The 57,671-nt window shown below is 71.0% G+C and carries 38 protein-coding genes (2 of these 38 running past the window's edge); 15 read left to right on the top strand and 23 right to left on the bottom strand.

Annotated elements, in window-relative coordinates; translation table 11 throughout:
- From IE307_RS14470 to IE307_RS14480, 3 genes are all read right to left on the bottom strand, one after another.
- On the bottom strand, positions 1-273 hold the 5' end (the start) of the coding sequence (locus tag IE307_RS14470; protein ID WP_191298455.1) for an alpha/beta hydrolase. The gene continues 1,185 nt to the left of window position 1, outside the view; the window shows 273 of its 1,458 coding nt (coding positions 1-273); it begins with the start codon at positions 271-273; its stop codon lies off the left edge, out of view.
- Between the two features lie 55 nt (positions 274-328).
- Entirely contained in the window at positions 329-1,045 is a 717-nt protein-coding gene (locus IE307_RS14475) for a helix-turn-helix domain-containing protein (RefSeq protein WP_191298456.1), read from the bottom strand.
- Positions 1,046-1,225: 180 nt separating this feature from the next.
- Positions 1,226-1,849: a TetR/AcrR family transcriptional regulator gene (locus tag IE307_RS14480; protein WP_191298457.1), complete on the bottom strand. Its 624-nt coding sequence runs from the start codon at positions 1,847-1,849 to the stop codon at positions 1,226-1,228.
- Between the two features lie 130 nt (positions 1,850-1,979).
- Between IE307_RS14480 and IE307_RS14485 the strand changes: the two genes are divergently transcribed.
- Complete coding sequence (locus IE307_RS14485; protein ID WP_191298458.1) at positions 1,980-2,732, top strand: SDR family NAD(P)-dependent oxidoreductase; 753 nt, start codon at positions 1,980-1,982, stop codon at positions 2,730-2,732.
- A 60-nt stretch (positions 2,733-2,792) separates the two neighbouring features.
- Here IE307_RS14485 and IE307_RS14490 read toward each other — a convergent pair whose 3' ends face one another.
- From IE307_RS14490 to IE307_RS14500, 3 genes are read right to left on the bottom strand one after another with little or no spacing between them, the layout of a single operon-like run.
- Positions 2,793-3,512, bottom strand: coding sequence for an ABC transporter permease (locus tag IE307_RS14490; protein ID WP_191298459.1), 720 nt, complete (start codon positions 3,510-3,512; stop codon positions 2,793-2,795).
- A gap of 17 nt (positions 3,513-3,529) precedes the next feature.
- Entirely contained in the window at positions 3,530-4,411 is an 882-nt protein-coding gene (locus IE307_RS14495) for an ABC transporter ATP-binding protein (protein ID WP_191298460.1), read from the bottom strand.
- 46 nt (positions 4,412-4,457) lie between these two features.
- Positions 4,458-4,766, bottom strand: coding sequence for a GNAT family N-acetyltransferase (locus IE307_RS14500; RefSeq protein ID WP_191298461.1), 309 nt, complete (start codon positions 4,764-4,766; stop codon positions 4,458-4,460).
- Between the two features lie 244 nt (positions 4,767-5,010).
- On the opposite strand from IE307_RS14500, the gene IE307_RS14505 reads away from it, so the two are divergent.
- Positions 5,011-5,478, top strand: a complete 468-nt coding sequence (locus IE307_RS14505) for a MarR family winged helix-turn-helix transcriptional regulator (RefSeq protein WP_191298462.1) — start codon at positions 5,011-5,013, stop codon at positions 5,476-5,478.
- Between the two features lie 6 nt (positions 5,479-5,484).
- On the opposite strand, the gene IE307_RS14510 is transcribed toward IE307_RS14505, so the two are convergent.
- Complete coding sequence (locus tag IE307_RS14510) at positions 5,485-5,847, bottom strand: nuclear transport factor 2 family protein (RefSeq protein WP_191298463.1); 363 nt, start codon at positions 5,845-5,847, stop codon at positions 5,485-5,487.
- Position 5,848: 1 nt separating this feature from the next.
- A complete protein-coding gene (locus IE307_RS14515; protein WP_191298464.1) occupies positions 5,849-6,160 on the bottom strand; it encodes a MoaF-related domain-containing protein in 312 nt (103 codons plus the stop codon).
- 184 nt (positions 6,161-6,344) lie between these two features.
- On the opposite strand from IE307_RS14515, the gene IE307_RS14520 reads away from it, so the two are divergent.
- The gene (locus tag IE307_RS14520) at positions 6,345-6,791 is read left to right on the top strand and encodes a MarR family winged helix-turn-helix transcriptional regulator (protein ID WP_191298465.1); all 447 of its coding nucleotides are present in this window, start codon (positions 6,345-6,347) and stop codon (positions 6,789-6,791) included.
- Positions 6,792-6,958: 167 nt separating this feature from the next.
- On the top strand, positions 6,959-7,918 hold the full coding sequence (locus tag IE307_RS14525; protein ID WP_191298466.1) for a DUF5996 family protein: 960 nt from the start codon (positions 6,959-6,961) through the stop codon (positions 7,916-7,918).
- Between the two features lie 103 nt (positions 7,919-8,021).
- Here IE307_RS14525 and IE307_RS14530 read toward each other — a convergent pair whose 3' ends face one another.
- Complete coding sequence (locus IE307_RS14530; protein ID WP_308436362.1) at positions 8,022-8,951, bottom strand: LysR substrate-binding domain-containing protein; 930 nt, start codon at positions 8,949-8,951, stop codon at positions 8,022-8,024.
- A 174-nt stretch (positions 8,952-9,125) separates the two neighbouring features.
- Between IE307_RS14530 and IE307_RS14535 the strand changes: the two genes are divergently transcribed.
- From IE307_RS14535 to IE307_RS14550, 4 genes are all read left to right on the top strand, one after another.
- Positions 9,126-9,680: an NAD(P)-binding domain-containing protein gene (locus tag IE307_RS14535; protein ID WP_191298468.1), complete on the top strand. Its 555-nt coding sequence runs from the start codon at positions 9,126-9,128 to the stop codon at positions 9,678-9,680.
- Between the two features lie 42 nt (positions 9,681-9,722).
- A complete protein-coding gene (locus IE307_RS14540; RefSeq protein ID WP_191298469.1) occupies positions 9,723-10,391 on the top strand; it encodes a hydrolase in 669 nt (222 codons plus the stop codon).
- A 134-nt stretch (positions 10,392-10,525) separates the two neighbouring features.
- The gene (locus IE307_RS14545) at positions 10,526-11,119 is read left to right on the top strand and encodes a TetR/AcrR family transcriptional regulator (protein ID WP_191298470.1); all 594 of its coding nucleotides are present in this window, start codon (positions 10,526-10,528) and stop codon (positions 11,117-11,119) included.
- 68 nt (positions 11,120-11,187) lie between these two features.
- On the top strand, positions 11,188-11,877 hold the full coding sequence (locus tag IE307_RS14550) for a type 1 glutamine amidotransferase domain-containing protein (RefSeq protein ID WP_191298471.1): 690 nt from the start codon (positions 11,188-11,190) through the stop codon (positions 11,875-11,877).
- A gap of 55 nt (positions 11,878-11,932) precedes the next feature.
- Here IE307_RS14550 and IE307_RS14555 read toward each other — a convergent pair whose 3' ends face one another.
- The gene (locus tag IE307_RS14555; RefSeq protein WP_191298472.1) at positions 11,933-12,733 is read right to left on the bottom strand and encodes an NAD(P)H-dependent oxidoreductase; all 801 of its coding nucleotides are present in this window, start codon (positions 12,731-12,733) and stop codon (positions 11,933-11,935) included.
- 72 nt (positions 12,734-12,805) lie between these two features.
- Entirely contained in the window at positions 12,806-13,285 is a 480-nt protein-coding gene (locus tag IE307_RS14560; RefSeq protein WP_191298473.1) for a MarR family winged helix-turn-helix transcriptional regulator, read from the bottom strand.
- Positions 13,286-13,369: 84 nt separating this feature from the next.
- Between IE307_RS14560 and IE307_RS14565 the strand changes: the two genes are divergently transcribed.
- The 4 genes from IE307_RS14565 to IE307_RS14580 all read left to right on the top strand — a co-directional run bounded on the left by IE307_RS14565 (position 13,370) and on the right by IE307_RS14580 (position 17,238).
- Entirely contained in the window at positions 13,370-14,275 is a 906-nt protein-coding gene (locus IE307_RS14565) for an alpha/beta fold hydrolase (RefSeq protein WP_191298474.1), read from the top strand.
- Between the two features lie 130 nt (positions 14,276-14,405).
- Positions 14,406-14,765, top strand: coding sequence for a TFIIB-type zinc ribbon-containing protein (locus IE307_RS14570; protein ID WP_191298475.1), 360 nt, complete (start codon positions 14,406-14,408; stop codon positions 14,763-14,765).
- Between the two features lie 267 nt (positions 14,766-15,032).
- Positions 15,033-16,568 carry an MFS transporter gene (locus IE307_RS14575; RefSeq protein ID WP_191298476.1) on the top strand — a complete coding sequence of 512 codons (1,536 nt, stop codon included), beginning with the start codon at positions 15,033-15,035 and terminating at the stop codon, positions 16,566-16,568.
- A 46-nt stretch (positions 16,569-16,614) separates the two neighbouring features.
- Complete coding sequence (locus IE307_RS14580) at positions 16,615-17,238, top strand: TetR/AcrR family transcriptional regulator (RefSeq protein ID WP_191298477.1); 624 nt, start codon at positions 16,615-16,617, stop codon at positions 17,236-17,238.
- 119 nt (positions 17,239-17,357) lie between these two features.
- Here IE307_RS14580 and IE307_RS14585 read toward each other — a convergent pair whose 3' ends face one another.
- Positions 17,358-19,913: an ATP-binding protein gene (locus IE307_RS14585; RefSeq protein WP_191298478.1), complete on the bottom strand. Its 2,556-nt coding sequence runs from the start codon at positions 19,911-19,913 to the stop codon at positions 17,358-17,360.
- Between the two features lie 41 nt (positions 19,914-19,954).
- Positions 19,955-20,275, bottom strand: coding sequence for a hypothetical protein (locus tag IE307_RS14590; protein ID WP_191298479.1), 321 nt, complete (start codon positions 20,273-20,275; stop codon positions 19,955-19,957).
- Between the two features lie 626 nt (positions 20,276-20,901).
- On the opposite strand from IE307_RS14590, the gene IE307_RS14595 reads away from it, so the two are divergent.
- From IE307_RS14595 to IE307_RS14605, 3 genes are all read left to right on the top strand, one after another.
- A complete protein-coding gene (locus IE307_RS14595; RefSeq protein ID WP_191298480.1) occupies positions 20,902-23,886 on the top strand; it encodes an AfsR/SARP family transcriptional regulator in 2,985 nt (994 codons plus the stop codon).
- A 250-nt stretch (positions 23,887-24,136) separates the two neighbouring features.
- Complete coding sequence (locus IE307_RS14600; protein ID WP_191298481.1) at positions 24,137-25,546, top strand: class I adenylate-forming enzyme family protein; 1,410 nt, start codon at positions 24,137-24,139, stop codon at positions 25,544-25,546.
- Between the two features lie 532 nt (positions 25,547-26,078).
- Positions 26,079-26,585, top strand: coding sequence for a carboxymuconolactone decarboxylase family protein (locus tag IE307_RS14605; RefSeq protein ID WP_229904711.1), 507 nt, complete (start codon positions 26,079-26,081; stop codon positions 26,583-26,585).
- 106 nt (positions 26,586-26,691) lie between these two features.
- On the opposite strand, the gene IE307_RS14610 is transcribed toward IE307_RS14605, so the two are convergent.
- From IE307_RS14610 to IE307_RS14655, 10 genes are all read right to left on the bottom strand, one after another.
- A complete protein-coding gene (locus IE307_RS14610; RefSeq protein ID WP_229904712.1) occupies positions 26,692-26,952 on the bottom strand; it encodes a DUF5988 family protein in 261 nt (86 codons plus the stop codon).
- A gap of 77 nt (positions 26,953-27,029) precedes the next feature.
- Positions 27,030-27,773: a thioesterase II family protein gene (locus IE307_RS14615; protein WP_191298482.1), complete on the bottom strand. Its 744-nt coding sequence runs from the start codon at positions 27,771-27,773 to the stop codon at positions 27,030-27,032.
- Entirely contained in the window at positions 27,770-28,831 is a 1,062-nt protein-coding gene (locus IE307_RS14620; protein WP_191298483.1) for an HAD-IIIC family phosphatase, read from the bottom strand. Before IE307_RS14620 ends, IE307_RS14615 begins: the two co-directional genes overlap by 4 nt.
- Positions 28,828-29,967 carry an acyl-CoA dehydrogenase family protein gene (locus IE307_RS14625; RefSeq protein ID WP_191298484.1) on the bottom strand — a complete coding sequence of 380 codons (1,140 nt, stop codon included), beginning with the start codon at positions 29,965-29,967 and terminating at the stop codon, positions 28,828-28,830. Before IE307_RS14625 ends, IE307_RS14620 begins: the two co-directional genes overlap by 4 nt.
- 11 nt (positions 29,968-29,978) lie before the next feature.
- Positions 29,979-30,230, bottom strand: coding sequence for an acyl carrier protein (locus IE307_RS14630; protein ID WP_191298485.1), 252 nt, complete (start codon positions 30,228-30,230; stop codon positions 29,979-29,981).
- 42 nt (positions 30,231-30,272) lie between these two features.
- Positions 30,273-31,124, bottom strand: coding sequence for a 3-hydroxyacyl-CoA dehydrogenase family protein (locus IE307_RS14635; protein ID WP_191298486.1), 852 nt, complete (start codon positions 31,122-31,124; stop codon positions 30,273-30,275).
- Between the two features lie 131 nt (positions 31,125-31,255).
- Entirely contained in the window at positions 31,256-34,051 is a 2,796-nt protein-coding gene (locus tag IE307_RS14640; RefSeq protein ID WP_191298487.1) for a type I polyketide synthase, read from the bottom strand.
- Between the two features lie 7 nt (positions 34,052-34,058).
- Positions 34,059-42,809 (bottom strand): type I polyketide synthase, encoded by an 8,751-nt coding sequence (locus IE307_RS14645; protein ID WP_191298488.1) that lies wholly within the window; start codon positions 42,807-42,809, stop codon positions 34,059-34,061.
- A gap of 31 nt (positions 42,810-42,840) precedes the next feature.
- Positions 42,841-49,140, bottom strand: a complete 6,300-nt coding sequence (locus tag IE307_RS14650) for a type I polyketide synthase (RefSeq protein WP_373306017.1) — start codon at positions 49,138-49,140, stop codon at positions 42,841-42,843.
- 103 nt (positions 49,141-49,243) lie between these two features.
- A protein-coding gene (locus IE307_RS14655; RefSeq protein WP_229904713.1) for a type I polyketide synthase crosses the window boundary here: on the bottom strand, positions 49,244-57,671 show its 3' end. The gene runs 13,637 nt beyond the window's last position; only the last 8,428 of its 22,065 coding nucleotides appear in the window; the start codon falls outside the window, past its right edge — the gene reads right to left on this strand; it ends in the stop codon at positions 49,244-49,246.

Here is a 57,671-nt window from a genome sequence, read left to right on the forward strand (position 1 = left end):
CGGCCCGCCGGGGTTGGTCAGCAGGACGCCCTTGCGCTTCTCCGGGTTCTTGCTGGCCAGCTTCGAGATCATCACCTCGGTCTGGCGGCCGTGCGGCTCGCGGTAGTCCAGCGGCACCTGCAGGGTCCCGCACTCCAGGTCCCCCAGCGCCACGTCCGCCGGGCACGCGACCCACTTCACCTGGCGCACCGGCGCCGCCGACGACGTCCCCGGCGTCACCACCAGCGCTGCGGCCGCGGTCACGACCGCGACCAACGACAACGACTTTCGCATTTGCGAACACCTTCCCCGACGACGCGCCCCCTCGGCGCGCCAAACCTGGTGAGAATCAGCGGTTCATGCGGACGAGAACGTCGAGCTGCGCCTTGTTGTAGAGCTCGGCGATGGTCTTGACGATCGTCTGCGCCACGAACTTCTCGCTGTACTGCGAAGCGGCGTACATGGTCTCGGCGTCCGGGAACGCGGCCTGCATCTCCAGCACCTGGGGATGCACGCGCATGCGGTCCGCCAAGTCCTGGCGGGTCTCCTCGTCGGCGTCCTCGGGCAGCTCGTCGAACTCGACCAGCACGGGCACCTTCGCGTAGTTCCTCAGCACCTCGGCGTAGGAGGACAGCGCCTCCGGCGAGACCAGCTGGGCCAGCACGACGGTGAACGAGCGGTCCTGCGGTGTCAGGTCCACGTTCGCGAGCATCGCCGCCACTTCCGGCGACAGGTCGGTCGGTGACTGCTGCCGCAGGATCACCGCGAGTTCGGCCCGCACCCGTTGCAGGCGGTCGACCGTCGCCGCCAGCTCGGCGTCGAGCTCGCGCAACGCCTCACCCGGATGCTCGTCCTCGTCCCCGAGGCCGGCGATCTGCGCGAGGGACAACCCGAGATCGGTGAGGCGCTTGATCCTCAGCACCCGCACCAGGTGCGGAACGCCGTAGCTCTTGTAGCCGTTCTCCCTGCGTTCGGGCTCGGGCAGCAGACCCACGTCGTGGTAGTGCCGGACCGTGCGCAACGTCGTGCCGGCGAGATCCGCCAACTGGCTGGTGCTCCACCCCACGACTCCCCCGTTCCCGTTCCGCCCTGACAGGTGCCAGTGGAAACCATGCCGCTGCGGCACGGTCAAGGCACGGAGGAAGGTTCAGACGAAAGGTGAGCGGCACGACCTGCTTTCGTCGCGAGCAGAGAACTCCGGGCCGCGTGTCCACTGTGGCTGATCAACGGGCACGAGCCTCCGACGTCACCGATCCGTGCTCAGGACCGGTGGCCAGCTCTGCAGGACGGCGTCGACGATCACCTGCAGGTCGGCGCGCCCGGCACCGCCGGCGGCCTGCACCGCGACACCGTTGCCGATGGTCATGAGGTACCTCGCCAGCAGTGCCGAGTCGGTCTCCGCGGGCAGGTCGCCCTCGTCCACCGCGCGCCGCAGGCGGTTCGTCAGCATGGCGCTCGTCTCGTCGCGCCAGGCGCCCAGCAGCTCGCGGATCCCCTGCCCGTCCTCACCCCCGATCAGGGAGGCCCGCAGGCTGAGACATCCCGTCGGGTAGCCGGGCAGGGTGGCGCTGCGGACCGCGCCGTGCAGGAAGACCGTGGCGACACCGCGGGCGGTCGGCTCGGCCACGGCCTCGGCGCCGTAGGACGCCGGGCCGTCGGCGTAGCGCGCGAGTGCCTGGCGGAACAGCTCCTCCTTGTTCCCGAAGACCGCGTACATGCTCGTACGACTGATCCCCATGGCCTCGGTCAGGTCGGGCAGGCTCGCGCCCTCGTAGCCGTTCTGCCAGAACACCCGCATCGCCTTCTCGAGGGCCTCGTCGGGGTCGAAGCTCCGGGGCCGGCCGACCGGCGCGCTGCGTTGGCTGTCCACGTGACCCAGCCTACCGATTCCGCACCGATCGATCCGAAACTGCTACCGTAATTTAGTACCGATCGATCGGTACGGAATTATCAGCAGGTCACGCGTGTTTCGACAGGAACATCGAGAGAGGGACTTCATCATGAGCGAGCTGATGGGCAAGACCGCCCTGGTCACCGGTTCCACCTCCGGCATCGGCCGGGCGACGGCGATCGCCCTGGCGGCGCGGGGCGCGAGCGTCGTGGTGACCGGCCGCGACGCCGGGCGCGGCGCCGAGGTGGTCCGGGAGATCGAGTCCGGCGGCGGCACGGCCCGCTTCGTCGCGGCCGATCTGACCAGCCAGGAGGACGTGACCAGGCTGGCCGACCAGGCCGGTGAGGTGGACGTGCTGGTGAACAACGCCGCCGCGGCCAGCTTCGGCCCCAGCGCCAGCATCACCACCGAGCAGTACGACGCGATGCTCGACGGCAACCTGCGAGCGGTCTACGCGCTGACCGCGGCCCTCGCGTCGAAGATGGCCGAGCGCGGCAGCGGCAGCGTGATCAACGTCAGCAGCGGCGCCGCCACGCTCGGGGACTCCTACAACGCGGTCTACGCGGCCACGAAGGGAGCGGTCAACTCGCTGACCCGCGCCTGGGCGGCCGAGTACGGCCCGGCCGGCGTCAACGTCAACGCGGTCGCGCCCGGCCCGGTCTACACCAGCGCCCCCGCCGAGTGGCTCGACAGGTACAACCCGCTCATCCCCCTGCGTCGCGTCGCCCAGCCCGAGGACGTCGCCGAGGTGATCGCCTTCCTCGCCGGACCCGGCGCGTCGTACGTGAACGGGGCTGTCATCCCCGTGGACGGCGGCCTCACCGCGGTCGAGCCGCCGAAGGCGGATCTGCCGGCCGCCTGACAGCGGGACGACGCGTGACGCCGGGGACCGGTCCGGGCGGACATCCCGCCCGGACCGGCCTCAGCGGCGTGGTTCCCAGCGGAACATGCGGGAAGCGAACAGGACGGCGAGAGCGACCCAGGCGAACGTGGGCGCCAGCAGGAACAACGAGTCGGACAGGGCGACCCCGCCGTTCCAGGCGTTGAGCATGAGCTCGGTCGCGGCGCCGCCCGGCAGCAGGCGCTTGACCAGCTCGAGCTGCTCCGTGCCGGTGATGCCGATCCAGCTCGCCACGCCGATGACCCCGAGGCTGACGGGCAACGTCGTCACCTGGGCGTGCTCGGGAGAGTTGGTGACGCCGGCCGTGGCCAGCGCCAGACCGAGCATCATGGCGACGGTGGCCAGCACCGCGAGCACCGCCAGCAGCGGGTTGTCGGGCCGGCCGGCGACCAGGCCGAACACGATCAGGATGCCGGCCAGCTGCACGAGGGCCAGAACCGTGACCGGTGCGACCAGACCGGCCAGGATCCCGGCGTCGCTCTGCGCCGTGGACCGCAGCCGTTTCAGGAAGAGGTTCTGGCGGCGTGCGGCCAGCGTCGTCACGATCGACGTGTAGAGACCGAACGCGCCGACCGTGAACATGACGATCGCCGCGATGTAACCACCGCTGGCGACCTCGGTGAACACGTCGCGCCGGTAGAGGAAGAACGCGCTGACCGCGACCGGGATGACGAAGCTGGTGACCAGCACCAGCCGGTTGCGGAAGATCTGGGCGAGCTCGGTGCGGGCGATGGCGAGCACGTCGGTTCCTTTCGCGGTCAGGATTCGATGGCGCGGAAGACGTCGTCGAGCCGCGTGGGGCCGGCCGACAGGTCCCGCAGGTCGAGTGCGTGGTCCTCCGCCCAGGTCAGCAGCAGGCGGAGGTCCTTCTGCAGTTCGAAGGTCTCCACGCGCAGCGATCCGTCCGGCTCGACGACCGCCGGCAGCGGTGGTGCGGGCGCGGGGGTCTCCAGGGCGAACTTGATGACGGCGGGCAGCGTGCGGGTCAGCTCGGCGACGGTGCCCTCGTGGTGGAAGACGCCCTGGTGCATCAGCCCGACGCGGTCGGCGCGCTGCTGCGCCTCCTCCAGGTAGTGCGTGGTCAGCACCACGGTCGTGCCGTTCTCGCGCATGCGGTCCACGGCGGTCCACAGGTGATCGCGCGACTGGATGTCCAGGCCGGTGGTCGGCTCGTCCAGGAAGATCAGTTCGGGCGTGCCGTAGATGGCGGTCGCGAAGTCGAGGCGGCGCTTCTCGCCGCCCGACAGCTGCCCCACCAGCGTGGTGGCCTTGCGGGTCAGGTCGACGACGTCGATGACCCTGTCCGCGGAATCGGTCCGCCGGGTCAGCGTGCCGATCAGCCCGACGGTCTCGCGCACGGTGAGGTCCGGGGAGAAACCGCTCTCCTGCAACATGATGCCCATGCGGGGCCGCACGGCCTCGCGGTCGCGGGGGTCGCGCCCGAACACCCGGATGGTGCCCGATGTCGCGACCCGGTGTCCCTCGACGGTCTCCAGGGTCGAGGTCTTCCCGGCGCCGTTGGTGCCCAGCAGCGCGTACAGCTCACCGGGGCGGACCTCGAAGGACAGGTCCTTCACGGCGTGGAAGTCCCCGTACTTCAGGTTGAGGCGTTCGACTTCGATGACTGGCGTGGTGGACATGGGGTGAGAACCTCTCAGCCGGTGATACCCGTGCAGGCCAGGGCTTTCAGTCGACGACCTTGCTGCGGGACTGGTACAGCAGGTCCTGGTACTCGGAGTGCCTGCCGATCCACCCCGCGAAGAACGGACAGGTCGCGAGCACCCGGAGGCCGGCCGCGCGCGCCTCGTCGAGGGATACGCGGGCCAACGCGGACCCGACGCCCTTGCCCTCGTGCACCGGCTCGACCACCGTGTGCACGAACGCGATGAGTTCCGCCGTGCGGATGTACTGGGCGAATCCCGCCACTGTGGACACTCCGTCGACGCGTGCCTCATAGCGCTTCGCCTCTGGCACGTCGTGCACTTCGATCGCCATGTGCGCCTCTCCTCCAGCTCAGCTCGGTGGGGTATCCCCGAGTTCGACGCCACCCTAACCGCAGTCTGTTGATACATCAACTTAATGGTGCGCGTGCGCGTTTCCGTTGCGTCACAACGATCTGCGCGACCCAGCCGAACGCGGGGCGGTCTTGTCCGCGACGAGGCGGCCACAGGCGCGCGGCGACCACCCCTCCGACTGTTTGCCGTGGAGGCGCTGTCGGCGATCTCGTTACACTGCGCGCATGGACCTACAGCCGCGCTGGCTCGAGCCGGAGGAGAAGGCCGCCTGGGACAGCTTCATCCGGATGCAGGAGACGCTGATCGGGCGCCTGTCCCGCCACATCCAGACCGACTCCGGGCTGTCCGCCTCCGACTACCTCGTGCTCGTCAGCCTCACCGAGCGAGGCGGAGGCCGGATGCGCTTCCAGGACCTGGCGAACCTCGTGGAGTGGGAGAAGAGCCGGATGTCCCACCAGGTCACGCGGATGACCAAACGCGGGCTCGTGGCCAAGGAGGAGTGCCCCGACGACGGGCGCGGCGCGTTCATCGTCGCCACCCCGGACGGTTGCAGGGCGATCGAGGACGCCGCTCCCCTGCACGTCGAACACGTCCGGCGCCTCTTCATCGACGCGCTGACGCCGAACCAGCTCACGAACCTCGCGCGCATCTCCAGGCGCGTGCTCACCCACATGGAGAACCTGCCGGACTGAGCCGGCTCAGACCATCGGGTTGCCGCTGACGGTCCGGTCCGCCTCGACGTACGGCTGAACGACGTCCCAGTGCTCGACGATGCGCCCGTTCTCGAAGCGGAAGACGTCGACGATCGCCGCGTCACCGTCGGGGTGCCAGCCGCTCACCCGGCTGTGCGCGATGACGAAGTCTCCGTCCTCGAACACCCGCACGGGGTTCCAGCTGAACCCTTCGAGCGCCGGCACGGCGGAGCGCAGCCCGTCCAACCCGTTGGGCAGGTTGGGGCTGTGCTGGACGTACGGCTCGGCCCAGTACCGGTCGAGCGCCGTCACGTCCTTGTCGTGGAAGAGTTCGCGCATGGCCGTGAGCAGGGTTTCCTTGTTGGACATGTCAGATCTCCTTGAAGGTTCCGGCCAGCCGGTGCAGCTCGCCGTCGAGGGTCAAGATCGAACGCAGCGTCGAGTTCGCCAGATCCTCGACATGAACCACGGTGGCACCACTGGCCTCACGCCAGGACACGAGATACGCGCGAGGGCGGATCTCCACGATCTCGACGTCGACCGTCTCGGTGTGACCGTCGGAGGTCATCCCGCCCCCACTGGTGACGACGAACGTCATGCGCTCGTCGGTCTCGTAGGTCAGCTTCACCCGCAACGCTCCGAGATCGACCGCGAACGTCTTGCCCACGAGCTCATGTGCCATCGCCGGCCTTCTCCCTGTGGGGTGGCTGAGTGAGTTGAACTCTCAACTCACTATAGTCAGAGGAGTTCGCCGTCCGGCAAGCCTGGGAGTGGATGACTTGGCTGATCTCGCGTCGCCGCGACCGAGCGGGGGCGGGCGGGCCCGCCGGTCCGCCGCACGCGCCGAAGTCGTTGCCACGCCCCGAGTGACGCAGGAGGAGCGGGAGGACTGGCAGTCGCTGGTGATCCTCGCGCACCTCGTCGAAGCCGGGCTCGAGCGGAAGACGCAGCTCGACGCCGGCATCCCGCACAGCCACTTCAAGATCCTCGCGCTGCTCGCGGGTGCTGACCAGCACACGATGGGGCTCACCAGGCTGAGCCGCGCACTGCAGTTCCACAAGAGCCGCCTCTCACACGCACTCCGCACCCTGGAGAGCGCGGGACTGCTGCGCCGCGAGGACACCCCGGAGAAAGGGCGCGCCTACCAGGCCGTTCTCACCCGGCGCGGTCTCGACCTCGTCGAGCGGGTGCTGCCGCTGCAGGACGCCTTCGCCCGCGACACGGTGCTGGCCGGTCTGACCAGCACGGAGATCCGGCAGCTGCGGACCATCGCGGACAAGATCAACACGAATCTGGACGACCGGACGGAGTGAGCCGCGAGCGCCGACTTCCATTCCCGCCACCAGCTCCAGGCGTCATGCCCACCAACTAGTTGATACATCATCGGCTCTAGTTGACATATCAAGTGCCGATGTTAGGGTCCGTGGTGGTTCACCGAACTGATCGATGTGCGCCTTGGTGCTGAAGGATGCGAGAAGCGATGACCACCCCAGCGACGACGAGTTGGCCGAGCCTGCGGGTCTCGGACTGGACGGCCACCCGCGACACCCTGCACATGTGGACCCAGATCGTGGGCAAGATCCGAATGGCCCACGCTCCGCTGGTCAACCACTGGTGGCAGGTGACCCTGTACGTCAGTCCCCGCGGGTTGACGACGTCGACCGTCCCGTACCTCACCGGGGCCTTCGAGATCGAGTTCGACTTCGTCGGCCATCAGCTCGTGGTCCGCAGCAGTGACGGTGGCGTGGGGAGCTTCCCGCTCCGGCCCATGCCGGTCGCCGAGTTCTACGCCGAAGTGCTGCACACGCTCGGCGAGCTCGGGATCGAGGCGCCGATCCACCCGCGTCCCAACGAGGTCGAGCCCGCGATCCCCTTCGCCGAGGACTACGCCCACGCGTCGTACGACGCCGAAGCGGCCGGTCTCTTCTGGCGACAACTGTTGCAGGCCAACAGGGTGATGGGCGAGTTCCGCTCGCACTTCGTCGGCAAGGTCAGCCCGGTGCACTTCTTCTGGGGAGCCATGGACCTCGCCTGCACCCGGTTCTCCGGGCGATCGGCTCCCCCGCACCCCGGTGGCGCACCGAACTGCGGGGACTGGGTCATGTCCGAGGGCTACTCCCGGGAACTGTCGAGCTGCGGCTTCTGGCCCGGCGGCGGGGAGGAAGGCGCCTTCTACTCCTACGCCTACCCCGAACCCGAAGGCTTCGCCGACCACCCCGTCGGCCCGGACGGCGCCTACTTCAGCGCGGAGTTCAAGCAGTTCCTCCTGCCCTATGAGGCTGTCCGCTCCGCATCGGACCCCGACCGCGCGGTCGCCGAGTTCCTCCGCACCACGTACGAAGCCGCGGCAGTGCGGGGGAACTGGGATCGGTCGGCCCTGGAGGACGACCCCCTGCGGTGGCACGGCGTCTCCACGCCTCGGTGGGCTCCGAGCCGGTAGAGATCGAGCGTCAGCCGGTCCACGACGCTGAAAACCCAGTCGGCAGCCGGGCGGAACAGGTCGCCCGGCACTTCTTCGTCCCAAGTGGATTCTTGAGGTCGCGCTAGGCGACGGGGTGGCGCAGCCACTCGTTGCGTTCAGCGCATCGCCGGGCGGTGTCGACGACGTGCGCGATGGCGGGCGACGGATCGTTCGCGGGCCACAGCACGGAAAGTTCCGCCGGGATCGACGGATCCACGACCTCGCGGACGACCGTGCCGGGACTCGTCTTGGCGGCGTGCTCGGCGAACGACGCCGGGGCCAGGCTGACCTCGCGTCCACTGGAGAGCCGGGCGAGCGTGGCGCTCACCGGTGGTTCGTCGAAGGCGCAGATCGTCGGTGAGAAGCCGGCTTCCTGGCACGCGGCGATGATGGTGTCGTAGTAGGCCGGAGCGAGACGGCGCGCGAACAGCAGCAGCGTCTCTTCGCGCAGCGCCTTCACCGGAATCCTTGCAGCGCCTGCCAAGCGGTGGCGGGCGCTGAGGACCGCGGTGACCGGCTCCTCGCGGAGGAGCTCGCTCTTCACCCCGTCGAGGGGTGGTGGTGAGAGAGCGAGACCGACGTCCAGTTCGCCGGCGCGCAGACGTTCGGGGATCTCGGCGCTGAAGAGCTCCCGGGCGTCGACCACGAAGTCGGGGTGGTCCTCCCGCAGGGCGTCGAGGAGCGCCGTGAGCGTGCCGAGGCCCGTCACAGGTGTGTACCCCAGGCGGATCGTCGCCGTGATCCCCGCTCCGGACAGGCGGGTGCGCTGCACGGCTCTTTCCAGCGCGGCCAACGCTTCCGGTGCTTCGCGAGCCAGCGTCCGGCCCGCGGCGGTGAGCTGCACGCTCCGGCTCGAGCGCACGAACAGCGGGGTTCCCAGCGCCTCTTCGAGCTTGCGGATCTGATGGCTCAGGGACGGCTGCGCGATGTACAGACGCGCTGCGGCGCGGCCGAAGTGCAGTTCCTCGGCCACGGCGACGAAGTAGCGGAGGACGCGAGGAGAGATGTCGATAGACGAATCCTACCGCTGGACAGGCGGACAAGTCTTGGATGCCGACCAAGTGATCGTCGTAGTCTCGGTGCACGGCGGAAGACCATCCACAGCGTCCCGCCGAACCTGGTCAGAGCCAGTCCCCTTCCGCGTGACCGGCCGCCATCGCGCACATCAACCCCCGCAAGGAGAAGCATGAACATCACCGTGCTCGGACGAGGCGACGTAGGCGGTGGACTGGCAGACCTGTGGGAACGCGCCGGGCATCAGGTGACGCGGCTGGGGCGTGGCGGCGGAGACGTCGGCGCTTCGGAGGCGGTGCTGCTCGCCGTTCCGCAGAACGCCGTGGAGGCAGCGCTGTCCTCTGTCGTCGGGCTCGAGGGCAGAACGGTGCTCGACGCCACGAACCTCTATGGCGGTGCACGACCTCCGGCCGGGTTCTCCTCCACCGCCGAGTACGTGAAGTCGGTGACGGGAGGACCGACGGCGAAGGCGTTCAGCACCAACTTCGCCTCCCTGTTCGGGCGGATCGCCGATGCCCGTGCACGACCGAGCAACCTGTGGGCCGGTGACGACGAAGTCGAGGACGTCGTCAGCCGGCTCAGCCTCGACGCGGGGTACGAGGCGGTCCGCCTGGGTGACCTGGGCATGGCCGCCACGCAGGAAGGCCTGGCCGGCGTGATGTTCGCGATCGCGCAGTCCGGACTCGGCCCGTTCGTCTACCGGGCGGCCCCACCCGAACAGCTCTGACCCGGCCGTCGAACTCCCGATCCCCACGTGTGAGGAAGAACCGTGACGCGCACCGCGAAAGCCGGACTCGATGCACTGCTCACCCCCGAGGAGAGCGTTCTGGTGCTGATCGACCACCAGCCCTACCAGTTCACCAACCTCCACAGCCACGACTCGACCTCGGTCGTGAACAACGTCGTCGGCCTGGCCAAGCTCGCCAAGGCGTTCAACGTCCCCACCGTGCTGACCACGGTGATCGAAGAACGCGGTGGTCACATCATCAAGGCCCTCCAGGACGTCTTCCCCGGCCAGAAGCCGATCAACCGCACGTACATCAACACCTGGGAGGACCGTTGCGTCGTCGACCTCGTGGAGCAGACCGGCCGCAAGAAGCTGGTCATCGCCGGGTTGTGGACGGAGATCTGCGTCGCCATGCCCGCCATCCAGGCGCGGGGTGAGGGCTACGACGTCTTCGTCGTCACCGATGCCAGTGGCGGAGTCAGCGCCGAGGCGCACGACATGGCGGTGCGCCGCATGGAACAGGTCGGCATCGTGCCCATCACCTGGATGGCCGTGGCCGGGGAATGGCAGCGCGACTGGGCACGCGAGTCGGCACTCGCCGATCTCACGCGACTTCTGCTGGAGCATGGTGGCGCGAGCGGCATCGCGCTCGCCTGGGAGCTGCAGCTGCTGGCCACTCCCGTCACCGATGGCGTTGGTGTGCAGGGCTGAACGTCGCCAGAGGTGGGTCCGGCGCGCACACCACGTGCCGGGCCTGCCTCGCCGTCGCCGTAGTGCGTCACGTCCAGAATTGAGAGCACCGCACCAACTAGACGACCGGTCTAATCCGGAGTACTGTCGGTGCCATGCCGACCTCAGCAGGGAGCACCGACACCCGCCGGAGCATCCTCGACGCCGCCCAGCGCATCATGGCGCACAAGGGTTATGCGGCGGTCGGCATCAACGAGGTCCTCGCCGAGGCGAAGGTGCCGAAGGGGTCCTTCTACCACTACTTCGCCTCGAAGGACGCCTTCGGCGAAGCCATGATGAAGAGCTACTTCCAGGAGTACCTCGCCGACATGGACCGGGTCCTCGGGCAGCGCGACGCCTCGGCGGCCGAGCGGCTGATGGCCTACTGGCAGCAGTGGTACGAGACGCAGAGCCTCGACGAGTGCCACGGCCGGTGCCTCGCCGTGAAGCTGGGCGCCGAGGTGGCGGACCTGTCGGAGTCGATGCGCCTGGCCCTCAAGGAGGGCACCACGGCCATCGTCGACCGCCTCGAGAAGGTGATCGACCAGGGACTGCACGACGGTTCCCTCACGATCGCCGGGGATGCCCGGTCGCTGGCGGAGGTCCTGTACGACATGTGGCTCGGTGCCAGCGTCATGGCCAAGATCCACCGCGAGCGCGGGCCTATGGACACGACCGTGGTGGCCACCCGCCGGCTGCTCGGCCTGTAACCGACCCACCCAGGTGCCGGTTGACTGTCTCCATTTGGAGACGACCGGTCTAATATGAGGAGAGTTCCGTGAAGGTTCTTGTCGTTCTGACCTCGCACGACCAGCTCGGGGACACCGGGCGCAAGACGGGCTTCTGGCTCGAGGAGCTGGCCGCCCCCTACTACCGCTTCAAGAACGCCGGGTGGGACGTCCAGCTCGCCTCACCGCTGGGCGGTCAGCCGCCGCTGGACCCGGTGAGCAACGAGGAGAGCGCGCAGACCGACGACACCCGCCGTTTCGAGGCCGACGCGGAGGCGACCGCGGCGCTCGCGAACACCGTGCGTCTCGACTCCGTCGACGCCGGTGCGTTCGACGCGGTCTTCTACCCCGGTGGGCACGGGCCGCTGTGGGACCTGGCCGAGGACGAGAACTCGGCGCGGTTGATCGAGACCACCCTGCGGTCGGGCAAGCCGGTCGCGCTCGTGTGCCACGCCCCCGGCGTCCTGCGCCACACCACCCAGGAGGACGGCACTCCTCTGGTGCGGGGCAAGGAGGTCACGGGGTTCGCCAACACCGAGGAGGCAGGGGTGCAGCTGACCGACGTCGTGCCCTTCCTCGTCGAGGACGAGCTGACGAAGCTGGGCGGGTCCTACTCGAAGGTCGCCGACTGGCAGCCCCACGTGGTCCAGGACGGGCTGCTGATCACCGGCCAGAACCCGGCGTCGTCCGCCCCCGCCGCGGACGCGCTCATCGCACTGCTGGAGAAGCGCGCCGGCTGAGTTCCCCCGCCGGCGGCTCGGCGGAGCGCCCGCCGAGCCGCCAGGGGAAGACGGGTCAGTCGCGATCGGCCAGGTGGATTCCCAGATCGGTGCGGCCGGGCGCCAAGTCCTCGCGCAGAGCGCGCGTGTTCGCGTAGTCGCCGTCCCGCAGGCGCCGGAACAGGCGCGGGCGTTCGTCGGCCACGCCACCGATCCGGGTCACCAGGCGCTCGACCTGCCGTTCGACCTCCTCCGGGCCGAGCGAGTCGGCGTCGTGGACCACGTGCAGGTCCAGCGCCTCGATGCCCACGTACCAGAGGACGCCGTGGGTGATCGGGAAGAGCAGGGACTCGAGGTCTCCGCTGATGCCGCGCGGGCCGATGGAGCGCTCGTCCTCGCCGGCGGTGACCACGACCAGCGCCTTGCGCCCGGCCAGTCCCCCGTCGCCGTACCGGCGGGGCACGCCGAGTTCGGGATCGTTGTCCCCATACGCGAACCCGCTGGTGAGCACCCGGTCGAACCAGCCCTTGAGGATCGCCGGCGGCCCGTACCACCACAGCGGGAACTGCACGACGAGCAGTTCGGCCGCCGCGAGCTTGGCCTGCTCCTCGCGGACGTCGGCGGGCAGGCCGCCGCTCGCGTAGACCTCCCCGACCAGTTCCGCGATGTTGCCGGGACGTTCTGAGAGGTCTCCGAGGTCGCGACCGGACAGCACGGGGTCGAAGCCCTGGGCGTAGAGGTCGGAGACCGCCACGTCGTACCGCTGCGACAGGGCCTTCGTCCCGGCTTGCAGGAGGCGGTCGTTCAGCGAGTCACGGCGCGGGTGGGCGTACACCCACAGGGCGGTGTCCGGCTTCGGCGGATGAGCGATGGTCATGCTGACAGTAAACCGGCGAACGGCGGACGCTCACATAGCTGGAAGTCCGATGCGCATGCGCGGTCGTCCGGGTCAGGAGTCTGCGGGCAGGTCCCTCATGAGCCAGCCCGGGGAGTCGAGCCGGCCCGCGGTGTCACCCAGCAGCTCGCGCAGCGCGTCCTCGACGGCGTTCAGCGCCTCGGCGCCCACCTGCTCCTCCCACTGCTCGCGCATGTCGTCGAAGATCTGCTGACCTTCACTCCTCATGGCGAGCCCGCGTTCGGTGACGAGCAGGCGCATCCGGCGGCGGTCGACCGGGTCGGGCTCGCGGCTCACGAACCCGCGTTCCTCGAGGACGGCGACGATCTTCGCGGCGGACTGCTTGGTGATGAACAGCCGCCGGCCCAGTTCGGAGACGTTGTCCGCGCCCGACAGGATCGCCGTGAGCGCGAAGTCGTGCACCGTGCGGACGTCCTCGTAGCCGCGCGTGGCGAGCTCGGCGGTGGCGCGGTCGGCCAGGTTGCGGAACCCGCCGAGCAGGAGCAGAGCGAGGTTGGCGCCGGATCGAGACACCGGGGAAGCCTACAAGCAAGTTGACATCGACAGCCTGGCTGTCTAAATTTCGACACCCAGGCTGTCTAATTGAAGGGACGGATCATGTCCGTCATCTCCCCCGCCGGTGCCACCATTCCGGACGTCACCCACCACGTGGCCGACGTCAACGGCACCCGGCTGCACTACGTCTCAGCCGGAACCCACGGCTCCCCCGTACTGCTGCTGCACGGGTGGCCCGAAACGTGGTGGGCGTTCCACAAGCTGATCCCCCTCCTCGCGCGCACGCACCGGGTCTTCGCCGTCGACCTGCGCGGGTTCGGCGACTCCGGCACCACGAGCGGCGACATCGACGCGGCCACCTACGTCGAGGACCTGCACCAGCTGATCGAGCACCTCGGAACCGGACCGGTCCACCTGTCCTGCCAGGACATCAGCGGCAACACCGGCTTCCGGCTCGCCGCGGCACACCCGGCCGACGTGCTCAGCCTGACCGCGGTGGAGACGACGCTGACCGGGTTCGGCCTGGAGAAGCTGGCCGACGTCGTCAACGGCGGTTCGTGGCACGTCGGCTTCCTCGGCGCCCCAGGCGTTCCGGAGCTGTTCCTGCCCGGCATCGAACGGCGGATGATCGCCGACTGGGCCTACCCCCTCATGACGGCCACCGAGGGAGCCGTCACCGAGGCCGACCTCGACGAGTTCGTCCGCACCTACGCGCGCACCGGCGGCTGGAGCGGCACCGCCGTCCTCTACCGCGACATCTTCGCCGGCAAGGACGCGATCAGGGCGCTGGCGACGTCGAGTCCCCTGTCCGTCCCGGTGCTCACCGTCGACGCGTCCGGCGTCTCCCTCACGGAGCAGACGTTCCGCGCCGTCGCCACTTCGGAGGTCACCTCGGTGCGGCTGCCGGAGGTCGGTCATCTCGTCGCACAGGAAGCGCCGGACGAACTCGCCGCGGTCATGCTGAAGTTCCTGGCGCGCGCCGAACCGCCGGCCGCGCACAGCAGCTGAGCGGCATTCCGGCGACCGGGGAGATCCGCTCTCGCAATGTGGTCTCGGATGGGTGCGCGATTACCGGTCAGTTACCACCATGGGAGGACGAGTGGGGTGCTTGTGGGTGAACCGCCCCTATCCTCGCTTTATGATCTGCCCAAAATGCCAGCACGCCATGCACACCTTCGACCGGAACGGGATTCACCTCGAGCAGTGCGACAACTGCCGGGGCATCTACCTGGACAACGGCGAGCTGGAGCAGATTCTCCAGTCCTACCGCGCTCATCTGCAGTCCACCGAGTTCGGCCGGGCCTCCTCTCCCCAGTCGGCCCCACCGCCCTACCAGCCTGCGCCGATGTCGGCGCCGCACCACCCGGCACCGCCGTCCCACAAGAAGAAGGACGAATTCTGGGGCGACGACGACGACTTCTTCGGCGACAGCAGGGACTCTCGCGGAAAGAAGAAGAAAAAGGACAAGTGGGGATTCCTCGACGAGATCTTCGGCTGAGCTCCTCCATTCTGCGGTTCTGACGAGCCCAGGAAACGCAGCGCTGGAATGACCCGGCGAGCGCTCGGATTGTCGTGACCCGGTCGGGGTGCGGCGCTCGCCGGGCCGTCCAGCCTGCGCCAGCGAATCCTCGGTGCGCGACCGCGTGCCTTGAACCGAGACAACTCCGGAGTTGCAGGTGTGTCGAGCCGAGAGACGCAAAGGAAAGCGCGAGCACCGCGCATGCGTTCGGGTTTCTTGTCAGCCCCTTTTAGAAGTGGACGTCACATGAACAGCCGGGCGGCGGCCTACGCGACCGTCTTCGTGTCGTGCCTCGCGCAGCTGATCGTCACGGTGGACATGACCGTGCTGTACCTGGCGGTGCCCGAGGTGACGGCCGACCTCGGCGCCTCCAACGTGTCGATGCTGTGGATCGTGGACATCTACGGGTTCACGATGGCGGGCCTCCTGGTCACCATGGGCAACCTGGGCGACCGGGTGGGGCGGCGCAGGATGCTGGTGTTCGGTGTCGTCGCGTTCGCGGTGGCGTCCGTGCTGACGGCGTACGCGCCGACCGCCGAGCTGCTGATCGCCGCGCGGGCTTTGCTGGGCGTGGGAGGAGCGGCGATCCTGCCCGCGACGACGTCGTTGTTGCGTGCCGTGTTCACCACGCAACGGGCTCGCACGGCCGCTGTGGGCGCCAGCGCGGGCTTCTCCGCGGCGGGTTTCGCGGTCGGCCCGATCCTCGGCGGACTTCTGCTGAACGAGTTCTGGTGGGGCTCGGTGTTCCTGGTGAACGTCCCGATCGCCCTGCTGATCCTCGCCGCGGCCAAGTTCATCCCGGAGTCGCGTGCGCCGCAACGGCTGCGGCTGGACCTGGCCAGCGTGGTGCTGTCCATCGTCGGCATGGTCGCGCTGGTCTACACGATCAAGTCCATCTTCTTCGTGGGTCTGTGGCAGCCGGACGTGCTGAGCGCTCTGGTCGTGGGGGTTGTGACACTGGGGCTGTTCATGCGGCGCCAGCTGCGGCTGCCCGTTCCTCTGATCGACCTGAGGTTGTTCCGCAGCCGGGAGTTCACCGCGTCCGTGGGGTCGAACCTGATCGCGGTGTTCACCCTGTCGGCGTTCGGTTTCATCATCAGCCAGTACTTCCAGCTGGTCCGCGAGTGGGCACCGTTGAAGGCGGGACTCGCCTACGTGCCGGGCGCGCTGGCCGCCGTGCTGGCGGGCGGTGTGTTCGCCGCGACGGCGATCAACAGGATCGGCCGCGGGTACGCGGTCGCGCTGGGGCTGGTCCTCGCCGCGATCGGTTTCGGCATGCTCGGCTTCGTGCAGGCGCACTCGCCGTACACCCTGGTCGTCCTCGCGCAGGTCGCGGTCGGTGCGGGCGCGGGTCTCACCCTGACGGTCACCGGTGACACGATCCTCGGCACCGTGCCGCGAGATCGTGCCGGCGGGGCCGCGGCGATCTCGGTCACCGCGTACGAGCTGGGTGGTGCGCTCGGGATCGCCATCATCGGCAGCGTTCTCTCCGCGATGTACCGCGCGCAGCTCGTCGTGCCCCTGGGCGTCCCGCAGGCGAGCGTCGAACAGGCCCGGGAGTCGTTGAGCGCGGCCGTCGCCAGCGGTCTGCCGGAGCCGGCCGCCTCAGCGCTGCAGGCCGCCGCCATCGAGGCGTACCTCGGCGGAATCCGGACGAGCATGATCTTCAGCGCCGCCCTCACGGTCCTCCTCGCCCTCGTCGTGCTGAGGTTCCTGCGCGGCGTTCCCAAGGTCATCGAAGAGGAACCGGTGCGCGAGCAGGACCCCGCGCTCGGCACCTGAACAGTCTCGTGAAGAAGCCGGACAGCCCTGCGGCGCAAGGGAGAACATGCCGAAGATAGTGATTCCGGGAGAGCGGCGGAAGGTCGTCGCCGATGCCGCCGTGCGGATCATGATCCGCGCGGGTGTCGAAGGCGCGTCGCTGCGCAACCTCGCGGACGAGACCGGACTCTCCATCGGAGCCATCCGGCACTACTTCGAGAGCCACGACGACCTGGCGGTCTTCACGATGCGCGAGCTCGGCCGGCGCATCAGGCAGCGAGTGGCCACCCGCTTCGACCAGCTGCCCGCGGGCGGCCTCGGCAGCACCGCCCTGGTCTCCGACCTGCTGGCCGAGCTGCTCCCCCTCGACCGGGCGCGCCGCGAGGACATGACCGTGTGGCTGGCGTTCGTCGTCGCCGCGCGGACTCAGCCGACGCTGCACGTGGTCGCGGACGAACACCACGAGCACACGCGCTGGTTGATCACCAGGATCCTCGGGCGGGCCGTCGACCACGGCGGCCTGCCCGAGGACTTGGACCTCGGCATCGAGTGCTTCCGGCTGTGCGCGCTGCTGGACGGACTGACCATGCAGGCGGTGCTGCACCCGCAGCCCGCGACGCCGGACCTCGTGGAGGTCCTCCGGCGGACCGTGCACTCGCTGACCACGCAGACCCGTTCCACCGACAGCTGAAGAAACCTCTGCCCAGCCGCGGGACGGCTGGGCAGAGGCATGTCCGCTCGTGGTCGTGCGGGCACAGCGCAACGCCGGGCCGCAACGGGAAGCGGCCCGGCGTTGCGCGTGCGGCTGGATCATCCGGCCCGGCGGCCGGTGAGGTCGAGCGCCAGCTGGTTGAGCCACGCCCGCGCCCGTTCCTGCTTCGACGCCCTCTCGGCGCGGGGGATCTGGTCGGCGACGACGTCGCGCACGAGCAGGTGCCGGAACCCGTACTCGATCTCGCCGGTCTCGCTGTTGCGGCCCTGGCGGCGCAGGAAGTCCCGCTGTTCCAGCAGCTCCAGCGCCTTGGCGACCTCGAAGGCGTCGCGCCGGCCCGTCGCGGCCACCGAGCTGGGCGACACGAGGTCACCGGTGAGCGCGGCGTCCTGCAGAACCGCCTTCACCTCGATCGGCAACGAGTCGAGCTGGGTGGTCAGCACCCCTCGGACCGAAGGCGGCACCGGCAGCGAGGTGTCGTTCTGCAGACATGGCGTGCGCGGGTCCGCCACCATGCCGGCGTACTCGGTGGCGAACAGCGGGTTGCCGCTGGCGCACGACACGAGCGCCTGCCACAGTTCGGACGACAACTCCCGTGCCTGCAGCAGCGAGTTGAGCAGTTGGCGGGTTCCGTTGTGGGACAACGGCTCCAGGCTGATCGTGGTCGCGTTGCGCTTGCCGCCGAACCACGAGGGCCGGCGCTGCAGCAGTTCCGGTCGCGCGGTCGCGATCACCAGCAACGGCACGGAACCGGCCTGTTCGCTCAGTTCCTCCACGAAGTCGAGCACCACGTCGTTGGCCCAGTGCACGTCCTCCAGCAGCACGATCAGCGGTTCGGACTCCGCGACCTCCTCCAGGAACCGCCGCCACGCCGGGAAGTCCGGCCGCACCTCGGCGCCGGGGTCGGCCAGGCAGGCCAGGCTCGCGTGCAGCCGGTCCGCGAGCTCACCGGCGCCGACCAGCCTCACGAGGTCGGCGCGCAGGGTCGGGAAGGAGGAGAACTCACTCACGACGTCGGTCAACGGCCCGTAGCCGTCATCGTCGCCGAAAGCCGTCGCGGTGCCGCGGAAAGCGGTCGTACGGGAGGACGCGAGCTCGTTGACGAGCCGCGTCTTGCCCATGCCCGCCTCGCCGAGCACGGTGACGAAGTGCGGGCGCCGGCGCGTGCGCACCTCCTCGAGAAGCCCTTGCAGCACCAGCAACTCGCGCTCGCGCTCCACGAACGGCACCTCGGCCTGCACGCGGCGGGCCGCACCACGCCGCGGCGTGCACGAGATCGCCTGCCAGCCACCGGTCGGGGCGCCGTCGGCCTCCCAGACCACGGAATCGGCGGCGTCACGGGTCGAGGTGCACGCACGCACCGCGCCCAGTGGCGCCAACGCCATGAGCTGACGGCACTGGTCGAGCAGGACACCGCTGGCGGTGGGCACACCCGACGAAGGCAGGCGCACGAGCGCATCGCCGGTCGCCACACCGATCTGCACCTCGGCGACGGCGTCGAGCCGGTCGCGGATGGTGACGGACGCACGCACCGCGCGATCAGCGTCGTCCTCGGCGGTCTTGGGCACGCCGAACAGGGCGAGGAACACGGATCCGATGCTTCCGCCGACGACACCGCCCAGACGGGACACCTCGGCGGAGACGACGGACGCGACCTCCTGGTGCACCGCGTCGACGTCCTCCGGGTCACCGTCGCCGGTCGCGAGACCGAGCTGGGCGGACACCATCACGACGCTCACGAGCTTGCGCTCCGTCGTCGCGAGGTCCGCGTCCGCGACGACCGCCGCGGCGACGGGCTCCGCGGCGGGCCTCGTGATCACGACGGGCGCGCGCACCGGAGCGGGGTCCTGGCCGACGGCGAGCAGGTGCCGGCGTTGCACCGACGGCGGAAGGTCCAGCGTGGGCGCGTGGTCGAGGATCGCGCGCTCGAGCTCCTGCAGGTCGCGTCCTGGTTCGAGACCGAGTTCCGCCACCAGCGCCGCCCTGGTGCGGCGGTAGACGCTCAGCGCGTCCACCTGCCTGCCGCACCGGTACAGCGCGAGCATCAACTGGCCGCCCAGCCGTTCGCGGTACGGCTCCAGCTCGACCAGGGACTCGAGCTCGCCGATGATCTCCCCGTGCCTGCCGCAGGCGAGCTCCGCCTCGAAGCAGTCCTCCTGCACCGCGAGCTTCCAGTCCTTGATGGCGGTCAGCTCCGGCCAGTTGATCCCGGTCTCGGCGAGATCCGCGAGCACCGGTCCGCGCCACAGGCCCAGCGCACCGCGGAGCACCTTCGCGGCGGCGGGCCAGTTGCCCGCGGCGAGCTCACCCCTCCCCTGTTCGGCCAGCTGCTGGAAGCGCGACAGGTCGAGGGAGTTCTGGTCCACGCGCAGCAGGTACCCCGGCGCGTGGGTCAGCAGCATCGGGGCCCCGTCGGGGTTGCCGCCGTGCGACGTGAGAACGCCTCGCAGCCCTGAGACGGCGTTCTGCAGCATCTTGCGCGCCGTGGGCGGGACGTCCCGCGGCCACAACGCGTGGAGCAGCTTGCTCGTCGCCACCACTCGGTTGGACTGCAACAGCAGGAAGCCCAGAGCCGCGCGCTGCTTGACACCCCCCAGAGGCACGGGCAGGTCGCCGTCTAGAACTTCCAATGAGCCCAGCAGGTGGAATCGCATGGTTCTGCCCCCTTCTGTCGTCGTCGTGCGCGGTGGAGGGATCAGCCCCAGGGGGTGTCGCCGCACCCCGAGTCACCGCCGGCCGGACGTCCGGAAGTCGGGCGGGAACGGCCCCACGGGGTGTCGTCGTCGCATGTGGCCGAACCCCAGGGCGTGTCACCGTCGGCCGCGGTGTGAGTGCGCGAGGCGTGGCACCCGTGGCCGTCACCCCGCCGGTCGTGGTCGGCCTGGGCGGTGCCGGTGAGGATGGTCATCGTCAGCACCGCGGGAACGGCGGCGAGAACCAGTGTGGCAGCGGTCGCCTTGCGGAACATGTCGGTCTCCTCGTGGTCGATCGGATCGCGGATCGAGTTGTTGGGCACCACCTCCGGCGGCGCTCGAGAACGAAGTTAGAAGTGCCGCCCATCGTCGTTCTATCGTTCGCGCCCAGCGCGTATCAATTGGTCGTGATGGCGCAGTCGGCGAGCCGAGGAGACGCCCGGATAACTGACTCCCCAGTCAACCCGCTGCCGATGCCATGCCGTCGGACGCAATCGGAGGAATGCGTTGCGACACGCGCAATGACCGGGAAGTTCAGCGATCCGAACGAACGGCTCGCAGCGCTCCGTCCAGCGACGACGAGGCGTTCAGACCACCTGGCGACACAACGTGAGATCGCCATGAAGTTAGCCCCGGCAACGACGAGTTCGCGTTCGTGCACCCAAGTTAATCTGCGGTGACATCTTGGCGATGATCACGCCCAAGTGAGATGCGCGGTGAGGCCGGCGCATTTTGGTGGATCGCGTATTGATACACAAGAAGATCTTGACAGCTTTCCCCTCCGTGGTAACTTCGTAGAGGTCACACCCTGGATGCGAGGATCATTCACATCACCTCCCACGGCGAGATGATCCCATCGGACAACTTCCGCGACAACGACTGTCTCGATCAGACCAAGAAGGCAATGCGGCCGACACGTTGTAGATAAAGGCACGAGGGGTCGCCGATCATGAGCCTCGCCCCTGACGAGGGACTTGTTTTCAAACTGCTGGGAATAATCGAGGTAGTCGGGTCGAAAGACCAGATATCGATGCCGCCGCGACGCCAGAGGACCGTGCTGAGCGCATTGTTGCTCGAAGCCAATCGCGTGGTCGGCATGGAGCAGTTGATCGACCTCGTGTGGGAGCACTCCCCGCCGTCGACAGCGCGAGCGCAGATCCAGATCTGCGTGTCCGCGCTCCGGCGGGAGTTCACGAGAGCCGGTGTCGACGCCCAGATCGAGACGCGCCAGCCGGGTTACCTGCTGCGCGTCGACGCGGACAAAATCGACGTCTTCCTGTTCGAACGCCGCGTCGCCAGTGCCGATCTCGCCGTGCGCCAGGGCCGCCCGGAGGAGGCTTCGACGGTGCTGCGCTCGGCGCTGGCCCTGTGGCGCGGACCGGCGCTCAGCGGGGCCGGTCCCACGTTGCAGAGCAAGGCTCTGCGACTCGACGAGAAACGTCTGTCGGCGCTGGAGAACTGCGTCGAGGTCGAATTGTCGCTCGGTCGCCACCACGCCCTCATCGGCGAATTGCACAGCATGGTGACCGAAAACCCACTGCGAGAGCGCTCTCGCGGTCAGTTGATGCTCGCGCTCCACCGCTCCGGGCGGCAGTCCGAAGCCCTCGAGGTCTACCGCGCGGGCCGTGACCTGTTCATCGACCGCCTCGGTCTCGAACCGAGCGACCAGCTGCGCAGGCTCGAGACCGCGATCCTCACCGACGACAAGGTGCTGCGGCTCGACCAGGAGGAACCGGTTCCGGTCGCCACGCCCGTGGTCGTGTCACCGCACCAGCTCCCGGCCACGACCTCGGACTTCATCGGCCGCCAGGACCTGGTGGCGCGTGCCGAGAGCGTGCTGTCCGGCGACCAGATGACGATGCACGTCGTGAACATCTCGGGCAAGGCGGGCATCGGCAAGAGCGCTCTCGCGGTCCACGTGGCCCACCGCGTCGCCGCCGAGACCTACCCCGACGGTCAGCTCTACTGCGACCTGCGCGGTACCCAGGCACAACCGGCCACCCCGGCCGAGGTCCTCGGCCGCTTCCTCTCCGCGCTGGGCGCCGTGGGCTCGACGTTGCCCGACGGCGTCGACGAACGCGCGGACATGTACCGCAGCATGCTCGCGCACCGGCGCGTGCTGGTCGTCCTGGACGACGCGGGCAGCGAATCGCAGGTGCACCAGCTGCTCCCGGGCTCGCCGACGTGCGGCGTCATCGTCACGAGCAGGGCCCGCCTGACCGGTCTCGCCGGATCTCATTTGGTCGACGTCGACTGCATGAACTCCGACGACTCGCGGGAACTGCTGGGACGCATCATCGGCAGGCAGCGCCTGGAGAGCGAACCGGTCGCCGTGCCGGCGTTGATAGACATCGTGGGAGGGCTCCCACTGGCGCTGCGCATCATCGGCGCGCGCCTCGCCGCCCGCCCGCACTGGTCCCTCGCCTCGATGGTCAGCCGTCTCGCCGACGAACGCCATCGCCTCGACGAACTCGTGCACGGCGACATGGTCGTGCGCGCCAGCTTGTCGCTCACCTACGACAGCCTCGAACCCGACGCGCGGCGGGTGATGCGGCTGATGTCGTTGCTCGAGGCGGAGAGCCTGCCCGTCTGGACGGCCACCGCCCTCACCGACGACCCCCACCGCGGTTTCGACCTAGTCGAGCGCCTCGTCGACGCGCAGCTGCTGGACGTGGTGGGCAACGACGTCACCGGCATGCCGAGGTACCGCTTCCACGACCTGATCCGCCTGTACGCCAAGGAACAGCTCACCGCGCACGAGGCCCCGGCCACGCAACTGGCGTCCGTGGAACGGGTCGCAGGGGGCTGGCTCGCGATGGCCGAGCAGGCGCACCGGCTCATCTACGGAGGCGACTTCACCCTGCTGCACGGCCGGGGGAAGCGCTGGCAGCCCCGCGCGCCGTACCTCGACCAGGTGCTGCAGGACCCGATGGGCTGGCTGGAGAGCGAGCGCCCGAACCTCTGCGCGGCCGTCCTGCAGACCGCGGACGCGGGCCTGGACGAGCTCTGCTGGGACCTGGCGATGACGCTCGTGACGCTGTTCGAGACCCGCAGCTGCTTCGACGACTGGCAGCACACGCACGAACGCGCCCTGGACGCCGTGCGCAAGGCGGGCAACAAGCGCGGCACCGCGGCCCTGCTGTGCTCGCTCGGTTCGTTGCACCACAGCCAACGGCGCATGGACGCCTCCCGCGCCGCGCTGGAACCCGCCCTGCAGCTGTTCACCGAGCTCGACGACACCCACGGGCTGGCGCTGACCCGCCGCAACCTCGGGCTGCTGGAGTACAACGAAGGACGCCCCGAGGTCTCGCGGCAGATCTTCGAGCAGTCGCTGGCCGGCTTCACGCGGGTCGGCGACGTCATCGGCCAGGCCCACGTCGTGTCGCAGCTCGCGCAGCTGTCGCTCGACCGCGGCGAGCACGAACTGGCGTTCGGTCAGCTGGGCGACGCCCTCGACATGTGCCGCGAGATCTCCAGCCCGCGCGTGGAGGCCCAGGTGCTGTACCGCCTCGGCGGCGCGATGCTCGCCCAGGGCCGGTACGAGCAGGCGCAGCACCTCATCACGTCGGTGCTCACGATGGTGCAGCGCTCCGGCGACACCGTGGGCGAGAGCTACGCCCTGCACTCGCTCGGCCTGATCCACGGCCGCATGCGCATGTTCGCGGAGGCCGGTCGGCTGCTGCGGCGCGCGATCCGGCTGTGCGAGGAGAACCTCGACCGGCTCGGGGCCGCGCGCATCCAGCTGGACCTCGCCCAGCTGGTGTCGCAGCGCGGGGACACGTTCTACGCGGTCGCCATCGTGGAGCAGGCCATGACGACGTTCCAGGAGCTGCGGCTCGCGTTGTGGGAGAGCAAGGCGCTGGCTGTGCTGGAGAAGATCACGGTGGAGAACTCGCTGTCGGCCGCGGGCACGTCGAACGGCGGCACGGCTTAGGTCGTTCCGCAGCGCAGCGTCAGGCGGTGAGGTGCCGCAGGATCGCGGCGAGGGACCGCTCACGTGGCTGAACGGCGTCCGGTGAGAGCCCCGCCCATCTCGGCGTGCTCCAGCGGGGGACTGGCGTGGCGGCGGTGAACACGCGCGCGTAATTCACCACTCGGTCCGGCGGTTACCGCGCAGTGGGCGGGAGGTGGCGTTCAACGCAATACCCTCTTTTACAATAGTCGCTTGGGAGGAGTTTGATCCGATGTCGGCAAAATTGTTCGCCCCGGACGTCACTCTTACATTCGAAGAGCTCGAACAACGTGCCCTGTGCACCGCGGACGTGCTGCGTGACCAGGGGCTGGGCCTCGGCGACCGCGTCCTGCTGAAGGTCGACAATTCCGTTTCCTACCTCAGCACGCTTTTGGCGCTGATGCACGTGGGCGCGTCGGTGGTGCTCGTCGACCACCAGCAGAAGTCCGATGACACGACACAGGCCTGCGTTCGTTCATCGGTGAAGATGGTCATCGTCGACGACGACGCTCCCATTTCGAACGACCAGGAGTTCGTCCACTGCTACGAATTGGCGGTCGGCGCGTGCGGACGGGTGCCGACCGACTCGGCGCTCGACTTCTCCGCGTGGTGCCGGCTGCCGGACAGCATCATCATGTGGTCGTCCGGCTCGACCGGCGAGCCCAAGGGGGTCGTGAAGAACGGCGGCCGGTTCCTGAAGAACCTGCAGCGCAACGCGGATCTCGTCGGGCACCGTTCCGACGACGTCCTGCTGCCGTTGTTGCCGTTCAACCACCAGTACGGGATCTCGATGATCCTCATCGCGTGGCTCGTGCGGTGCTCGCTGGTCATCGCGCCGTACCGCAGGCTGGACCGCGCGCTGCGGCTCGCCGGAATGGTGGGCGCGACCGTGGTCGACGCGACTCCCGCCACCTACAAGAGCATCCTGAACATCGTGGACAGGCGCAGCGCGTTCGTCGGCACCTTCAGCGACGTCCGCATGCTGTGCAGCGGTGCCGCGCCACTCGACCCGGCCCTGTCCCGGCAGGCGCTCGACGTGTACGGCCTGCCGTTGCTGGATTCCTACGGCAGCACCGAGATGGGCAACGTCGCGTTCGCGACGCCGGACAACCCGGTCGGCACGGGGCGGCCGGTCGAGGGCATCTCGGTGCGGATCCGCGGCGAGAACGGCGCCTTGCTCCCCGCAGGTGAGATCGGTGAGATCGAGGTGCTCGACCCGGACCTCATGGAGGGGTACCTCGGGCCGGACGGCACGGTGACGCCGGTAGCGCGGGAGTGGTACGCCACCAACGACTTCGGCTACCTCGACCCCGCCGGGAACCTGTTCGTGGCCGGCCGCAAGACGGCCGTGCACCGCAACGGGTACACGCTGCACCCCGAGATCATCGAGCACACGCTGGCCGCACAGGGCTGCGTCGCGATGATCGTGGCGTTGCCGTGTGATCGACGGGGCTCGACGCTCGTGTTCTACGTGGAGGACGAGCAGAAGCGCGAGCCGGCCCACTGGCGCGACCTGATCAACTCCGTCCTGCCGAAGTACGAGCAGCCGAACCGGGTGAGCGTGCTCGAGCGGTTCCCGTTGAACCGCAACGGGAAGCCGAACCGCAAAGAGCTCGAACAACTGGCACTCGCGGAGAACTAGAGGCACTCGGAGTTCGTCCGCACCGGGCCAGGTCGTCGAGGGCGATGGCGGAGCAGGCCGCTCGCCCCTCCGCCATTGCCCGACGCGCGTGGGTGGACAGCCCGGGTCCACGAGCCGCAAGCGGGCCGCATGCAGTCGAAATTCGGATGGCCGGTCGAGCGAACTGCCGGTGGACGCCTTTCTCGCGTACCCCGCCGGCGTGCTCCTGGCCTCGATCATCGCAGGTGGCCGGGCACGGCCCCCTCGATGACGCGTGCATCGCGCCGAGTGCGGGACTTCCGGTCGCGCCGTGTCCGACTCCGGCGCGCACTGTCCGGTTCGACCGGAATCAACAGGTCCGGTGACGCCGTTCGGGCGTACGGATGCGACGATGTGGACGCACGCGGGTCATCATCCGGAGTGGATCAGAAGTCGCACAGCGCGAACCGGGCGGAAACCGGGCGAGTTATCACGGGTGTGCGGTATCGGCTGCCCCGTTTCCCGGGTGTTTCATTCAGATCGTGAGCCCGAACCGGCAACTCTCGGACCGCGCATGATCAGCCACCCGACCCAGAACGCCGGCACGGTCGCCGACCTGATGGCGGACTCCCCGGCGCTGATCAACGCGTTCTTCTCCGCGTACGGTCACTTCTGCGACGAAGGCACTTTCGCCCCGGACGAGCGGCAGGTCCTGTTGCTGTCCAACGCGGTCGCCAACCGCAGCGAGTGGGCGGTCGCGTTCCACACGCTGGAGGCCCTCACCGAGGGTGTCGAGCCGTCCGCGGTGGAGGCGATCCGCCAGGGCATGCTGCCGAAGAACCCGCGCATGGCGGCGCTGTCCTCGTTCACCCAGTCGGTGATCGAGCTGCGCGGACAGGTGGACGACGCGGAGCTGGCGGCCTTCCAGGCGGCCGGCTTCACGGGCGAGCAGGTCCTGGAGGTGATCGCGGGAGTGGCTGTCTCGACGATGTCGAACTACCTCGCGAACATCGCACGTCCACCGCTGGAGGACGCGGTACTGCCCCACTCCTGGAACGCCAGTGAGTCGATGGGTTTCTAGAACCCGGTGCGCCCTCGACGGGGAGAGCCCGGACCGGCCACGAACTGAGCCGCCGACACCGGAGGCGGTGAAGCCAGCGGCGTCGGCGGCAGTCCAGCGGTGCGCTTCACTCGGCGACGCGAGTGCGTCCGATCCAGCGGAACACCACCGCGGTGCGCTCGTCGAGTGCGGCGCCGTCGCGTTCGAAGTGCTCGTGCCCGCCGTAGTGCGGGATCTTGACCTTCTTCTCCTCGCGGTGCACGCGTTGTGCCCGCGTCTCCTGCGGCAGGTCGGCCGGGCCGCCGTGCAACACGGCGTCGACGAGGTAGCCGGCGCTGCCGTCGACGGGGAAAGCAGTGTCGATGTTGGTCTGCACAACCTCGGTCATGGTGGGATCCCTTCGCTACGGTCGTGAACTTCGCCTGCGACGTCCTCACTGCTGCTTGCCAGAGCTCCGGCTGCGACTCAGCCGGACAGCCTCGTCCGGACGACCTCCACGACCTCCTGCACTCGGGTGTCGAGGTAGAAGTGGCCGCCGGGGTAGGTGAACAGCGCCGAATCCGCGGACAGCTCCTGCCACGCGGCCAGTTCGGCCTCGTCGGCGCGGGGGTCGCCGATCCCGCCGAGCACCGTCAGGGGAAACGGCAACGGCGGTCCGGGGACGTGCCGGTAGGTCTCGTTGACCGTCAGGTCCGCGCGCAGCAACGGGAGGAACATCTCCAGCAGCGAGCGTTCCTTCAGCAGCACGTCCGGAAGGCCGCCGAGCGCACGCAACTCCTGGACGAGGTCGTCGGTGGGCAGCGCGCGCAGTTCCCTGCGGGTGTTGGGCAGCTGGGGCGCCGGCCTCCCCGACACGAACAGGTGCCGGGGCGGTGGTCCTCCCCGCTCGACGATCCGCCGGGCCACCAGGTAGGCGACCAGGGCGCCGACGCTGTGCCCGAACAGGGCGTAGTCGCCGGTGAGCTCCGGGCCCAGCCCGCCGATCACGTCGTCGGCGAGCGCGTCGGGATCGTGGTGCGGGGTCTCCCGCCCTCGAGCCGCGCGGCCGGGGAGCTGCACCGGGAGGATCGTCAGGTCATCGCCACCCGTGCCACGCCAGCCGGCGTACACCGCCGCGCTGGCACCCGCGTGCGGGAAGCAGAACAACCGGGTCCCGGTTCCGGTGCTGCCGTAGGGCAACCAGTGCTGTGTCGTGCTCGCCGTGGTCATTCGACGACCACCTCCAGGTACGCGGGCGGCGGCTGGATCTGCTCGAGGCTCGACTCCAGCACCAGGCGGTTGTCGTCGCGGACGAGCTCGCTGAAGCCCGCGAACGCGTAGGTCACGTACATGACCCGGTTGCGCCCGGTCTCGACGAAGTCCGCCCGCAGCCGGGCACCGTCCTCCTTCGCCAGCCGCATCACGTGGTTGAGCAGCACCGTGCCGACACCGCGGGCCATCACGCGGCACGACATCAGCATCATGCGGAGGTGCCACGCGGGCTGCCCGCGTTCCACGAGCGCGAGGCCGATCTTGCCGTAGCCGCCGTACTTGTCGGTCAGCGACGCGACCAGCAGCAGGTGGTCGGGCGAGGTGCGCAGCGCGTCGAGTTCGTCGTAGGAGTAGGTGCGGCCGGTCGAGTTCAGCTGGTTGGTGCGCACGGTCAGCTCCTCCGCGCGCTGCAGGTCCTCCTGCTTGGCCCGGCTGATCGTGAACACCATGTCCAAAGTGGACAGGAACGCCTCGTTGGTGCCCGTGTAGTCGACCTCGGCCTGGTCGCGCACCACGGCCGCGCGGTAGAGGTCGCGGCGCACGCGGGACTCGTCGGTGACGAACCTCGGCTGGAACTCCTCCGAGGCCAGCTCCTGGGCGATCAGCGCGGTGTCGACGGTCTTCACGGCGGGAAGCGCGTGCGCGACCTCCTCCAGCTCGAACGGCTGGTCGTCGACGAACGCGATGGCGTCCAGCCCGATGTTGAGCTCCTTGGCGATCCGCTCGACCGACTGGGACTTGGGGTTCCAGTTGATCTGCGGGTACAGGAAGTACTCGTCGAGGCCTTCCGCCTTCAGCCGCGCCATGGCGGCGTCGTGGTCGTTGCGGCTGGCCACCGAGTGCAGGACCCCCAGGCGGTCGAGCCGCTTGATCTCCTCCACCACCTCGGGACGCACGCGCACCGTGCCGTCCTCCAGCAGGGTGCCGTCCCACAACGTGTTGTCCAGGTCCCACACCACGCACTTGATGCGGCCGCGCTTCGGCTTGGCCGGAGCGGCGATGTCCGTCTGCGTCACTGCGCCACCTCTCGATAGGCCTCGGCCGCGATCGTCAGCTCCTGCACCTGGGTGCTGCCCTCGATGACCTCGGTGACCTTGCTGTCCCGGTACAACCTCGCGACCGGGTGGTCGGGGCTGAACCCGTTGGCGCCGTGGATCTGCACCGCGTCGCCCGCGGCCTGCACGGCCGCCTTGGAGGCGTGGTACTTCGCCACCCACGTGGCCATGATCGTCGCCGGGTCGCCCGCGTCGTTGAGCGCGCCCGCCCTCTCGCACAGCAGCCGTCCCGCGTCGCGGGCCGTCACCATGCCGCTCATCATCTGCCGCACGTGCGGCAGGTCCCGCAGCGGAACACCGCCGGCGGACCGGACCGACGTGTACTGCGCGCACGCGTCGATCGCGGCCCGGACGATGCCGACCGCACCGCACGCCACGCTGTAGCGGCCCAGGCCCAGGGCGTTGGTCATGACCGTTCCCGCCGCCCAGCCCTGCGGGCCGAGCAGAGCGGACGGTTCCAGGCGCACGCCGGTGAACTCGATCTCCGCCAGCATGCTCGCCGTGGTGCCCGACACGTGCGGCAGCGGGGTCACGCGGACACCCGGCCGGTCGGCCTCGACCAGGAAGGTGCACATGCCGCTGCCGGTCGACGCGAACACCATGAGGAGGTCCGCGACCTGTCCGCCGGTGATCCACTTCTTCCTGCCGTTGAGGACCCAGCCGTCCTGGTCCCGCACCGCGGTGGTGCCCTCCGCGGTGGCGTCGCTGCCGCTGCGGTCGGGTTCGGTCAGGCAGAAGGCGCCGAGCTTCTCACCGCGGGCCAGCGCCCACAGCCACTTCTCCTGCTGCTCCTGGTCTCCCCAGCGGTGCACCGACGCGCTGACCATCGAGTGCACGGTCAGGAGGCTGCGCAGGGAGGAGCAGCCGCGGCCGACCTCCTCGTGCACGCGGCCGAGCGTGACCATGTCCATGGCCTCGCCGCCGAACTCCGAGGGCAGGAACGGCGCCCACAGGCCCAGTTCGGCCACCCGGGACAGAACTTCCCACGGGATCCGCTCCGCGCGCTCGAAGGCGTTGGCGTGCGGTGCGATCTCCAGGTCGACGAACCGCCGGACCTCGACGAGGCCGGCCGGTCCGCTCCGCGTTTCCGCTTTCATCACCGCTCCGCTCAGCCCACGGCGGCGGAGGTCTGCCGCGCCACCAGGTCGGCCATCAGGGCGACGGACCGGAAGTTGCCGAGGTGCAGCTCCTCGTTCGGGATGCGGGTGCCGAACGCCTTCTCGATGAACATCACCAGCTCCATCGCGAACAGGGAGTTCACGAAGCCGAGCGCGAAGATGTCCTCCTCGTCGGAGAACGTCACGTCGGGGAACTTGGTCGTGATGAAGGTGCGGATCTCAGTGCGGGCGTCGTTGGACATCTCTGGACCTTTCTCGGCTGGAAATCAGGAAGCGGGGCGAGATCAGCCCATGCTCTGGTAGGTGTAGAAACCCTTGCCGCTCTTGCGCCCGTGCAGACCGGCGTCGGTCATCTTCTTGAGCAGCGGGCAGGGGCGGTACTTGCTGTCGTTGAACTGCTCGTAGAGCACCTCGACGCTGTAGAGGATCGTGTCGACGCCGATGAGGTCGGCCGTCTCCAGCGGTCCCATCGGGTGGCCGAAGCAGCTGCGGAACACCTCGTCGACGGTCTTCGCGTCGGCGACGCCCTCGTGGACGAGGAAGGCCGCCTCGTTGACCGTCAGCATGAGCACGCGGTTGGAGACGAAGCCGGAGGCGTCGTTGACCGGGATCGCCTTCTTGCCGATCGAGTCGAGCAACGCGCGGACGGTGTCCTTGGTCTGCTCACTGGTGTGGTAGCCGGGGATGAACTCGCACGCGGTCTTCATCGGCACCGGGTTCATGAAGTGCACGCCCATCACCTTGTCCGGGCGCGAGGTCAGGGCACCGATCTTGGTGATCGGGATCGCCGACGTGTTCGCCACGAACACGGTGTCCGCCTTGCAGGCGACGTCCATCTGCTTGTACAGCGCGCTCTTGAGGTCCCAGTTCTCGGTGATGTTCTCGATCACCACCTCGGTCTCGGCGAGCAGGTCGAGCGAGGTGCCGACGGTGATCTGCGCCAGCACCGCCTCGGCGTCGATCGCCGGGCCGCCGAGCATCCGGCTCATCCGGCAGTCCAGCTCGATCTTGGCGAGCGCCTCGTCCAGTGCGTCCGCGTTGTTGTCCACCAGGACCACGCGGTGCCCGTGGTGGGCCAGGTCCTGCGCGACGCCGGTGCCCATCACTCCGGCTCCGACAACTCCGACGTTCGTCATCGCTACTCCTCGACTGCGCTGCTCATGGGGGAAGGAATTCGGGTGGACCGCACCGCGTGCGCCCGCGCCGGCCACGCCAGGTCAGCCGTGACGACGGGACCCGGCCTGGCGGTGCGGGATGGGGGGTGGGGTCAGCGCGCCCGGCCGGCATCGGCGTCGGACGGTTCGGCGGCATCGCGGGTGCCCCTCGGCACCACGGTCGCCGACCCCGCGGCGGTGGGCTCGACCCAGTAACGGTCGCGCTGGAAGGCGTAGCCGGGCAGGGTCGTCTTCCTGGCGCCGCGACCGTCCTGGTAGGACTGCCAGTCGACGTCCACACCGGACAGCCAGAGCCTGCCGAGCGCGTCGGCCGCGGACTCGGTGTCCTGCTTGGGGTCCGCCTCACCGGGAAGCGTGGGCACGAGGTGCGCCCAGGAACTCTGGGGGAAGTCCGGGTGTCCCCGGAACATCGACCCGAGCGACTGTCCCGCACCGAGTTCGGCGAACGCGGTGCCGGGCCACTCGGCGGCCAGGTGGGCGATCATGGTGGCGAACTGCACGGGGCGGCACATGTGCTCGGCCCAGTAACCGGGGTCCTTCAGCTGCTTCTCGGTGATCGGCAGCCCGGTCACGTTGGACAGGTACGGCGTCTCGGGGGCACGGGGCTTCAGGTTCAGCCTGGCCCAGGCGGTGAGCTCGGCCGCGGCCGGCCGCAGGGAACGCGAGTGGAACGCGTGGGTGGTCCGCAGCGGCCTGGCGGGCACCCCCTCGGCGGCGAGCTTCTCGGTGAGCTGGGTGACGCCCTCGGGGGGACCCGAGACGACGATCATGCGCGGGCCGTTGACCGCGGCGACGTCGACGGAGAAGGCCGCGAGGTCGCCCACCAGCCCGGTCAGGTCGCTCTCCGACAGCGGCACGGCGGCCATCGCCCCGGCGGGCAGTGCCGAGATCAGCTTCGCCCTCGTGGCCACCAGGGCGGTGGCCTCCTGGAGGGTCAGACTGCCCGCGAGCGCCGCCGTGGCGAACTCGCCGACGCTGTACCCCGCCAGGACCGCGGGCTGGACGCCCCACGCCGTCAGGAGCCTGCCCAGCGCGTAGTCGACCGCGAAGACGCCGGGCTGGACGACGACCGTGTCCGCGGGCCCACCATCGGCCTCGGCTTCCGGCGCGCGACCGAGCAGGGCTGCCAGCCCTCCCCCGCCCGCGGTCCTGGCACCGACCAGGCGGGCGACCGGATCGAAGCCGAGGTGCTCGCGGAACAACGCGGCGCACTCGTCGATCGCCGCGCGGAACACCGGTTCGGAGGCGTACAGCCCGCCGGCCATGCCGTCGTACTGCTCCCCCACACCGGCCAGCAGGAACCCCGCTCGTCGTGTGCTCACACCGGATTCGGCGAGGACGCGGGACGCCGAGGACAGCGCCCGCACCGCGTCGGCGCTCGACGAGACGACGGCCGTGCGCCGATGCCCGAACGCCTTGCGGCCGCACTGCAGCGTGTAGGCGGCGTCCGCCGGATCCACCCACTGCTCGGCATCCGCCGCCAGCCTCGTGGTCGCGGCGTCGGCGGCTTCGGCCGTGTGAGCCGACCAGACCAGCAGCTGGTGCGGACGCGCGGTAGGCCGTTCGACGTCCTCGGCCGGTGCCTCCTCGATGACGACGTGCACGTCCGCGCCGCCGTAGCCGTGCGCGTTGACGCCGGCCAGCCGTGGGCGTTCGCCGCGCGGCCAGTCGGTCAGCTCGGTCACCACGGCGAGCTTGTCGCCGGAGGCGGCCAGCCGCTGGTTCGGTGCGGAGAAGTGCACGGCGGGCGGCAGCTTCTCGTGGTGCAGCGCGAGAGCCGCCTTGATCAGCCGGGCGATCCCGCCCGCCTGGTTGATGTGGCCGAGGTTGCCGTCGGTCGAGCCGAGCGTGACCCGCTCGACGCCGTCCACGCCGAAGACCTTCTGCAGAGCCATGATCTCGACGGCGTCACCGAAGGGCGTGCCCATCGCGGTCACCTCGACGTGGTCGATCTCGGCGGGATCGACTCCCGCCACGGCCATCGCCTCGGCCATCACGGCGGTCTGCCCCGGCACGCCGGGCACGCCGAAGCCCTGGCGGCCCTTCCTGCCCTCGTGCAGCGCGGCCCAGCCGCGGATGACCGCGTAGATCCGGTCCCCGTCGGCCTGCGCGTCCTCGAGCCTGCGCAGCACGACGGCGCCGACCCCGTCACCGGGGATCTTGCCGTTCGCCTCGGCGTCGAGCACGCGGCTGACGCCGTCCGGGGAGAACTCGCTGCCCTCGTGGTGCAGGTAACCGGGGTACTGAGGCACGATCACCGAGACCGCTCCCGCGATGACCAGGTCCGACTCGCCCGCGAGCAGGCTGGAACAGCCTGCCGCGACGGCGGCGAGCGCGGTCGAGCTGCAGCTCTGGACGCTCACCGACGGTCCGGTGAGGTCGAGCGCGTACGACACCCGCGACGGCAGGAGGTCCTTCTCGTTCTGCAGCACGAGGTGGTCGGGGCCGTTGGCCAGCACGACGTCGTCGTTCTGCAGCAGGTTCGACAGCAGGTAGGTGCTCGGCGCACCGCCGGCGAACACCCCGACCAGGCCGTCGAAGCGGCCGGGATCGACGCCCGCGTCCTCCAGCGCGTGCCACGAGCACTCGAGGAACAGGCGGTGCTGCGGGTCGGTCAGCTCGGCCTCGGACCTGCTGAAGCCGAACAGGCCGGCGTCGAACCGGTCCACATCGGACAGCAGCCCCGACGCGGCGACGAAAGCGGGGTCCTCCACCAGCTCCGGCGGCACACCGGCCGCCAGCAGCTCGGCCGGGCCCATCCTCGTGATCCCGTCCCGCCCCGCGCACAGGTCGGCCCAGAACTCGCCGATGTCCGGAGCGCCGGGGAAGTTCCCGGCCATGCCCACGATCGCGATGTCGTGGCTGGTGTCGCGTTCTGGCGTGGTCATCCGTTCCTCACCTTCGGGTTCCGGTCTGGCGCCTGCGCAGGCCTCCGGCGCGCGCCCGGCGGCGTTCACCGCGGGCGGAGGCGTCCTCGGCCACGTCCGCGAGGTCCGGCCCCGCGGCCGAGTCCGGCTGGGCGAGCAGGGTCGCGAACTCGGCGATGGTCGGCTTCTCGAACAACGTGGCCGGCGCCAGCTCGACGCCGAGCTCCTTGCCGATGCGGCCGATCACCACCAGGCCGACGAGGGACGTGCCGCCGAGGTCGAAGAACTTGTCGTCGACGCCGACCTGCTCCAGTCCGAGGCAGGCCTGCCAGATCTCGGCCACCTGGTGCTCGGCGGGCGTGCTCGGGGCCACGTAGGGGGTCCGCAGCTCCGGACGCGGGTAGCGCTTGCCGTCGTTCAGGTCGACCGCCGCACCGCCGACCAGAGCTTCGAGCGAGTCCAGCTGGGCCAGCGCGGCCAGCGCGTCGGAGAGTTCCAGCGACAGCACGGCCACCTGGGTCTCGCCAGACGCCACGATGCGGGACAGCAGTTCCGTCCCCTCCTCGGTCGGGATGCCGAACTCCTCGCGGAACCGCTTGGAGCTGTCCTGCATCTCGGCAGAGCCGGCGAGCCCGGCGGAAGTCCAGGGGTCGAGCTGCCACGGTCCCCACGCCACCGAGACGACGCGCTTGGCGACCCCGCCAGTGTTGGCCTCCACGACCGCGAAGGAGTCGAGGAACGCGTTCGCCGCCGAGTAGTCGGTCGCGCCGACGCCGACGGTCAGGCTCGCGACCGACGAGTAGAGCACCAGCAGTTCCACCGGGTCGTCGCGCAGCGCGTCGGCCAGGGCGAGCGTGCCCGCCACCTTCGGCGCGAGCACCGCCGCCGCCTGCTCCTCGGTCTTGGTCTGCAGCAGGCCGCCACCGGCGACGCCCGCCGCGTGCACGACACCGTGCAGCACACCGAAGTGCGCGCGGACCTCCTGCACCAGCGAGGTGACCTGGGCGGGGTCGCTGACGTCGGCCTGGGCGACGAACACCTCGGCGCCCAGTGCACGCAGGTCCTTCACGGCCATGAGCACGCCGCTGGTCTTGTCGTTGACGCCCTTCTCCGCGATCCACGCGTCCCAGGTGTCCTCCGGCGGCAGTCCCTTGCGCCCGGCCAGCGCGAGCCTGGTGCCGAGCGGGGCCAACCGGCGCGCGAGCGCCAGTCCGAGCTCGCCCAGACCACCGGTGATGAGGTAGACACCGCCGGGGCGCCAGGCCTCCGCGTCGTCGACCTCCGGCAGCCCGACCACCTCGTAGGCGCGGACCCAGCGGCGGCCGTGCCGCCACGCGGCCACGGCGACGCCGTCCACGGTGTCCGAAGTGGACGCCGCCAGGCCGTCGACCTCGCGCAGCGCCTGGCGGGCGTGGTCGCCGTCCGTGCCGAGGTCGGCGTACTGCGACCGGAGCAGGGGGTACTCGGCGGCGAGGGCGGGCGTGATCGCCGCGATGGTCGCGGCGTGCGGGTCCTTCGCGTCACCGTCGAGGACCTCGAACCCGTTGGCGGCGAGGCTGACCAGCTCGACCCGCCTGCCGGCGCACTCCGTGCCGATGGCCTTGCCGAGCCGCATCAGGCTGTAGAAACCGCTCTCCTGGCCGGTGTCGGTGAGACCGTGGGCGTGCACGATCCGCAGCGGCTCACCGGTCGTGCCGGCCAGCAGGGCGCGATAGCCCTCCTGGTCCTGCGGCGGGGTGTGCGCGTGGACCACGTCGTGCCCGGCTTCCCGGGCCAGCGTGGCGAACCTGTCGGCGAACTCACCCGGTTCGGCGAACAGCACCAGCGGTCCCGCGGTGGCGGGCACCGGACGGCTGTTGTCCCGACGCCAGGTGGGCACGTGGGCTTTCAGGCCGTCGTAGGACGGCATCCCTGCGTTCGCCGCATCGGTGCTCGTGGACGCCGACGAACCGGTGGTGGCGTTCGCCGCGACCTCCGGCCAGTAGCGCGTGCGCTGGAAGCGGTAGACGGGCAGCAGGACGAACACGCGTTCCGCGGCGGCACCGCTCGCCCAGCCGACCGGCACGCCGTGCTCCCACAGCGCACCGAGCGCGGCGAGCCACGAGCGGCGGTTCGGCTCGAGCGGCAGGCCGCCCGGCGATCCGCCGGGACCGATCTCGACGAGCACGTCCGCGTGCCGGGCCACGACCTGCAGGCCCTCCGCGATCCGGTCCGACTCCCCCGCCCAGTGGGCGGCGTCCGCCACCTCGGCGGCGGTCAGCACGGCGCCGGTGCGCGGCGACACGACGGTGATCACGGGTTCCGCGACCGTGGTGGGCGTGGTCCCGTCCAGGGCCAGCGCCAGACCGTCGGCCGGCGACAGCATTCCGCCGACGACCGCGGCGACGCACTCCCCGGCCCCTGCTCCCAGCACGACGGCGGGGACCAGGTCCCACGCGCCGAGCAACCTGGCCAGGCCGTACTCGACGGCGAACACGACGGCCCGCTCGTCGGCATCCGACTCGCCGTGCAGCGCGCCCAGCAGGTCCACCCGCCCGTTCAACAGGCCGGCGCACTCGTCGATCGCGGCGGTGAACGCCGGTTCGGTGCGGTACAGCTCCTCTGCGGCACCGCCGAGGGCACCGAGTTCCGCGGGGAGGAAGAGTCCGAATCGGCGCTTGTCCTCGACCACCGACCCGGTGACGCCCGACCGCAGGGACGCGATGGCGTCCGCGATGTCGCGCACCGGCAGTGCGGACCGCACCGGCAGCGCGCTGCGCCCGGACTGGGTGGTGTGCGCGACGTCGGCCAGTTCGAGCTCGGGGTGCGCCTCCAGGTGATCGGCCAGCGCCTCCGCGTTCGCCCGCAGGCTGGACTCGTTGTGCCCGGACACCGTGAGCAGCTGCCACGGCGGTGCCGGTCGCGAGACCGGGCCCTGCGGCGCCTGCTCCAGTACGAAGTGGACGTTCGACCCCGACCAGCCGAACGAGCTGACGCCCGCTCGCAGCACCCCGTCGGAGTCGGCGGGGAACGGCCTCGCGGTCTGCACGGGCCGGACGGGACCGTCCAGGGTGACGACCGAGTTGGGGTTGGTCATGTTCAGGTTGGCCGGGATCTCGCCGTGTTCCAGCGCGAGCACGGTCTTCACCAGACCGGCCATCCCGGCGGCGGCCAGCGTGTGGCCGACGTTGGACTTGACCGCGCCCACGTACAGCGGCTCCGGTGCGCCGCGCTCGCCGAAGACCTCCTGCAGGGCGGTGAACTCGATGGCGTCGCCGAGCGGTGTGCCGGAGCCGTGCGCCTCGACGTAGCCGATCTCGTCGGTCCGCACGCCCGCGTCGGCGTGGGCGGCGCGGATGACCGCGATCTGCGCGGCCCGGTTGGGCGCGGTGAGACCGTTGCTGCGGCCGTCCTGGTTGGTCGCCGTGCCGCGGATCAGCGCACGGGTGCGCTGCCCCGGCGCGACGTCCTGAGTGCGGCGCAACACGACCACACCGCCGCCCTCACCGATCACGTAGCCGTCGGCGGACTCGTCGAAGGTCTTCGTGCGGCCGTCGGCGGCGAGCATGCTCATCTTGCAGGACTGGACGAACACCTCCGGGTTGATCATCGTGGAGGAGGCGCCGACGATCGCGATGTCGCACTCGCCGCGGCGCAGGCTCTGCACGGCCAGGTGCATGGCGCTGAGCGCGGAGGAGCACGCGGTGTCCACGGTCAGGCAGGGACCGCGCAGGTCGAGCTGGTGCGCGATCCGGCCGGCCGCCGCGGACAGCGAGCTGCCCAGACCGAAGTACGGGTCGTCCCCGGCCTCGGCACCGTCGACCTCCAGCTGGCGCATGCTGTACTGGATGGTGTCGATCAGCCCGGCGAACACGCCGGTGCGGCTGCCGCGCAGCTCCTCCGCGGTCAGCGAGGAGTCCTCCAGCGCCTCCCAGACCAGCTCCATGAGCAGCCGGAAGCTCGGGTCGGTGCGGCGCGCCTCCTGCGGCGAGAGACCGAAGAACGCGGCGTCCCAGCCCGCGATGTCGGTGACGAACGCGCCGTGCTGGGTGTAGGCCTTGCCCGGCGCGGTGCGGTCGGGGTCCAGGAAGTCGGCGGCGTTCCACCGGTTCGCCGGCGCGAGGCTGACGAGGTCCTTGCCCTGCATCAGGTTCTGCCAGTACTCGTCGACCGTGTCGCTGCCTCCCGCGAAGCGGGCGGACATGCCGACCACGGCGATCTCCTGGCCCTGCGCGGTGTTCGTGCGCGGGGTGGCCGTCGTCATCGACGGCTGTTCCCGCGGGCCGAGCTCGGCGAGCAGGTGCGTGACGAGGGCGGCCGGGCTCGGGTGGTCGAAGACGACGGTGGGCGGCAGCGCGAGCCCGGTCTCGGCGTTGAGGCGGCCGCGCAGCTCGACCGCGGTGAGCGAGTCGATGCCCAGCTTGGTGAACAGCTGCTGGGCGCTGACCTCGTCCTCATGGCCCAGCACGGCGGAGGTGTGGGTGAGCACGAGCTGGTGCAGCACGCGTTCGCGTTCGGCCTGGGGCATGCCGGCGAGCCGCGTCCGCCACCCCGTGGTGACCTCGGCGCCCTCCTCGGCACGTCGTGCGTCGGCCTCGGCGATCGCCACGACCTCGGGCAGGTCGGCGAGCAGGGGGCTCGGTCGCAGCGCGGCGAACGGCGGCGCGAACTTCGGCCACTCGAACGCCGCCACGGTCAGCGCGGTCTCCTCGCGGCCGAGCGCGCGCCGCAGCGCGAGGACACCCAGATCCGGTGCCATGGCGGGCACTCCGAGGTCGCTGAGCAGCTGGTCGGCCTGCCCGCTGACGCCCATGCCGACCTGGCCCCAGCGCCCCCAGGCGACGGAGGTGGCGGGCAGGCCGCGGAACCGGCGCTGCTGGGCGACGGCCTCCAGGTAGGCGTTCGCGGCGCCGTACACGCTCTGCGCGGGGTTGCCGACGGACGCGGCGATCGAGGAGAACAGCACGAAGGCGTCCAGGTCGAGCCCGTCGGTGAGCTCTTCGAGGTTGCGCGTTCCGGAGACCTTGGCGCGCAACGCGTCCGTGTAGGACTCGCGGCCGATCGTCTCGATGTGCCCGATCTCGAGGACGCCCGCGAGGTGGAACACGGCACGGAGGTCGTCACGGACGTCGTCGACGACGGTCTTGAGGGCGTCGCGGTCGGCGACGTCGCAGGCGATGATGGAGACCTTGTCCCCCAGGTCCTCCCGCAGGGACTGCGCACCCGGCGCGTTCCCGCCGGTCCGGGAGACCAGGACGACGCGGTCCGCGCCCGTCTCGGCCAGCCAGCGGGCGACCACGCCACCGAGACCGCCGGTGCCACCGGTCACGAGGACGGTGCCCCGCGGCTTCCAGGAGCGCGGCGTCTCAGCGTTCTCGGCGTGCGCCAGTCGACGACCGAACGCGCCCGCCGCACGGATCGCGACCTGGTCCTCACCGCGAGGTCCCGCGACCACGGCACCCAGAAGCGCGCTGACCCGGTCGGACGGCTCGGCCGGAACGTCGACCAGCCCGCCCCACGACCGCGGGTGTTCGAGCGCGGCTGCCCGGCCGAAGCCCCAGAGCTGGGCCTGGACCGCGGAGGCGGGCGCCTCGTGCGGGCCGGTGGCCACGGCCTGGCTCGTCAGCGTCCACAGCGGAGCGGTGATCTCGCGGGCCGCCAGTTCCTGCACCAGCGACAGGGTCGCCTCGGCGCCGAAGGACAGGCCATCGGTCTCGTGCTCGTCGAGCCCCACCAGGGAGAGCACGCCGTCGAGCGCCGGGACGCCTTCCAGTGCGGTGGCGACGGAGACGCGGTCCGGTGCGTCGAGCACCACCCGTTCGACGTCGGCTCCCCGCAGTGCCGCCACGGCGGCGTCGGTCCAGTCTGCGGACCGTGCCGAGGTCACGAGCAGCCAGCGGCCGGACGCGGCCGCCTGCTTCGGCGTGAACTGCTTCCAGTGCACGCGATATCCCAAAGCGTCCACTTCGGACTCGTTCGCGCGGGAGCTGCGCCAGCGCGCCAGCGCCGGGAGAACGTCGTCGAGAGGGGCCTGCGCGTTCGGCAGGTCCAGTTCGGCGGCCAGTTCCTCGGCGTCGCCGCCCGCCACGACGGACCAGAACCGGGCGTCCTCACCTGCACCGACCGTGACGTCACCGGCGTCTTCCAGCCAGTGACGCCGGCGCTGGAACGGGTAGGTCGGCAGGGTGACGACACGGGCGCCGGTACCGGCGAGGTAGGCGGACCAGTCGACGTCGACTCCGTTGACGTGCAACGCGGCGAGCGCGGAGACCAGGGTGTGGGCCGGATCGCGGTCCTTGCGCTGGGCGGCGGCGAACACCACGCCGTCCGGCAGCGAGGCACGGCCCATCGCGGTCAGCGGGGCGTCCGGTCCCAGCTCGAGGAACGCGGTCACACCGCGCTGGTGCAGGGTCTCGACGGCGTCGGCGAAGCGCACCGCCTCACGGGCGTGCTCGACCCAGTACCGCGGGTCGGTCAGCCGGTCGGCGAGCGCACCGGTCAGCGTGGAGACGACCGGAATCGTGGGCTCGCCGTAGGAGAGGTCACCGGCGACCTCCGCGAACTCGGCCAGCATCGGGTCCATCAGGCTGGAGTGGAAGGCGTGCGAGACCCTCAGCCGCGTGGTGCGGCGGTCGGCGAAGCGCTCGGCCACCGCGAGGACGGCCTCCTCGGCGCCGGACAGCACCACCGCACGGGGTCCGTTGACCGCGGCCAGGCAGACGTCGTCACCGAGGTGCGGGCGGACCTCGTCCTCGGTCGCCTCGACGGCCACCATCGCGCCACCGGCGGGCAGCGCCTGCATCAGGCGGCCACGGGCCAGCACCAGCCGCGCGGCGTCGGCGAGGGAGAGCACCCCCGCGACGTGGGCGGCGGCCAGTTCACCGATCGAGTGGCCGGCCAGGTAATCGGGGACCACTCCCCACGAGGTGACCAGGCGGTACAGCGCGACTTCGAACGCGAACAGCGCGAGCTGGGCGAACTCGGTGCGGTTCAGCCGCTCGGCGTCGTCGCCGAACACGACGTCGCGCACACCCGGCAGGTACTCGCAGACCTCGTCGAACGCGGTGGCGAACGCCGGGAACGCGCTGTGCAGCTCGCGGCCCATGCCGATCCGCTGCGAGCCCTGGCCGCTGAACAGCACGGCCAGCTTCCCGGTGGTGGCGAAGCCGGTGATCGCGCCGGCGTCACCGTCGGCCACCGCGCGCAGCCCGGCGGCCAGCTCGTCGGGGCCCGCGCCGACGACGACCGCGCGGTGGTCCATCGCCGCGCGGGTGGTGGCCAGCGACAGCGCGACGTCCACGGGCTCGTCCACACCGGACAGCAGCGCCGCGGCCTGCGCGCGAACGGCGGCGGGCGAAGCTCCCGACAGCACGTAGGGCACCGTGGCCGGGGCCACGATCTCCCGTGGCGGCAGCGGTTCCTCCTGCGCCTGCTCCAGGATGACGTGGGCGTTGGTGCCGCTGATGCCGAACGAGGACACGCCCGCGCGGCGCGGCCGGTCGGTCTCCGGCCACGGCCGTTGCTCGGACAGCAGCGCGACCGTTCCGGCCGACCAGTCGATGTGGCCGGACGGGCGGTCGACGTGCAGGCTCGCCGGGAGCACGCCGTGCCGCATCGCCTCGACCATCTTGATGACCCCGGCGACACCGGCGGCGCACTGCGTGTGCCCGATGTTGGACTTGACCGACCCGATCCACAGCGGCTCGGTGCGGTTCTGGCCGTAGGTCGCCAGCAGGGCCTGCGCCTCGATGGGGTCACCGAGCTTCGTGCCGGTGCCGTGCGCCTCCACGGCGTCCACATCGGACGGTGACAGCCTCGCGTTGGCCAGCGCCTGGCGGATGACACCTTGCTGCGACGGGCCGTTGGGGGCGGTCAGACCGTTGGACGCGCCGTCGGAGTTGACCGCGCTGCCGCGGATCACCGCCAGCACCGGGTGGCCGTTGCGCCGCGCGTCGGACAACCGCTCCAGCACCAGGACGCCGGCGCCCTCGGCCCAGTTCGTGCCGTCGGCACCGTCGGCGAACGGCTTGCACCGGCCGTTGCGGGCCAGGCCGCGCTGGCGGGAGAAGTCGACGAACGGGCCGGGGCTCGCCATGACCGTCACACCGCCCGCCAGGGCGAGGGTGGACTCCCCCGTCCGCAGCGAGTGGGCGGCCAGGTGCAGCGCCACCAGCGACGACGAGCAGGCGGTGTCGATCGACACCGACGGACCCTGCAGGCCCAGCACGTAGGAGATCCGGCCGGACACCACGCTGCCGAGGGTTCCGGTGGCGAGGTAGCCCTCGTACTCCTCCGGCACCGCGTCGAGCCTGGTGGCGTACTCGGTGTTCGTGACACCGGTGAACACGCCGGTCGTGCTGCCCTTGAGCGACGCCGGGTCGATGCCGGCGCTCTCGACGGCCTCCCAGGCGGTCTCGAGCAGCAGCCGCTGCTGCGGGTCGGTCGCCTCGGCCTCGCGGGGCGAGATGCCGAACAGCTCGGCGTCGAACTGGTCCGCGTCGTGCAAGAACCCGCTCTCGCGGACGTAGGTGGTGCCCGGCCGCTCCGGGTCCGGGTCGTAGAGGCTCTCGAGGTCCCAGCCGCGGTTGGTGGGGAACGGCGAGATGGCGTCGCCCCCGGTGCTGACGAGGTCCCACAGCTGCCCCGGCGAACGGATCTCGCCGGGGTAGCGGCAGCTCATCGCGACGATCGCGATCGGCTCGGCCTGGCGTTCCTCGGACTCCCGCAGCTGCCGACGGCTCTCCCGCAGGTCAGCCGCCATTCGCTTGAGGTAGTCGACGTACTGCTCTTCGGTGGGCATCGGTCTTGGCTCCTATGACGGCTGGGGCTGGTCAGCGCGTGCCGAACTCGTGGTCGATCAGCGCGAGGATGGTGTCCGGGGTCGCGGTGTCGAGATCGCTCCCGGAGGAGTCCGAGCGCTTGGCCGTCCAGTCGGACAGCAGTCGCTGCAGACGCCGGTCGACCTCGGTGTCGTCCGGATCGGTGCCGGCGAGCATCGCCTCCAGCCGGCCTATCTGTTCGATCAGCTCGGTGCTGCCCTGCTCGGCGTCACCGGCCAGTTCGGTGTGCAGGAACGCGGACAGCGCGGCCGGGCTGGGGTAGTCGAAGACCAGCGTCGAGGTCAGTCGCAGCCCGGTGGCGGCGCTCAGGCGGTTGCGGAACTCGACCGACGTCAGCGAGTCGAACCCGAGGTCGTGGAACCCGCGGGCGGGCTCGACGCTGTCCGCGCCCGTCCTGCCCAGCACCAGTGCGGCCTCCCGCCGGACCAGGTCGAGCAGGAACTCGTCGCGCTGGGCCGGGCTCAGGCCGGCGAGCTTGCGCAGCAGTTCGCCGTCCTGCTGCGCGGTGGCGGCCCTGGCCCGCACGTGGCCGGAGGCGCCGACCAGGCTGCGCAGCAACGGGGACATGGACGCGTCCGAGGCGTTGGCGCGGACAGTCGCGCGGTCGACCCTCAGCGCGAGCAGGACCGGGTGCGCGGTACCGACGGCGAGGTCGAACATCGCCATGCCCTCGGAGGACGTGATGGGCGGGAAACCACTGCGGCGCAGGCGTTCCTCGCCCTCCGCGCCGAGCCGGTCGCCCATGCCGCCCGACCACAGGCCCCACGCGATCGAGTGGGCGACCAGACCGTCACCGCGGCGACGGGTGGCCAGGGCGTCGAGGAAGCTGTTGGCGGCGGCGTAGTTGGCCTGCCCCGCGTTGCCCAGCACCCCGGCGGCCGAGGAGAACAGGACGAACCAGCGCAGCGGCAGGTGCCGGGTCAGCTCGTGCAGGTGAGTCGCGGCCTGGACCTTGGGTGCGAAGACGCGGTCCACCCGTTCCGGGGTGAGGGCGTCGACCAGGCCGTCGTCGAGGACGCCCGCCGCGTGCACGACACCGGTCAGCGGGTGCTCGGCCGGGACGGCGCCGAGCAGGTCCGCCACGGCGTCGCGGGAGGCGAGGTCGCAGGCGACGACGGTGACCGCGGCGCCCAGGCCGGTCAGGTCGGCGACCAGGTCGGCGGCGCCTGGTGCGTCCGGGCCGCGCCTGCTCGTCAGGACCAGGTGCCGGACACCGTGCTCGGTCACCAGGTGCCGGGCGAGCACGCCGCCGAGGTCGCCGGTGCCGCCGGTGATCAGCACGGTGCCGTCCGGCTCGGGGCCGCGCGGGATCGTCAGCACCAGCTTGCCGATGTGCTTGGCCTGGCTCAGGTGCCGGAACGCCTCCGGTGTCTGCCGCACGTCCCAGAGGCGGGTCGGCAACGGCGTGAGGACACCGCGGTCGAACAGCTCGACCACCTCGGCCCACATCCGGGTGAGCAGCTCCGGCTCGGCCTCGATCAGGTCGAAGGGCTGGTAGCGGACCCCGGGGTGCCGCGCGGCGACCTCGTCCGGGTCGCGCAGCCCGGCCTTGCCCATCTCCATGAACCGGCCGCCGCGCGGCAGCAGCCGCAGCGAGGCGTCGACGAACTCACCGGTCAGCGCGTCCAGCACGACGTCGACGCCGCGCCCGCCGCTGGTGGTCGTGAAGTGCTGCTCGAAGCCGAGCGTGCGGGAGTCGGCGATGTGGCCGTCGTCGAGCCCGGCCTCGCGCAGGACGTGCTGCTTGCCGGCACTCGCGGTGGCGTAGACCTCCGCGCCGAGGTGCCGGGCGATCTGCACGGCGGCCATGCCGACGCCCCCGGCGCCCGCGTGGACCAGCACCGACTCGCCCGCGCTGAGCCCGGCCAGTTCCTTGAGGCCGTAGTAGGCGGTGAGGAACACCAGCGGGACCGAGGCCGCGGTCTCGAACGACCAGCCGTCGGGAACCCTCGTCACGAACGCGCGGGACGCGGTGGCGACCGTGCCGATGCCACCGGCGGCGACACCCATGACGGCCTCGCCGACCGCCAGGTCCGTCACCTCGGACCCGACCTCGACCACCACGCCCGCCACCTCGTTGCCGAGCGGGCCGGGCTCGCCGTCGAACATGCCGAGCACGTTCAGCACGTCGCGGAAGTTCAGGCCCGCGGCGGCGACGGCGATCCGGACGTTCTTGGCCCCCAGCGGTTCCAGGTCCAGCGCTTCCAGGCGCAGGTTGTCCACGGTGCCGCGAGCGGTCATGCCCAGTCGCCAGTCCGGTGCGGCCGGAACGACGAGCTCGTCCGCTCCCGGCAGAGCTCCCAGGCGCGGGACGGCGAACTCGCCGCCGCGGGAGAGCAGCTGCGGCTCGCCGGTGGACAGCGCCGCCGCGAGCTGCGCGGACGTCGGTTCGGCGTCGGTGTCGATCAGCACGTACCGGCCGGGGTTCTCGGACTGGGCCGAGCGCACCAGGCCCCAGACCGCGGCGGCCGCCGGGTCGGCCTGGTCCGTGCCGGCCGCGTCGCGGGTGAGCACGACCAGGGTGGTGCCGTGCAGGCGTTCCTCGGTGTTCCACCGCTGGAGAACGGCGAGGACGCGGGTGGTCTCCGCCAGTGCGGTGCCCGCCACGTCGGCGTCTCCCGAGCGGATCGGGAGAACGACGACCGGCGGGGGCGGGACGTCGTCGTCGAGGTCGTCGGCGAAGGCCCACTCGACGTCGTGGTCACCGGAGACGGGCAGCGGTGCCCAGTCGAGGTGGAACAGGGAGTCCAGCGCACCCGGTTCGGCCGCCGTGAACTGGTCGGCGCTGATCTGGCGCAGCAGGAGCGCGCCGATGGTGGCCACCGGGGCGCCGACGCCGTCCGCGATCCGGAGGGCGACCGCGTCCGACTGGCCGGGGGTGAGCCGCAGTCGCAGCGTGGTGGCGCCGATGGCGTGCAGGGCGACGTCCTGCCACAGGAAGGGAATCCGCGGACCGGAGTCCTCGTCCGCGGTGAGACCGATGGCGTGCAGGCAGGAGTCGAGCAGCGCCGGGTGCAGGCCGAACCTCTCCGCGTCCTTCTGCGCCTCGCCCTCCTCGGGCAGCCGCAGCTCCGCGTAGACCTCGTCGCCGAGGCGCCAGGCCGCCCGCAGGCCGCGGAACACCGTCCCGTACTCCAGGCCGTTGCGGGAGAAGGCCTCGTACACGTCGTCCAGGTCGACGGCGGTGGCGCCACGAGGCGGCCACTCCGCCAGGTCGAAGTCCGGTGCGGTGACGGAAGGGGCCAACGTGCCGGAGGCGTGCTGGGCCCAAGTTCCCTCGCCGGCGCGGGAGTGCAGCGACACCGGCCGGCGGCCGGACTCGTCCGGCGCGGCCAGCACGACCTGCAGGTCTCGTGTGCCGTCGAGGAACACCGGCTCGTGCAGGGTGAGCTCTTCCAGGTGCGGGCACCCGGCCTCGTCGCCCGCCCGCAGCGCGAGCTCCACCAGTGCCGTTCCCGGCAGGAGCGCGGTTCCCGCGACGACGTGGTCCGCGAGCCACGGGTGGGTCGAGAGCGAGATCCGGCCGGTGAGGACGAGTCCCGAGTCGTCGGCCAGTGCCACCGACGCGCCCAGCAACGGGTGGCGGGCGTCGGCCAGGCCCAGCCCGGCCGGATCGCCCGCACTGCCCGCAGACCTCAGCCAGTAGGTGTCGTGCTGGAACGCGTAGGTGGGCAGCTCGGCCGCGCGAGCCCCGGTGCCTTCGTAGAACGTCCGCCAGTCCACGCGTCCGCCGCGCACGTGCAGAGCGGCGAGGGCGGTCGTCGCCGTCACCGGCTCGGAACGGCCGCCGCGCAGCATCGGCACGGCGAGCACGTCCTCGTCGGGCAGGACGCGGGCGAGCATGGCGGTCAGGACCGAGTCTGGTCCGAGCTCGACGAACCGCGAGACGCCCTCGGAGCGGAGCCAGGTGATCGAGTCCGCGAACCGGACGGGCTGCCGGACGTGGCGCGGCCAGTACCCCGGCGCGGTGACCTCGTCGGTACCGGCCAGCTTGCCGGTCACGTTGGACACCACCGGAATCTTCGCGGCGCCGTAGGAGACGCTGTCCGCGACAGCGGTGAACTCGGCGAGCATGTCGTCCATGCGCGCCGAATGGCAGGCGTGCGTCATGCGCAGCCGCTTGGTCTTGCGGCCCCGCTGGGCGAACGACTCCGCCACCGCGAGTACCGCGTCCTCGTCGCCGGACAACACCACAGCGTCCGGACCGTTGACCGCGCCGATCTCGACGCCGTCCACGAGCGCGGCGCGGACCTCCACCTCGGAGGCCTGGACGCTGACCATGGCGCCGCCGGAGGGCAGCGCCTCCATCAGCCTGCCGCGGGCGGCGACCATCTTCGCCGCGTCCTCCAGCGTCCAGACACCGGCCACGTGCGCGGCGGTGAGCTCACCGATGGAGTGGCCGGCGACGAAGTCGGGACGCACGCCCCAGGACTCCAGCAGCCGGAACAACGCGACCTCGACGGCGAACAGCGCCGGCTGCAGGTAGCTCATCCGGTCGAGCAGGTCCTGGTCGTCGCCGAAGACCACGCCGGTGAGCGACCGGTCCAGGTGCTCGTCCATCGCCGCCACCACCGCGTCGAACGCCTCGGCGTAGACGGGGAAGGCCCGGTGCAGCTCACCGCCCATGCCGCAGCGCTGGCTGCTCTGCCCGGTGAACAGGAACGCCGTGCGCCCGATCAGCGGGGCGCCCGTGACGACGGCGGGCGAGGGCGAACCCTCCGCCAGCGCGGTCAGACCGGACACGAGGTCGTCCCGGGTCGGGCCGATCACCGCGGCCCGCCGGTCGAGCGTGGACCGGCCGGTCGCGAGCGAGTGCGCGACGTCGAGCGGATCGGCTCCACCCAGGGCGCCGAGCACACGGGAAGCCTGTGCCCGCAGGCCTTTCTCGTTCTTGGCCGACAACACCCACGGCAGCACCGGCGGAGAAGTCCGTTCGACGCTCTCGGGCTCCTCCACGACCTGCTCGAGGATGACGTGGGCGTTGGTGCCGCTCAGGCCGAACGACGACACCGCGGCGCGGCGAGGCCGGTCGACAGCGGGCCAGGGGCGTTCGCCGGTGAGCAGTTCCACCGCGCCCGCCGTCCAGTCGACGTGGGGCGACGGCTCGTCGACGTGCAGCGTGCGCGGCAGCACCCCGTGCCTCATGGCCTCGACGACCTTGATGATCCCGGCGACACCGGCGGCCGCCTGGGAGTGACCGATGTTGGACTTGATGGATCCCAGGTACAGCGGCTCGTCGCGGTCCTGGCCGTAGGTGGCCAGCAACGCCTGCGCCTCGATCGGGTCACCGAGGCGGGTGCCGGTGCCGTGCGCCTCGACGAGGTCGACGTCCGATGTGGACAGCCGGGCGTTCGCCAGCGCCTGGCGGATCACCCGTTGCTGCGACGGGCCGCTGGGAGCGGTGAGCCCGTTCGACGCACCGTCCTGGTTGACCGCCGAACCGCGGACGATCGCGAGGACGCGGCGTCCGTTGCGGCGGGCGTCGGACAACCGTTCCAGCAGCAGCACTCCGGCGCCTTCCGACCACCCCGTGCCGTCGGCCGCGGCGGCGAAGGCCTTGCACCGGCCGTCCACGGCCAGACCGCGCTGCCGGGAGAACTCGACGAACGTCTCGGGGGTGGACATCACGGTGACCCCGCCGACCAGGGCCAGCGAGCACTCACCGGTGCGCAGGGCCTGCCCGGCCAGGTGCAGTGCGACCAGGGAGGACGAACACGCCGTGTCGATCGTCACCGCCGGCCCCTCCAGGCCGAACGTGTAGGACACCCGGCCCGACAGCACGCTGTTGGACGAGCCCGTGCCGACGAATCCCTCGATGTCCTCGGACACCGACGTCAACCCGGACACGTACTCCGTGCGCATCGCGCCGGCGAACACGCCGGTGGCACTCCCCCGCAGCGAGGCGGGGGCGATCCCGGCCCGTTCCAGCGCCTCCCAGGTGACCTCGAGCAGCAGGCGCTGCTGCGGGTCCATGGCCAGCGCCTCGCGGGGCGAGATCCCGAACACCTCCGCGTCGAACCGATCGGCGTCGTGCAGGAACCCGCCCGCGGTGGTGTAGGTCGTGCCGCGGTGGTCCGGGTCGGGGTGGTAGAGCGAGCCGACGTCCCAGCCCCGGTTGTCCGGGAAGCTGGTCACGCCGTCCTCGCCGTGCGCCACCAGTCGCCAGAGGGCCTCCGGCGAGTCCACACCGCCGGGGTAGCGGCAGGCCATCCCGACGACGGCCAGCGGCTCGGACGCGCTCTCCTGGACCTCGTCCAGGCGACGCCTGGTGTCGCGGAGTTCGGTGGTCAACCGCTTGAGGTAGTCGAGCGTCCGGTCGTCGCTGGTCATGCCGATTCCTCCTTGAGGCAGCGTCCTGTGTGGACGCTGCCACCAACGGAAATTCCGAAACGGGTCAGAGTTCGTTGTCGAGCAGGGAGAACATGTCGTCCAAGGTGGCCGACTCGATGTCGGTCCGGTCGTCCTCGCCGGCGCGGGTCTTGTCCCGCCACAGCGCGACGAGCTGACGCAGCCGCGTTTCCACCCGGGCCCCGTCGGTGGTCGCCGGGTCGAGCGCCGACAGCGCCGTCTCCAGGTGAGTGATCTCGGTGTCCACTCCGGACACCTCGGGCGCGGCGGCCGGTACCACCTCGGCCTGCAGGAACTCCGACATGGCGTCCGGAGTCGGGTAGTCGAATATCAGCGTCGCCGGCAGGCGCAGACCGGTCGCCTCACCGAGCTGGTTGCGCAGCTCGACCGCGGTCAGCGAGTCGAACCCCAGGTCGGTGAACGCCCTGTCGGGCTCGATCACGTCCGGTCCGGCGTGCCCGAGCACGGTTGCCGCCTGCCGGCGGACCACGTCGAGCAACGCCTGCCGGGCATCGGCCTGCGACAGCCCGGCCAGGCGCCGCCTCAGCTCGTCCGCCTGTCCCGCGGCGTCTGCCGAGGCCGACCTGCGGGCGCGCTGCGGCGGCACCAGTGCCCGCAGCAGCGGTGGCACGGACGTGTTCTCGGCGAGTGCCCTGAGCCTCGCCACGTCGAGCTTCACCGGCACCGTCGCCGGTGCCGCCATGGACGTGGCCAGGTCGAACAACGCCAGGCCCTCGGCCGGGGTGAGCGCGCCGAAGCCCTCGCGTGCCATCCGGCCGGCGTCCGTGGCCGAGCCCATGCCGTCGGCCCAAAGGCCGTAGGCCAGGGACGAGGCGGGCAGGCCCAGTGAGCGCCGGTGTTCGGCGAGCGCGTCGAGGAAGGTGTTCGCCGCGGCGTAGTTCGCCTGGCCCGGTGCGCCGAGGACGCCCGCGGCCGAGGAGAACAGGACGAACATCGCGAGATCCCGTCCCAGGGTCAGCTCGTGCAGGTTCCAGGCCGCGTCCACCTTGGGGCGCAACACCTTCTCCAGCCGCTGCGACGTGAGCGAGGTGAACAGGCCGTCGTCGAGAACGCCGGCCGCGTGGACGACACCGGTCAGCACGGGAATGCCGTCCAGCAGGTCCTCCAGCTGGGACCGGTCGGCCGCGTCGCAGGCGACGACGCGGACCTCCGCACCCAGCCCGATCAGCTCACCGGCCAGTTCCGCCGCACCCGGCGCGTCCACACCGCGCCGGCCCGCGAGGACGAGGTCCCGGACACCGAGCGCGGTGACCAGGTGCCGGGCCACGACCGCGCCGAGGCCACCGGTACCGCCGGTCACGAGGACCGTCCCACTCGCGTCGAGCACTCGCGGCAGGGTCAGCACGACCTTGCCGGCGTGACCGGGGAAGCGGGCCGCCTCGGGAGCCTCGCGGACGTCCCAGGAGCGGATCGGCAGGGGGTTGAGCTCACGCGACTCGAACATCGTGATCAGCTCCTCCCACATCGCCGAGATCCGGTCGGCGCCCGCGTCGGTCACGTCGAACGCCCGGTAAGTCACACCTGGATACTGCCCTGAGAAATCGCTCGTCGGGCGAAGATCGCCGTTCCCCCTTTCCACCATCCGCCCACCGCGCGGCAACAACCGGATCGTCGCGTCGGTGACCTCACCGGCGACCGGGTTGAGGACGACGTCGACGCCACGGCCGTTGCTGGAGGCCAGGAACCGCTCCGCGAAACCAGGGGCCTGGGAGGAGGCGATGCGGCTGTCGGGCAGGCCCGCCGAGCGCAGGACGTCCCACTGGCCCTCACCGGCAGTGCCGTAGACCTCCGCACCGAGGTGGCGGGCGATCTGGGTGGCGGCCATGCCGACGTCGCCGGCCGCGTCGGTGATCAGCACCGCCTCCCCCGCGGACAGACCCGCGAGGTCGTTCAGCGCGTACCAGGCCGTGAGGAACGCCAGTGGCACGGAGGCCGCCTGCTCGAAGGTCCACCAGTGGGGGACCTTGGTGACGAACGCGCGGCCGGTGCGGACGATCGGGCCGACACCGTTGTGCACCAGGCCCATCACCGCGTCGCCGGCGCGGAGGTCCGTGACGCCCTCCCCCACCTCCAGGACGACGCCCGCGGCTTCGCGGACGAGCACCCCGTCGCCGAAGCACGCACCGGCGGCACGAACGCCGATCCGGATCTCGTGTGCCGCCAACTGTTCGGCGGCCTCCGGGAAGGGCTGGAACGTGAACTCGCCCGCGTTCTCCCCGCTCGGTGAGTCCAACCGCCAGGCGCGCTCACCCGGCGGCGGTACCAGTTCCGGCGCGGTGCTCGCACGGAGCAGGCGGCAGGCGTGCACCACACCGTCACGCACCGCGAGCTGCGTCTCGTCGCCGAGGTTCGAGACCGCCAGTTCCACGTCCTGCTCGGAGGCGTCCAGCAGCACCAGCCGGCCGGGGTTCTCGTTCTGGGCACTGCGGATCAGCCCCCAGACCGAGGCCGTGACCGGGCTGACCTCGTCGGAACTGCGCGCCCGCACCGCGTCGTGGGTGAGCACGACGAGCTTGCCGTCGGCGTTGTGCTCGTCGGCCAGCCACTCCTGGACGGTGGTGAGCGTGCTCGTCAGCACGTCGTGCACGGCACGCGGAACCACCTCTGCGGGCGGCTGCACCCTGAGCACCGTGACCGGCGACGCGGCCTGACCGGCCTCGCCGTGGTAGGCCCAGGCGACCGGGGCACCGTCGCCCGCCACCGGAACCCACTCCGCGCGGAACAACCAGTCCGAAGTGGACTGTTGCGCGCCGAGCTGTTCCTTCGAGACTTCGCGCAGCAGCAGGGATCCGACGGTGAGCACGGGTGCGCCCGAGGTGTCGGTGAGTTCCAGCCGCACCGAGTCGGCACCGGTGGGCGTCACGGACACGCGCACCGCGGTCGCACTCGTGGCGTGCAGCGAGACGTCGCGCCACAGGAACGGCAGCCGCGCGGACGCCTCCCCGTCGAAGCCGAGCAGCCCGATGGGGTGCAGGGCCGCGTCGAGCAACGCCGGGTGGATGCCGAAGCGGGCCACGTCGCCGTGGGCCACGTCCGGCAGCACCACGTCGGCGAAGATCTCCCCGTCCCGCAACCAGGCCGAGGTCAGACCCTGGAACACCGGGCCGTAGCTCAGGCCCGTGGCCGCCAGGTCGGAGTACAGGCCTTCGAGGTCGAGGACCTCCGCATCCGCGGGCGGCCACGCGCTCGCCACCGGGAGACGGTTCTCGTCAGGCGTGAGCACACCCGACGCGTGCTGCGTCCACGGTTCCTCGACGGAGGCGTCCGCGCGCCTCGAGTACACCGCGACCTCGCGCCCGCCGTCCGCGGCGGCACCGCCGACGACGACCTGGACGGCCAGCCCGCCCTGGTCCGGCAGCACCACCGGCGCCGCGAGGGTCAGCTCGGCCACCTTCGGGCAGCCGAGCTCGTCGCCCGCCCGGACGACCATCTCGACCAGGGCCGCGCCGGGGACCAGGACCGCACCGAGCACGGTGTGGTCCACGAGCCACGGCTGGGCGGTGCGGGACAGCCTGCCGAAGCAGATCAGCCCGTCGCCGTCCGGCGTCGTCACGGTCGCGCCGAGCAACGGGTGCTCGGTCGTCCGCAGCCCGAGCCCGGCGGCGTCACCGGTCGCCGGACCGCTCTCGAGCCAGTAGCGCTCGCGCTGGAAGGCGTAGGTCGGCAGCTCCGTGCGCCGGGCACCGGTGCCGGCGAAGAACACCTCCCAGTCCACGGCGACGCCCGCCGCCACCAAGCGGCCGAAGGCACCTTCGACGGACTGCGGTTCCGTGCGGTCCTTGCGCAGCAACGGGACGAACACCGCGGCGTCACTCGCGCAGCCGTGTCCCATCGCGGACAGCACACCGTCCGGGCCCAGCTCGACGAACCTGCTGACACCCGCGGCTTCCAGCTCGCGGATCCCGTCCGCGAACCGGACGGTGCCGCGGACGTGCCGGACCCAGTACTCCGGGTCGGTCAGCTCCGTCGCCAGTCGCCCGGTCACGTTCGACACGACCGGAATCACGGGCTGCCGGTAGTCCAGCGACCGCGCGACCTCGGCGAAGCCGGCGAGCATCGGGTCCATCAGCACTGAGTGGAAGGCGTGCGAGACCGCGAGTCGCTTGATCCGGCGGCCTCGTTCGCGGAACGTCTCGGCGACGGCCAGCGTCGGAGCCTCCACACCGGACAGCACGACGGCGGACGGACCGTTGACGGCGGCCAGGCCGACCTCGGCGGTGAGGTGCTCGCGCACCTCGTCCTCGGTGGCCTCGACGGCCACCATGGCGCCGCCGGTGGGCAGTGCCTGCATCAACCGTCCGCGAGCCTCGACCAGCGTGGCCGCGTCCTGAAGCGACAGCACGCCGGAGACGTGTGCCGCGCTCAGCTCGCCGATGGAGTGGCCGGCCAGGAAGTCCGGCCGGACACCCCACGACTCGATCAGCCGGTACAGCGCGACTTCGAGCGCGAACAACGCCGGTTGGGCGTTGCCCGTCTGGTCGAGCACCTCGGCGTCGTCGATCTCGCGGATGCCGGGCAACAACGCCGCGATCTCGTCGTAGGCCTCAGCGAAGACCGGGAAGGCCGCGTACAGCTCACGGCCCATGCCCAGGCGCTGGGAACCCTGACCCGTGAACAGCACGGCGAGCTTGCCCGGGACTGCGCGGTCGACGGCCACGTTCGCCGAGGGATGACCGTCCGCCAGGGCGGCGAGCCCGGCGCGCAGGTCGGCGGGGCTTCCCGTCACGACGGCGCGTCGTTCGTGCACGGTCCGGGTGGTCACCAGGGAGTACGCGACGTCCACCGGTTCCGCGAGCTCGGCGTTGAGCAGACTCTCCGCCTGAGCGCGCAGGGCGTTCTCCGTCCGTCCGGAAAGGACGTACGGGAGCAGTGCCGGCGCCTTGACCTCGCGCGGGGCCACCGGCACGTCCGGTCCCTGTTCGAGGATCACGTGGGCGTTGGTGCCGCTGATGCCGAACGCCGAGACGGCCGCACGACGGGGGCGGTCGTGCCGCGCCCACGGCCGGGCCTCGGTGGCCAGCTCGACCGCGCCCCCGGCCCAGTCGACGTGCGGGGACGGCGAGTCGATGTGCAGGCTGGCCGGAACGATCCCGTGCCGCATCGCCTCGACCATCTTGATGATCCCGGCAACACCGGCCGCGGCCTGGGTGTGGCCGATGTTGGACTTGACCGAGCCGAGCACCAGTGGCACGTCCCGGTCCTGGCCGTAGGTGGCCAGCACCGCCTGCGCCTCGATCGGGTCGCCCAGCGCGGTGCCGGTGCCGTGCGCCTCCAGCGCGTCCACGTCCACAGTGGACAGTCCGGCGGCCGCGAGGGCCTGGCGGATCACCCGGACCTGGGACGGGCCGTTCGGAGCGGTGAGACCGTTGGACGCGCCGTCCTGGTTCACCGCCGAACCCCTGACCACGGCCAGAACGCGGTGACCGTTGCGCTGGGCGTCGGACAACCGTTCCAGGAGCAGGAACCCGGCGCCCTCCGACCAGCCGGTGCCGTCCGCCGCCGCGGCGAACGGCTTGCACCGGCCGTCGGCGGCCAGACCGCGCTGGCGGGAGAACTCGATGAACGGGTTCGGCGTGGCCATCACCGTCGCACCGCCCGCCAGCGCCAGGTCGCAGTCACCCGACCGCAGCGCCTGCGCCGCGAGGTGCAGCGCGACCAGCGACGACGAGCACGCGGTGTCCACCGACACCGCGGGACCTTCCAGCCCGAAGGTGTAGGACACCCGGCCGGACAGGACGCTGTTCGCGCTGCCGGTGCCGAGCAGGCCCTCGAACCCGTCGGGAGTGCTCGTCAGGCGGGAGGCGTAGTCGTTGTACATCACGCCGGCGAACACACCGGTGGGGCTGCCCTTGAGCGTCGCCGGGTCGATCCCGGCGCGCTCGAAGGCCTCCTGGGCGGTCTCCAGCAGCAGGCGCTGCTGCGGGTCGACGGTCATCGCCTCGCGGGGCGAGATGCCGAAGAACTCCGCGTCGAAGTCCGCCGCGTCGAGCAGGAACCCGCCCTCGCGGGTGTAGCTCTTGCCGGTGCGGTCGGGGTCCGGGTCGTACAGGTCGTCGAGGTCCCAGCCGCGGTCGGCCGGGAACGGCGTGATCGCGTCACCGCCCTGGGCGACCAGTCGCCACAGGTCCTCCGGCGAGCGGACGCCACCGGGGTAGCGGCAGCTCATCGCGATGATCGCGACGGGCTCGTCCGACGCGCCGGAGCGCGCCGCCGGGACCACCGCGGTGGTCGTCGCGCCGAGGAGCTCGGAGCGGACGTACTCGGCCAGCGCCAGCGGCGTCGGGTAGTCGAAGATCAGCGTCGCCGGCAGGCGCAGGCCGGTGGCCTCGCCGAGCCGGTTGCGCAGCTCGACCGCCGTGAGCGAGTCGAAGCCCAGTTCGGTGAACGCACGGCCCACCTCCACCGCGGCCGTGCCGCTGTGGCCCAGGACCTCGGCGACACGCGCCCGGACCAGGTCTGCCACGTGCGTCTGCTGGTCGGCCTCGGAAAGCCTCGACAGGGTGTCCAGGAGCGCGGACACAGCCTGGGCGTTCACGGCGCTGCGCAGACGCGGAACCCGGACCAGGCCGCGCAGCACGGCCGGGATCGGCGAGGTGCGGGCGTGGACCTGCAACGTCGCGAGGTCCAGCTTCACCGGTACCGGCACCGCCGTCTGCGCGGCGAGTGCGGCGTCGAACAGCGCCAGACCCTCCTCTTCGGACAGTGCGCCGAAACCGTCACGGCTCAGCCTGTCCACATCGGACCCGTCGCCCATGCCGTCGGCCCACAGGCCGTAGGCCAGGGACCGGGCGGGCAGCCCTTCGGCGACCCGCTGCTCGGCCAGTGCGTCGAGGACCGCGTTGGCCGCGGCGTAGTTCGCCTGCCCGGGACCACCGAGGACGCCGGAGACCGAGGACAGCAGGACGAACTGGCTCAGCGACCGGTCGCGGGTCAGCTCGTGCAGCGCCAGGGCCGCCTCGGCCTTCGGGCGCAGCACGGTGTCCACCCGCTCGGGCGTCAGTGCCGTGACCACGCCGTCGTCGAGCACACCGGCGGCGTGCACGATGCCGGTCAGGTCGGGGATCGAGTCCAGCAACGCCGCCAGGGCGCCGGTGTCCGCGACGTCGCACGCCTTGACATCCGCACCCAGCTCCGCGGCCAGTTCGGCCGCACCGGGTGCGTCCAGACCGCGTCGGCTGGTCAGGACCAGCTTCGTGACGCCGTGCACCCGCGAGAGGTGCCGGGCGATCGCGGCGCCGATCCCGCCCGTGCCACCGGTGACGAGGACGGTGCCCTCGCCCCACGCGGCCGGCTCGGCGGTGCGCGCCCGGACGAGCCGGGGCGCCAGCGCCTCGCCGTCCTGCACGCGGACCTGCGGCTCGCCCGTCGCCAGCGCCACGTCCACGTCACCCTGGACGAGGACGAACCGGCCGGGGTTCTCCGACTCGGCGCTGCGGATCAAACCGCGCACCGCCGCGCCCGACAGCGACTCGCCGGTCACGACGACCAGGCGTGCGTCGGCGAACCGTTCCTCGGCCAGGAACCCCTGGACCGCCGCCAGCGTGCTGTGCAGGACCTCCCGGGGTTCGCCCGCCGAGACGTCCAGGACCAGTGCCGCGGGAACGTCGTCGCCGACCTGGTCGAGAAGCTTGTGCTCGACCTGCGTCCCCTGTGCGGGCACGGGAACCCAGGACAGCTCGTACAGCGGCTCGTCGACCGGGCGCAGCTGCTCGGCGGAGGCGGCGCGGACGACCAGCGAGCCGATCGTCGCGACGGGGACGCCGGTGCTGTCGGCGACGAGGACCGACACCCGGTCGGTCCCGGTCGAGGTGACCCGGACGCGCAGCGTGGTCGCGCCGGTCGCGTGCAGCGTCACCGCGCCGAACGAGAACGGCAGCCGGGTCCCCTCCCCCGCGATCAGCCCGATCGTGTGCAGCGCCGCGTCGAGCAGCGCCGGGTGCAGGCCGAACCTGCCGGCCTGGTCGTGCTCCGCTTCGGGCAGCACGACCTCGGCCCAGACGTCGTCGCCGGAGCGCCAGGCGGCCCGCAGGCCCTGGAACACCGGTCCGTAGCTCAGTCCGGCGGTCGCGAAGTCCTCGTACAGGCCGTCGAGCTCCACGGCCTCGCCCGCGGGCGGCCAGGCCGCCAGGTCGAACGCCGGGGCGGAGGTGGCGGGCGACAACGTGCCCGCCGCGTGCTCGGTCCACGACCCGTCCGCACCGCGCGAGTGCACCGACACCGGTCGCCGGCCGGCGCCGTCGGCCGCGCCGACGAGCACCTGGACGTCGAGCGATCCGGACGCGGGCAGCAGCAGCGGCGCCTGCACCGTCAGTTCCTCGACCGTGCCGCAGCCGGCTTCGTCACCGGCGCGCACGACCAGTTCCAGGAGCCCGGTTCCCGGCATGAGCACGGTGCCCAGGGCGGCGTGGTCCGCGAGCCACGGGTGCGTGGCCAGGGACAGCCGGCCCGTGAGC

It is taken from the genome of Lentzea cavernae (assembly GCF_014653695.1).
GTDB lineage: Bacteria > Actinomycetota > Actinomycetes > Mycobacteriales > Pseudonocardiaceae > Lentzea > Lentzea cavernae.

Coding starts and splice junctions, on each gene's coding strand:
- IE307_RS14485 (WP_191298458.1), top strand. CDS start 1,980: ATGAGCGAGCTGATGGGCAAGACCGCCCTGGTCACCGGTTCCACCTCC.
- IE307_RS14495 (WP_191298460.1), bottom strand. CDS start 4,411: ATGTCCACCACGCCAGTCATCGAAGTCGAACGCCTCAACCTGAAGTAC.
- IE307_RS14500 (WP_191298461.1), bottom strand. CDS start 4,766: ATGGCGATCGAAGTGCACGACGTGCCAGAGGCGAAGCGCTATGAGGCA.
- IE307_RS14505 (WP_191298462.1), top strand. CDS start 5,011: ATGGACCTACAGCCGCGCTGGCTCGAGCCGGAGGAGAAGGCCGCCTGG.
- IE307_RS14510 (WP_191298463.1), bottom strand. CDS start 5,847: ATGTCCAACAAGGAAACCCTGCTCACGGCCATGCGCGAACTCTTCCAC.
- IE307_RS14515 (WP_191298464.1), bottom strand. CDS start 6,160: ATGGCACATGAGCTCGTGGGCAAGACGTTCGCGGTCGATCTCGGAGCG.
- IE307_RS14525 (WP_191298466.1), top strand. CDS start 6,959: ATGACCACCCCAGCGACGACGAGTTGGCCGAGCCTGCGGGTCTCGGAC.
- IE307_RS14535 (WP_191298468.1), top strand. CDS start 9,126: ATGAACATCACCGTGCTCGGACGAGGCGACGTAGGCGGTGGACTGGCA.
- IE307_RS14545 (WP_191298470.1), top strand. CDS start 10,526: ATGCCGACCTCAGCAGGGAGCACCGACACCCGCCGGAGCATCCTCGAC.
- IE307_RS14555 (WP_191298472.1), bottom strand. CDS start 12,733: ATGACCATCGCTCATCCGCCGAAGCCGGACACCGCCCTGTGGGTGTAC.
- IE307_RS14565 (WP_191298474.1), top strand. CDS start 13,370: ATGTCCGTCATCTCCCCCGCCGGTGCCACCATTCCGGACGTCACCCAC.
- IE307_RS14570 (WP_191298475.1), top strand. CDS start 14,406: ATGATCTGCCCAAAATGCCAGCACGCCATGCACACCTTCGACCGGAAC.
- IE307_RS14575 (WP_191298476.1), top strand. CDS start 15,033: ATGAACAGCCGGGCGGCGGCCTACGCGACCGTCTTCGTGTCGTGCCTC.
- IE307_RS14580 (WP_191298477.1), top strand. CDS start 16,615: ATGCCGAAGATAGTGATTCCGGGAGAGCGGCGGAAGGTCGTCGCCGAT.
- IE307_RS14585 (WP_191298478.1), bottom strand. CDS start 19,913: ATGCGATTCCACCTGCTGGGCTCATTGGAAGTTCTAGACGGCGACCTG.
- IE307_RS14595 (WP_191298480.1), top strand. CDS start 20,902: ATGAGCCTCGCCCCTGACGAGGGACTTGTTTTCAAACTGCTGGGAATA.
- IE307_RS14600 (WP_191298481.1), top strand. CDS start 24,137: ATGTCGGCAAAATTGTTCGCCCCGGACGTCACTCTTACATTCGAAGAG.
- IE307_RS14605 (WP_229904711.1), top strand. CDS start 26,079: ATGATCAGCCACCCGACCCAGAACGCCGGCACGGTCGCCGACCTGATG.
- IE307_RS14610 (WP_229904712.1), bottom strand. CDS start 26,952: ATGACCGAGGTTGTGCAGACCAACATCGACACTGCTTTCCCCGTCGAC.
- IE307_RS14615 (WP_191298482.1), bottom strand. CDS start 27,773: ATGACCACGGCGAGCACGACACAGCACTGGTTGCCCTACGGCAGCACC.
- IE307_RS14625 (WP_191298484.1), bottom strand. CDS start 29,967: ATGAAAGCGGAAACGCGGAGCGGACCGGCCGGCCTCGTCGAGGTCCGG.
- IE307_RS14630 (WP_191298485.1), bottom strand. CDS start 30,230: ATGTCCAACGACGCCCGCACTGAGATCCGCACCTTCATCACGACCAAG.
- IE307_RS14635 (WP_191298486.1), bottom strand. CDS start 31,124: ATGACGAACGTCGGAGTTGTCGGAGCCGGAGTGATGGGCACCGGCGTC.
- IE307_RS14640 (WP_191298487.1), bottom strand. CDS start 34,051: ATGACCACGCCAGAACGCGACACCAGCCACGACATCGCGATCGTGGGC.
- IE307_RS14645 (WP_191298488.1), bottom strand. CDS start 42,809: ATGCCCACCGAAGAGCAGTACGTCGACTACCTCAAGCGAATGGCGGCT.